The 57,671-nt window shown below is 69.4% G+C and carries 37 protein-coding genes (2 of these 37 only partly in view); 12 read left to right on the top strand and 25 right to left on the bottom strand.

Annotated elements, in window-relative coordinates; translation table 11 throughout:
* A protein-coding gene (locus tag FFS72_RS08965; RefSeq protein ID WP_137873607.1) for a PucR family transcriptional regulator crosses the window boundary here: on the bottom strand, positions 1 to 314 show its start. Its footprint begins 1,213 nt before the window's first position; only the first 314 of its 1,527 coding nucleotides appear in the window; the start codon lies at positions 312 to 314; its stop codon lies beyond the left edge, outside the window.
* A 225-nt stretch (positions 315 to 539) separates the two neighbouring features.
* Here FFS72_RS08965 and FFS72_RS08970 point away from each other — a divergent pair, with 225 nt between their 5' ends.
* The 6 genes from FFS72_RS08970 (at position 540) to FFS72_RS08995 (ending at position 8,938) form a co-directional block, all read left to right on the top strand.
* Positions 540 to 1,970 (top strand): gamma-aminobutyraldehyde dehydrogenase, encoded by a 1,431-nt coding sequence (locus FFS72_RS08970; protein WP_137873608.1) that lies wholly within the window; start codon positions 540 to 542, stop codon positions 1,968 to 1,970.
* Between the two features lie 69 nt (positions 1,971 to 2,039).
* The gene (gene gabT, locus FFS72_RS08975; protein ID WP_137873609.1) at positions 2,040 to 3,380 is read left to right on the top strand and encodes a 4-aminobutyrate--2-oxoglutarate transaminase; all 1,341 of its coding nucleotides are present in this window, start codon (positions 2,040 to 2,042) and stop codon (positions 3,378 to 3,380) included.
* Between the two features lie 32 nt (positions 3,381 to 3,412).
* Positions 3,413 to 4,870 (top strand): NAD-dependent succinate-semialdehyde dehydrogenase, encoded by a 1,458-nt coding sequence (locus FFS72_RS08980; protein WP_137873610.1) that lies wholly within the window; start codon positions 3,413 to 3,415, stop codon positions 4,868 to 4,870.
* A 62-nt stretch (positions 4,871 to 4,932) separates the two neighbouring features.
* Positions 4,933 to 5,814: a universal stress protein gene (locus FFS72_RS08985; protein ID WP_137873611.1), complete on the top strand. Its 882-nt coding sequence runs from the start codon at positions 4,933 to 4,935 to the stop codon at positions 5,812 to 5,814.
* A gap of 50 nt (positions 5,815 to 5,864) precedes the next feature.
* Positions 5,865 to 7,427: an APC family permease gene (locus FFS72_RS08990; RefSeq protein ID WP_137873612.1), complete on the top strand. Its 1,563-nt coding sequence runs from the start codon at positions 5,865 to 5,867 to the stop codon at positions 7,425 to 7,427.
* Positions 7,428 to 7,573: 146 nt separating this feature from the next.
* The gene (locus FFS72_RS08995; protein WP_137873613.1) at positions 7,574 to 8,938 is read left to right on the top strand and encodes a flavin monoamine oxidase family protein; all 1,365 of its coding nucleotides are present in this window, start codon (positions 7,574 to 7,576) and stop codon (positions 8,936 to 8,938) included.
* Positions 8,939 to 9,019: 81 nt separating this feature from the next.
* On the opposite strand, the gene FFS72_RS09000 is transcribed toward FFS72_RS08995, so the two are convergent.
* From FFS72_RS09000 to FFS72_RS09045, 10 genes are all read right to left on the bottom strand, one after another.
* Entirely contained in the window at positions 9,020 to 9,250 is a 231-nt protein-coding gene (locus FFS72_RS09000) for a hypothetical protein (protein ID WP_249353202.1), read from the bottom strand.
* Complete coding sequence (mce1N, locus tag FFS72_RS09005; RefSeq protein WP_137873614.1) at positions 9,247 to 9,738, bottom strand: transport-regulating membrane protein Mce1N; 492 nt, start codon at positions 9,736 to 9,738, stop codon at positions 9,247 to 9,249. The genes FFS72_RS09000 and mce1N overlap by 4 nt, the downstream gene beginning before the upstream one ends.
* 14 nt (positions 9,739 to 9,752) lie before the next feature.
* Positions 9,753 to 10,187, bottom strand: coding sequence for a hypothetical protein (locus tag FFS72_RS09010; protein WP_050065605.1), 435 nt, complete (start codon positions 10,185 to 10,187; stop codon positions 9,753 to 9,755).
* A complete protein-coding gene (locus FFS72_RS09015) occupies positions 10,180 to 10,779 on the bottom strand; it encodes a hypothetical protein (protein WP_249353203.1) in 600 nt (199 codons plus the stop codon). The genes FFS72_RS09010 and FFS72_RS09015 overlap by 8 nt, the downstream gene beginning before the upstream one ends.
* Complete coding sequence (gene hemB, locus FFS72_RS09020; RefSeq protein ID WP_137873615.1) at positions 10,776 to 11,750, bottom strand: porphobilinogen synthase; 975 nt, start codon at positions 11,748 to 11,750, stop codon at positions 10,776 to 10,778. The genes FFS72_RS09015 and hemB overlap by 4 nt, the downstream gene beginning before the upstream one ends.
* Before the next feature lie 77 nt (positions 11,751 to 11,827).
* Complete coding sequence (locus tag FFS72_RS09025) at positions 11,828 to 13,399, bottom strand: bifunctional uroporphyrinogen-III C-methyltransferase/uroporphyrinogen-III synthase (protein ID WP_137873616.1); 1,572 nt, start codon at positions 13,397 to 13,399, stop codon at positions 11,828 to 11,830.
* A gap of 126 nt (positions 13,400 to 13,525) precedes the next feature.
* Positions 13,526 to 14,527, bottom strand: coding sequence for a hydroxymethylbilane synthase (gene hemC / locus FFS72_RS09030; protein WP_137873617.1), 1,002 nt, complete (start codon positions 14,525 to 14,527; stop codon positions 13,526 to 13,528).
* Entirely contained in the window at positions 14,524 to 15,921 is a 1,398-nt protein-coding gene (locus FFS72_RS09035; protein ID WP_137873618.1) for a glutamyl-tRNA reductase, read from the bottom strand. Before FFS72_RS09035 ends, hemC begins: the two co-directional genes overlap by 4 nt.
* Entirely contained in the window at positions 15,918 to 16,682 is a 765-nt protein-coding gene (locus tag FFS72_RS09040; RefSeq protein WP_249353204.1) for a redox-sensing transcriptional repressor Rex, read from the bottom strand. The genes FFS72_RS09035 and FFS72_RS09040 overlap by 4 nt, the downstream gene beginning before the upstream one ends.
* Before the next feature lie 212 nt (positions 16,683 to 16,894).
* Positions 16,895 to 17,155 (bottom strand): glutaredoxin family protein, encoded by a 261-nt coding sequence (locus FFS72_RS09045; protein ID WP_050065599.1) that lies wholly within the window; start codon positions 17,153 to 17,155, stop codon positions 16,895 to 16,897.
* 168 nt (positions 17,156 to 17,323) lie between these two features.
* Between FFS72_RS09045 and FFS72_RS09050 the strand changes: the two genes are divergently transcribed.
* Entirely contained in the window at positions 17,324 to 18,292 is a 969-nt protein-coding gene (locus FFS72_RS09050) for an HAD family hydrolase (protein ID WP_502704093.1), read from the top strand.
* 117 nt (positions 18,293 to 18,409) lie between these two features.
* On the opposite strand, the gene FFS72_RS09055 is transcribed toward FFS72_RS09050, so the two are convergent.
* The 7 genes from FFS72_RS09055 to FFS72_RS09085 all read right to left on the bottom strand — a co-directional run bounded on the left by FFS72_RS09055 (position 18,410) and on the right by FFS72_RS09085 (position 23,919).
* Positions 18,410 to 19,432: a lysophospholipid acyltransferase family protein gene (locus tag FFS72_RS09055; RefSeq protein ID WP_137873621.1), complete on the bottom strand. Its 1,023-nt coding sequence runs from the start codon at positions 19,430 to 19,432 to the stop codon at positions 18,410 to 18,412.
* Positions 19,429 to 20,460, bottom strand: a complete 1,032-nt coding sequence (locus FFS72_RS09060) for an NAD-dependent epimerase/dehydratase family protein (protein WP_050065853.1) — start codon at positions 20,458 to 20,460, stop codon at positions 19,429 to 19,431. Before FFS72_RS09060 ends, FFS72_RS09055 begins: the two co-directional genes overlap by 4 nt.
* Before the next feature lie 432 nt (positions 20,461 to 20,892).
* Positions 20,893 to 20,994, bottom strand: a complete 102-nt coding sequence (locus FFS72_RS09065) for a 30S ribosomal protein bS22 (protein WP_003402602.1) — start codon at positions 20,992 to 20,994, stop codon at positions 20,893 to 20,895.
* Positions 20,995 to 21,222: 228 nt separating this feature from the next.
* Complete coding sequence (locus FFS72_RS09070) at positions 21,223 to 21,456, bottom strand: helix-turn-helix domain-containing protein (protein WP_050065852.1); 234 nt, start codon at positions 21,454 to 21,456, stop codon at positions 21,223 to 21,225.
* A gap of 125 nt (positions 21,457 to 21,581) precedes the next feature.
* Positions 21,582 to 22,397, bottom strand: coding sequence for a pyrroline-5-carboxylate reductase (proC, locus tag FFS72_RS09075; RefSeq protein WP_137873622.1), 816 nt, complete (start codon positions 22,395 to 22,397; stop codon positions 21,582 to 21,584).
* Between the two features lie 38 nt (positions 22,398 to 22,435).
* Positions 22,436 to 23,293: a thioesterase family protein gene (locus FFS72_RS09080; protein ID WP_137873623.1), complete on the bottom strand. Its 858-nt coding sequence runs from the start codon at positions 23,291 to 23,293 to the stop codon at positions 22,436 to 22,438.
* The gene (locus FFS72_RS09085; RefSeq protein ID WP_137873624.1) at positions 23,290 to 23,919 is read right to left on the bottom strand and encodes a MerR family transcriptional regulator; all 630 of its coding nucleotides are present in this window, start codon (positions 23,917 to 23,919) and stop codon (positions 23,290 to 23,292) included. Before FFS72_RS09085 ends, FFS72_RS09080 begins: the two co-directional genes overlap by 4 nt.
* 121 nt (positions 23,920 to 24,040) lie before the next feature.
* On the opposite strand from FFS72_RS09085, the gene FFS72_RS09090 reads away from it, so the two are divergent.
* Entirely contained in the window at positions 24,041 to 24,457 is a 417-nt protein-coding gene (locus tag FFS72_RS09090) for a hypothetical protein (protein ID WP_137873625.1), read from the top strand.
* A gap of 47 nt (positions 24,458 to 24,504) precedes the next feature.
* Here FFS72_RS09090 and FFS72_RS09095 read toward each other — a convergent pair whose 3' ends face one another.
* Genes FFS72_RS09095 through FFS72_RS09105 form a run of 3 tightly spaced genes read right to left on the bottom strand, consistent with a single transcriptional unit; the run spans position 24,505 to position 27,708 of the window.
* Positions 24,505 to 25,392 carry a sugar phosphate isomerase/epimerase family protein gene (locus tag FFS72_RS09095; protein WP_171018605.1) on the bottom strand — a complete coding sequence of 296 codons (888 nt, stop codon included), beginning with the start codon at positions 25,390 to 25,392 and terminating at the stop codon, positions 24,505 to 24,507.
* A 1-nt stretch (position 25,393) separates the two neighbouring features.
* A complete protein-coding gene (locus FFS72_RS09100; RefSeq protein ID WP_137873626.1) occupies positions 25,394 to 26,761 on the bottom strand; it encodes an Rv0497 family membrane protein in 1,368 nt (455 codons plus the stop codon).
* Complete coding sequence (locus FFS72_RS09105; RefSeq protein WP_050065591.1) at positions 26,758 to 27,708, bottom strand: Ppx/GppA family phosphatase; 951 nt, start codon at positions 27,706 to 27,708, stop codon at positions 26,758 to 26,760. Before FFS72_RS09105 ends, FFS72_RS09100 begins: the two co-directional genes overlap by 4 nt.
* Before the next feature lie 66 nt (positions 27,709 to 27,774).
* On the opposite strand from FFS72_RS09105, the gene FFS72_RS09110 reads away from it, so the two are divergent.
* A complete protein-coding gene (locus FFS72_RS09110) occupies positions 27,775 to 28,590 on the top strand; it encodes a DUF3109 family protein (protein ID WP_137873720.1) in 816 nt (271 codons plus the stop codon).
* A gap of 107 nt (positions 28,591 to 28,697) precedes the next feature.
* Here the strand turns inward: FFS72_RS09110 and FFS72_RS09115 are convergent, their stop codons facing one another.
* From FFS72_RS09115 to FFS72_RS09130, 4 genes are all read right to left on the bottom strand, one after another.
* Entirely contained in the window at positions 28,698 to 49,871 is a 21,174-nt protein-coding gene (locus FFS72_RS09115) for a non-ribosomal peptide synthetase (protein WP_137873627.1), read from the bottom strand.
* A 257-nt stretch (positions 49,872 to 50,128) separates the two neighbouring features.
* Positions 50,129 to 50,815: a response regulator gene (locus FFS72_RS09120; RefSeq protein ID WP_050065589.1), complete on the bottom strand. Its 687-nt coding sequence runs from the start codon at positions 50,813 to 50,815 to the stop codon at positions 50,129 to 50,131.
* Complete coding sequence (locus tag FFS72_RS09125; protein WP_283235410.1) at positions 50,812 to 52,071, bottom strand: sensor histidine kinase; 1,260 nt, start codon at positions 52,069 to 52,071, stop codon at positions 50,812 to 50,814. Before FFS72_RS09125 ends, FFS72_RS09120 begins: the two co-directional genes overlap by 4 nt.
* A 159-nt stretch (positions 52,072 to 52,230) precedes the next feature.
* Positions 52,231 to 52,977 (bottom strand): phosphoglyceromutase, encoded by a 747-nt coding sequence (locus FFS72_RS09130; RefSeq protein WP_050065587.1) that lies wholly within the window; start codon positions 52,975 to 52,977, stop codon positions 52,231 to 52,233.
* 207 nt (positions 52,978 to 53,184) lie between these two features.
* On the opposite strand from FFS72_RS09130, the gene FFS72_RS09135 reads away from it, so the two are divergent.
* The 3 genes from FFS72_RS09135 to FFS72_RS09145 all read left to right on the top strand — a co-directional run.
* The gene (locus FFS72_RS09135) at positions 53,185 to 54,990 is read left to right on the top strand and encodes a hydroxysqualene dehydroxylase (protein ID WP_137873629.1); all 1,806 of its coding nucleotides are present in this window, start codon (positions 53,185 to 53,187) and stop codon (positions 54,988 to 54,990) included.
* 32 nt (positions 54,991 to 55,022) lie between these two features.
* Positions 55,023 to 56,090: a DNA polymerase IV gene (locus tag FFS72_RS09140; protein WP_137873630.1), complete on the top strand. Its 1,068-nt coding sequence runs from the start codon at positions 55,023 to 55,025 to the stop codon at positions 56,088 to 56,090.
* A 536-nt stretch (positions 56,091 to 56,626) separates the two neighbouring features.
* Positions 56,627 to 57,671, top strand: partial view of a sensor histidine kinase gene (locus FFS72_RS09145; protein ID WP_137873631.1) — the 5' portion only. The gene runs 131 nt beyond the window's last position; only the first 1,045 of its 1,176 coding nucleotides appear in the window; the start codon lies at positions 56,627 to 56,629; its stop codon lies off the right edge, out of view.

Below are 57,671 nucleotides of genomic sequence, written 5' to 3' on the forward strand. Positions count from 1 at the left end.
AACGGCAGGCCGTACTCGTCGGCGGCCGTGACGAGGTCCTCGGGGACCGACGGGTGGGACAGGCCGACCCCGAACCCCACGGCCGCGACGCCGCACTCGGCGATCTTCTGCAGGTAGGCGCGGCGATCCACCGCGGACGAGGGCAACGCGATCCCCGTCGTGAGCAGCAACTCGCCACCCGAGAGCCAGCGCGCCGGATCGCTCAGCTCGGTGGTGACCACGAAGGTCACGTCGGCGTCGAGCCCGCCGGTGCCCGCCAGCAGCTTCAGCGCAAGTTCGGGCTGCGACAGCAACCACCTGACAGGAAGGGCCATCACGCCTCCAGTCACCCACGGATGTTCCGCGGACCCACCCTGACGAATTGGCGAATCCGAGCTGACCTCACTCGACATTCTGGCAGATGTCCGGAGTTGTGAAGCACCGCACATTTAGAGGACCACCGCGAGGAGATCTCACACGACGGCGTGCCGTCCAGATCTGACGGCGGTGCCAGGCACACCCGCACGGTGCCGCCCAACCGTTCGAGAGGACCGACCACGATGACGATCGACCTGCTGAAGAACTACATCGACGGCGCCTTCGTGGATTCGGCGTCGGACGAGACCATCGACCTCGTCAGCCCGGTCGACGAGACCGTCGTCGCCCGCACGCCGGTCTCCACCGAAGCCGACGTCGCCGCCGCCGTCGAGGCGGCCCAACGGGCCTTCCGCACATGGGGACGGACCACACCCGGTCAGCGCCAGACCGCCCTCCTCGCCCTCGCGGACGCCATCGAGGCGCACACCGACGAGATCGTCGAGGCGCAGTGCCGCAACACCGGCCAGCCCAAGGCCGTCGTCGCCGCAGAGGAGGTCAAGGTCGGAGCCGACCAGCTCCGCTTCTTCGCCGGTGCCGCCCGCCTGCTCGAGGGCAAGTCCGCCGGCGAGTACATGGAGGGCTTCACCTCCTACGTCCGGCGTGAGCCGATCGGCGTGGTCGGGCAGGTCACCCCGTGGAACTACCCGTTCATGATGGCGATCTGGAAGATCGGGCCCGCGCTGGCCGCGGGCAACACCGTGGTCCTCAAGCCCAGCGACACCACCCCGGAGAGCACGCTCGTGCTCGCCCGCCTGTCGCAGGGCATCCTGCCCGACGGCGTCCTCAACGTGATCCTCGGCAACGCCGCCACGGGTGCCTCCCTGGTGGAGCATCCGGCACTGGGTCTGGTCTCGATCACCGGATCGGTTCGCGCCGGCATCGCCGTCGCGGTGTCCGCCGCGAAGCAGGTCAAGCGCGCGCACCTCGAACTCGGCGGCAAGGCACCCGCTGTCGTGTTCGCCGACGCCGACATCGACAAGGCTGCAGGCGGCATCGCCGAAGCGGGCATCTTCAACGGCGGCCAGGACTGCACCGCCGCGACGCGCGTGCTGGTACACGAGTCCATCCACGACGCGTTCGTCGACGCGCTGGTCGCGAAGGCCGAGGCGCTGACTCCCGGACTCCCCGACGACCCGGACGCCTTCTACGGCCCCCTCAACAACGCCGCGCACTTCGGGCGGGTGGTCGAGAAGATCGCCGCACTGCCGAGCCACGCGAAGGTGCGCACCGGCGGCAACCGGATCGGCGACACGGGCTACTTCTTCGCCCCGACGATCGTCACCGACGTCGCGCAGGACGACGCGATCGTGCAGGAGGAGACCTTCGGTCCGGTGATCACCGTCCAGTCGTTCACCGATGAGGAGCAGGCCGTCGAGATGGCCAACGGTGTCGACTACGGCCTGGCCGCGAGCGTGTGGACCCGGGACCACGGCACCGTCCAGCGCATGTCCGTCGCGCTCGACTCCGGAGCGGTGTGGATCAACTGCCACATCCCGCTGGTCGCCGAGATGCCGCACGGCGGGTTCAAGCAGTCCGGCTACGGCAAGGACCTGTCCGCGTACGGCGTCGAGGACTACACCCGCCTCAAGCACGTCATGAGCGCCCACGACTGAGCACGTACAACTGAGCGCCGACCGACCGATTCACCTTTTCGCACAAGAGATTCCGAAGGACCAACCCGCATGAGCACCATCGAGTACCGCCTCCCCCAGAAGCGCGTCCTGGTCACCCCGCTGCCCGGCCCGAAGTCCGCCGAGCTCACCGCACGCCGCCGCGCCGCGGTCGCGGCCGGTGTCGGATCCAGCGTCCCGGTCTACGCTGCCGACGCCGACGGCGGCGTGATCGTCGACGTCGACGGCAACTCCCTGATCGACATGGGCTCCGGAATCGCGGTCACCAACGTCGGTGCGTCCGACCCGAAGGTCGCCGCCGCGGTCGCCGAGCAGGCCGGCCGGTTCACCCACACCTGCTTCATGGTCACCCCGTACGAGAGCTACATCCAGGTCGCCGAGGAACTCGCCGCCCTGACGCCCGGCGACCACGAGAAGCGCACCGTGCTGTTCAACTCGGGAGCCGAGGCCGTCGAGAACGCGATCAAGGTCGCGCGCCTGGCCACCGGCCGCGACGCGGTGGTCGCCTTCGACCACGCGTACCACGGTCGCACCAACCTGACGATGGCGCTGACCGCCAAGTCGATGCCCTACAAGACGAACTTCGGCCCGTTCGCTCCGGAGATCTACCGGATGCCGATGTCGTACCCGTTCCGCGACCAGCCCGGCCTGACCGGTGAGCAGGCCGCGCGTCGCGCGATCACCCAGATCGAGAAGCAGATCGGCGCCGAGTCGCTCGCCGCGATCATCATCGAGCCCATCCAGGGCGAGGGCGGCTTCATCGTGCCCGCCGAGGGCTTCCTCCCGACGCTCGTCGAGTGGGCTCGCGAGAACGATGTGGTGTTCATCGCCGACGAGGTCCAGTCCGGCTTCGCCCGCACCGGCGACTGGTTCGCGTCCGACGCCGAGGGCATCGTCCCGGACATCGTCACGATGGCGAAGGGCATCGCAGGCGGCATGCCGCTGTCCGCGATCACCGGCCGCGCCGACCTGCTCGACAAGGTTCACCCGGGCGGACTGGGCGGCACCTACGGCGGCAACCCGGTCGCCTGCGCCGCCGCGCTCGCCGCGATCGACACGATGCGCGAGAACGACCTGCCCGCCCGTGCCCGCCACATCGGCGAGGTCGCGACGACACGTCTGCGCGCGCTCGCCGACGAGGTTCCGGCGATCGGCGAGGTCCGTGGCCGCGGGGCGATGCTCGCCGTCGAGTTCGTCAAGCCCGGCACCGACGAGCCGGACGCCGCCGTCACCAAGGACATCGCGGCCCGTGCCCTGGAGCAGGGCGTGATCCTGCTGACCTGCGGCACCTACGGCAACGTCATCCGGCTCCTGCCGCCGCTGGTGATCGGCGACGAGCTGCTCGACGACGCGCTCACCGTCATCGAGGGCGCGATCCGCGCCGCCGTCTGACCTTCCGTCCGCCCTCTCGAACAGGACCGATCATGAACAGCATCGACAGCCTCCTCGCCTCCGTCCCCACCCGCCTGTGGATCGACGGCGCCGCGACCGACCCCGTCGACGGCGGCTCGTTCGCCGTGCTGAACCCGGCGACGGGTGAGCGCATCGCCGAGGTCGCCGACGCGACCGGCAAGGACGCGCTCGCGGCACTGGACGCGGCGTGCCGCGTCCAGGCGCAGTGGGCGGCCACGTCCCCGCGCGAACGGTCGGCGATCCTGCGCCGGGCGTGGGAGCTGGTCACCGCGCGCACCGAGGATTTCGCGCTGCTGATGACGCTCGAGATGGGCAAGACGCTCGCCGAGGCTCGCGGCGAAGTCGCGTACGGAAGCGAGTTCCTGCGCTGGTTCAGCGAGGAGGCGGTGCGGATCCAGGGTCGGTTCACCCAGGCGCCGTCCGGCACCGGCCGGATCCTGGTGACGAAGGAGCCGGTCGGCCCGTGCCTGGCCGTCACCCCGTGGAACTTCCCGCTGGCGATGGGCACCCGGAAGATCGGTCCCGCCCTCGCCGCGGGATGCACGGTCATCGTCAAGCCGGCGGAGGACACTCCGCTGACGATGCTGCTGCTCGCGGAGGTCTTCGCCGAGGCGGGACTCCCGGCCGGTGTCCTGTCGGTGCTTCCGACCTTCGACGCCGCCGGCGTGACGGCGCCCCTGCTGGCCGATCCGCGGCTGCGGAAGGTCACCTTCACCGGCTCGACCCGCGTCGGCAAGATCCTCATCGAGCAGTCCGCCGACCAGGTGCTGCGCACCTCGATGGAGCTCGGCGGCAACGCCCCGTTCATCGTCTTCGACGACGCCGACCTCGACAGTGCCGTCGAGGGCGCGATGGCCGCGAAGATGCGCAACGGCGGCGAGGCGTGCACGGCTGCGAACCGATTCCTCGTGCACAACGACGTCCGTGAGGAGTTCACCGCGGCACTCACCGAGCGGATCGCGGCGACCAAGGTCGGCGCAGGTCATCTGGACGGATCGCAGCTCGGTCCGCTGATCAACGAGAAGCAGCGCAACGCGGTCGCGTCCCTGGTCGACGAGGCCGTCGCCGCGGGTGCGCGCGTGCGAACCGGCGGCCACGTCATCGACGGACCCGGCTGGTTCTACGAGCCCACGGTGCTCGACGAGGTTCCCGCCGACGCCCGGATCGTCCGCGAGGAGATCTTCGGACCGGTCGCCGTGATCCGCGGTTTCGACACCGAGGACGAGGCGATCGCGGCGGCCAACGCCACCGAATACGGTCTGGCCGCGTACTTCTACACCCGCGACCTGGACCGGGCGATGCGGGTGGCCGGGGCCCTCGAATCCGGGATGGTCGGCGTGAACCGCGGTGTGATCTCGGATCCGGCAGCCCCGTTCGGCGGGGTCAAGCAGTCGGGACTCGGAAGCGAGGGCGGCGTCGAAGGGATCGACGAGTACCTCGTGACGAAGTACATCGCCCTGTCTGCCTGAGTGCGCCGCGGGCCTGCGCTCACCGCCGGCCCGAATTCCCCACTACCCGAACGGAGTTCCCCATGCGCCTGGTGGTCGGCTATCTCGCCACTCCGAGCGGTGCGGACGGTCTGGCACTCGGTGTGCGTCTCGCACGCAGCCTCAGCGCCACCCTCGACATCTGCATGATCGTCCCGCCGGACCGGACGGTACCCACCCGGGTGCCGACCGATCCCGGCTACGACAGTGTGCTGGTCCGGCAGGCGAACCGGTGGCTCGCCGAGGCTCGTGCCGCGGTCCCCGAGGACGTCGACACCGAGGTGCACCTGTGCTTCGACGACTCGTTCGCACAGGGCCTGCTGAACGAGGCCGCGCGACTCGGCGCCCAGGCCATCGTCATCGGCGCGGCCGGCGACGGACTGATCGGGCGGCACGGCATCGGCACCATCGCGAGCAGCCTGCTGCACTCGTCGCACGTGCCGATCGCGCTGGCACCACGCGGAACCCGCACCCACGACGTCCAGCGGGTCCGGGAGGTCACCTGCGCGATCGGCGAACGTGAGGGCGCAGAGGTGGTACTGCGCACGGCCGCTCGGGCCTGTGAACGCACCGACACCCCGCTTCGACTGGTGTCCCTGGTCGCCCTCGACCGGCACCCGAAGGCGGACACCGACGCGGCCGCTCACGCCGCCGCCGTCGCCCACACCCGGCAGGTGCTGGACCGGTCCAGGGAACTGATCGACAACGACGCGGTCCGCGTGACAACCGAACTTGCGGAAGGCGATTCGGTCGAAACCGCAGTCGGAGCACTCACCTGGCACGAGGGCGACATCGTCCTCGTCGGATCGAGCCGGCTCGCCCAGACCCACCGCCTGTTCCTCGGATCGACGGCATCGAAGATGCTGCGCGTCCTCCCCGTACCCATGGTCGTCGTCCCGAAGTCGGCCGACCACCTCGACCACTAGACCCGTCTCGCTCGATCGCACCACGCGAAAGCCCACTCTGGAGCAACCCAATGGCTGAATCACCGACACCGATCGCCACCGGTGGACAACTCGACAAGGGCTTGGCCGCCAACAAGATCGGAACGCTCAGCGGAGCGGTTCTCGGCATCTCGTGCGTCGCCCCCGGCTACACGCTCACCGCGAGCATCGGTCTGATCGTCGCGGCGGTGGGCCTGAAGATGCCCGCCATCCTCATCGCGGGGTTCGTCCCGATGTTCCTGACGGCCTACGCCTATCGGGAACTCAACCGCGACACACCGGACTGCGGCGCCTCGTTCACGTGGTCCACCAAGGCGTTCGGTCCGTACGTCGGGTGGATGGCCGGCTGGGGCATGGTCGTGGCGACGATCATCGTGCTGTCCAACCTCGCGGCCATCGCGGTCCAGTTCTTCTATCTGTTCCTGGCCCGGCTGTTCGACACCCCGAGCATCGCGGACCTGGCCTCGAACAAGGCCGTCAACATCGGGACCACCCTGTTGTTCCTGGCGATCGCCACCTGGATCTCGGGTCGCGGCATCACCACGAGCGAGCGGGTCCAGTACGTTCTCGTCGGCTTCCAGATGCTGGTGCTCCTGGCCTTCGTGGTGGTGGCGTTCACCAAGGTCGCCTCCGGTGACGCTCCCGGGAACCTGGCGTTCGACCTGGACTGGTTCAACCCGTTCACCGGCCTGGCGATCACCGCGTTCGCGGTCGGCCTGACCGGCTCGATCTTCGCGTTCTGGGGCTGGGACACCTGTCTGACCCTGGGCGAGGAGTGCAAGGACCCCGAGCGCACCCCCGGCCGCGCCGGCCTGCTGAGCGTGCTGTCGATCCTGGTCACCTACCTGCTCGTGGCGGTCGCGGCGATGATGTACGCGGGCGTCGGCGAAACGGGACTCGGACTGGGCAACCCGGACAACTCGGAGAACGTCTTCGGTGCCCTCGCCGAGCCGATCCTCAGCCACTGGGGTGGCATGCTGCTGTTCCTCGCGGTCCTCGCGTCGTCCGCGGCGAGCCTGCAGACCACGTTCCTGCCCGCAGCGCGCACCATGCTCGCCATGGGTGCGTACGGCGCGTTCCCCAAGCGACTGTCCCGGATCAACCCGCGTTTCCTGGTGCCCACCTACGCGACCGTCGTCGCGGGCGTCCTCACCGGCGCGTTCTACACGATCGTCACGCTGCTGTCGGAGCACACCCTGCTCGACACGATCGCCGCGCTGGGCATCATGATCTGCTGGTACTACGGCATCACCGCCTTCGCGTGCGTGTGGTACTTCCGGCACGAACTGTTCAGCAGCGTCCGCAACTTCGTGTTCAAGCTCCTGTTCCCCCTCCTCGGCGGGATCATGCTGCTGGTGGTGTTCGCCATCTCGGTCGTCGAGAGCATGAACCCCGAGAACGGCAGCGGAACCGCGATCGGTGGCATCGGCCTCGTCTTCTACATGGGATTCGGCCTGCTCGCCCTCGGCGTGGTGCTGATGTTCGTGATGCGCGCCCGCAGCCCCGAGTTCTTCCGCGGCGAGGTGCTCAACCGCTCGACGCCCGCCCTGGGTGAGGACCTCGCGTCCGTCGGCACCGAGTCCGTGCGGCAGTGACGCCCACTCCCCTGACACGCCGTTCCGGCCCGTCGACGGTCCGCAGATTCGACGAATCGGCGCGCCACCCCGGTGTGGCTTCGGCCGAGAATTGACCAACGACCCCGTCGAGATCCCGCATCTCGTTTCCGATCGAGGAGTTCCCCTTGCCCACAATCACTCGTGACGTCGTCGTCGTCGGCGCCGGGCCGTCCGGTCTCACCGCCGCAACCGAGCTGAAGAAGGCCGGACTGACCGTCGCCGTTCTGGAAGCCCGTGACCGCGTCGGCGGCCGCACCTGGACCGGCACGATCGACGGGGCCATGCTCGAGATCGGCGGCCAGTGGGTCTCCCCCGACCAGACGGCCCTGTACGAGACCCTGGAGTCGCTCGGCCTCACCACCTACGAGCGTTACCGGGAAGGCGACTCCGTCTACATCGCGCCGAACGGTGAGCGGACGGTGTACTCCGGTGACAGCTTCCCCGTGTCCGAGTCGACACAGGCCGAGATGGACCGGCTCATCGGAATCCTCGACGAGCTGACCGCCGAGATCGGCGCCGAGGAGCCGTGGGCGCATCCGCGCGCTCGGGAACTCGACACCGTGTCGTTCTCCCGGTGGCTGGCCGACCAGTGCGACGACGCCGAGGCCCGCAACAACATCGGCCTGTTCGTCGCGGGCGGGATGCTGACCAAGCCCGCGCACGCGTTCTCGGCGCTGCAGGCAGTGCTGATGGCGGCCTCCGCCGGATCGTTCAGCAACCTCGTGAACGAGGACTTCATCCTCGACCGCCGCGTCGTCGGCGGCATGCAGCAGGTCTCGATCCTGCTCGCGGAGCAGCTCGGCGACGATGTCCACGTGAACGCCCCTGTGCGCACGGTGCACTGGAACGAGGACGGGGTGCGGGTCGAGGCCGACGGCGGCATCGAGATCCACGCGAAGCGCGTCGTTCTCGCGGTCCCGCCGAACCTGTACAGCCGCATCTCGTTCGATCCGCCGCTGCCGCGCCGCCAGCACCAGATGCACCAGCACCAGTCGATCGGCCTGGTCATCAAGGTCCACGCGGTGTACGAGACCCCGTTCTGGCGCGAGGACGGACTGTCCGGGACGAGCTTCAGCTCGGCCGAGGTCGTGCAGGAGGTGTACGACAACACCAACCACGGGGACACCCGCGGCACCCTGGTCGCGTTCGTGGCCGACGAGAAGGCCGACGCGATGTTCGAGCTGTCCGCGGAGGAGCGCAAGAGCCGCATCCTCGAGTCGATCGCCCGGTTCCTCGGCCCGAAGGCGAAGGATGCCGTCGTCTACTACGAGTCCGACTGGGGCTCCGAGGAATGGACCCGCGGCGCCTACGCCTGCAGCTACGACCTGGGCGGCCTGCACCGCTACGGACGCGACAATCGCACACCCGTCGGGCCGATCCACTTCTCCTGCTCGGACATCGCCGGCGCCGGCTACCAGCACGTCGACGGCGCGATCCGGATGGGACGCCGCACAGCCGCCGCGATCGTCGAAGCGGCGCAGCCCGCCTGATTCCCCCTCAGGGGCCCTACGCGAAAGGTGCCGTCCGGTCATCACGACCGGACGGCACCCTTTCGCCGCATTCGACCAACTTCAGCGGCGGCGACGCCACACATCGAGGACCGCGAGGCCCGCGACGAGCACCGCGGCGGACGCACCCGCGATCCACGACCCCGACCAGTGCGTTCCGGTGAAGGCAGGCGCACCCTCGATCATCGGTGCGAACTCCGACGTCGACACCCCGACGTTCCAACACCACACCGCGACAACGACGGCCACCGCGGCCAGCGTCACCATCACCACGTCCCGCACCCGACCGGTCACGCCTCGCTCCCCTCGCCATGCGTCACCGCGGACTCCAGCACCGCCCGCAAGCCGTCGCCGTCCCTGGCCCACGCCCGTACCGTGTCCCCGCCGGCCAGACGCAGCCCGATCGGGGTCCGGCGCCTCGGCACCCCGGACAGTTCGCCGAGCACCCGGGCAGTCTCCCACGGCTGAAGATCCTCGTCCTGCGGGTCCGCGGGCGGCAGCACCTCCGCGATGTCGGCAAGGGCGACCGTCTCGGTCCCGCACCGCAGATCGGACGCGGTCACCTCGACGCTCGCGTGCCTGCGGGCCGCGAGCACCTGCAGCGCAACGAATCCGGCCAGGACGGCCGCGAACAGCGCCAACCCGAAGACGTGCACACCCGCGCCCACGAACACATCCGCGATCAGCACGACGAGGCAGAGGATCGGACCGAGTGCGACCGTGCGCCACCGTCCCCCCGGCTCGCTGAACACCGCGACTTCGGGCGCCCCCTCGTCAGTCACCGACGGCCCCGCTGTCACGCACGAACGAACCAGTCCCGCGTCGACGGCAGATACACCAGGACCGCCGCCGCGGCCATCAGCAGGGCGCACAGGAGCATCTGGGTCTGCCCGACTCCGACGGCCACCGCCAGCAACTGGACCATCACGTACACCCCGGTCAGCGCGACCTCGGCTCGCCGGAACCGGGCGTCGCCCGCCCGAACCGGGCCCGCGAGGAACCCGGTACCGAGTCCGACGGCGATCCCGAGCGCCCCGGACCCGCGCAGCAGCGTCACGAGCGAACTTGCCACATCCGGTTCCGCGCCCGCCTCGATCAGGTGGGTGCGCACCGCATCACCCGATGCCGTCAGCGCCAACAGCCCGAACAGCACCAGCAGTGCCGCGGCGACGAGCCACAGCCAGTACGCCACATCGACGGGACGCGGCCGCGCGCCCTCCCGCTCACTCATCGGGAACACGGAAGGCGGGAAGGAAGTACCGGTTCGACTCGGCGCGATGCAGCAGCACGATGGCACCGACCGAGAGCACGGCCTGCAGGATGCCCGCGGCACCCGACACCATCGCCGCGCCGCCACCACCGCCCGCGAGACCGAAGAGGCTGGGGAGCGCGAACACCACCATGAGCGAGCCGATCATGGTCACGAGCATCCGCGCCCAGTTCCGGCCGGCCCGCATCTTGAACACGAACAGCAGGTACAGCGCCGTCACGCACAGGCCGATCATCGCCGTCACGCCGAGGCCGAGCACCACGACGGTTTCTGCGGTGTCGCGGCCGACCTGCACCGCCGGGTCCTGCGCGGCGACCTCCTTCAGCAGCTGGTCCACGAACGACTCGCGGTCGGCGAACACCGCGACCAGAGTCGCGATCATGTTCACGACCCCGAGAACGGCCACGGCGCACAGCAACTGGAAGGCCGTGACGACATCGACGGGCGTCGGCTGGGGTTCGGGCGGTGCGGGCGGCTGCGGCAGCGGCGGCTGAGCGGGCGGCCACTGATTCTGCGGCGGCCACGGATTCTGCCCCGGCTGCGGCTCCGTCACAACCGGCCCGCCACTTCCGCGGCCCAGTAGGTGAGCACGATGTCGGCACCGGCCCGGCGGATGCTGAGCAGCGATTCGAGGATCGCCGCGTCCCGGTCGATCCAGCCGTTCTGCGCGGCCGCCGTGATCATCGAGTACTCACCCGAGATCTGGTAAGCGGCAACCGGAACCGTGGACAGGTCGGCGACCTCCCGCAGCACGTCCAGGTAGCTCATCGCGGGCTTGACCATCACGATGTCCGCGCCCTCGTCGAGGTCCAACTCCACCTCGCGCACCGACTCGCGGCGGTTCGCCGGGTCCTGCTGGTAGGTACGGCGGTCGCCCTCGAGCGACGATCCGACCGCCTCCCGGAACGGACCGTAGAACGCCGACGCGTACTTCGCGGAGTACGCCAGGAGGCCGGTGTTCGTGAATCCGGCGTCGTCGAGACCCTCGCGGATCGCCGCGACCTGCCCGTCCATCATGCCGCTCGGGCCGAGCAGGTGCGCACCCGATTCCGCCTGCGCCACAGCCATGTCCACGTAGCGGCTCAGGGTGGCGTCGTTGTCGACGACACCGCCCTCGGTGAGCACGCCACAATGTCCGTGCGAGGTGAACTCGTCGAGACAGGTGTCCGCCATGAGCACGGTCGCGTCGCCGAGTTCGTCACGCAGCGCACGGAGTCCGCGGTTGAGAATGCCGTCGGGGTCGGTGGCACCCGACCCGTTCGGGTCCTTGTCCTCCGGCCGCGGAACGCCGAACAGCATCAGACCACCGACACCGGCGTCGACGGCCTCGGTCGCCGCCGCCCGTAACGAGTCGAGGGTGTGTTGGTACACACCGGGCATCGACGAGATCTCCCGCGGAGCATCGATGCCGTCGGCCACGAACATCGGCAGCACCAGATGCCGCGGCTCCAGCGAGGTTTCGGCGACAAGCCGCCGTAGCGCGGGGGTGCCGCGCAGGCGTCGGGGTCGTACGGCCGGGAACAAGGATGGACTCCCTTCGGTCGGCCCGTGAGTCCTTTCGATCCCCGAGGGGACCGAAAGGACTCACAGGCACGTAGCGCCTATCGCCTGCGGGACTTCTTGCGCGGCGGCGGCAGTGCGCCCTCGGCGCGCAGTCGGGCGGCGTGCTCGGCGAGCGCCTCGACCAGCGGACCGACCTGCGCCGACTCCGGCTGCACGTCCACCCGCAGGCCGAACTCGATCGCCGTCTCCGCCGTCTTCGGACCGATACACGCAACAATGGTGCGCGCGTGCGGCTTTCCTGCGATACCGACCAGATTCCGGACCGTCGACGACGACGTGAAGCACACCGCGTCGAATCCACCGGTCTTGATCATCTCGCGGGTCTCGGCCGGCGGCGGCGCCGCCCGCACCGTCCGGTACGCCGTCACGTCGTCGATCTCCCAGCCGCGCTGACGCAGCCCCTCTGCGAGGGTCTCCGTCGCGATGTCCGCACGCGGCAACAGGACTCGGTTGACCGGGTCGAAAACGTCGTCGTACGGCGCGAACTCGGCCAGCAGGCCCTCCGACGACTGCTCACCCGACGGCACCAGCTCGGGGTTGATGCCGAAGCTGCGAACCTTGTCGGCCGTCGCCTGCCCGACGCACGCGATCTTCACGCCGGAGAACGCGCGGGCGTCGAGACCGAACTCCTCGAACTTCTCCCACACCGCACGCACCGCGTTCGTGGAGGTGAACACCACCCACTGGTAGCGGCCGTCGACGAGGCCCTTGACGGCGCGTTCCATCTGCGCGGGACTGCGCGGCGGCTCGACGGCGATCGTCGGCACCTCGATGGGAATCGCACCGTGCGTGACGAGCCGATCGCTCATCTCGCCCGCCTGGTCCTTGGTGCGCGGCACCAGCACGGTCCAGCCGTACAGGGCACGCGACTCCCACCACGACATCTTGCTGCGATGCGTGACGACCTTGCCGACCGTGACGATCAGCGGGCCGACCAGTTCCGATCCGGCCTCGTTGAGCGTCGCCAGCGTCGCCTCGACGGTGCGCTGCTGACGCGTCGTACCGCGGACCGTGATCGCGACCGGGGTCTGCGGGGCCAGCCCGTGCTCGACGAGCGCGCTCGCGGCCTCGGCCAGGTGCGCGGCGCCCGCATGCAGGACCAGCGGTCCCGGTGCGGCGGCCACCGACGCCCAGTCGACCTCGCCCCGCACGTCGACCTCGGTGTGCGTCGCACCGAGCGCCATACCGGCGTAGCTCGGCACCGCCGCACCCGACGGCAGACCCGGCAGGATCTCGAAGACGACCTGCGTGCGGGCGACGGCGTTGACCTCGGCGATCACCGAATCGGTGGTCAGCGGGTCGCCGGCGACCAGTCGGACCACGTCCTGCCCGGCCTTCGCCTCGTGGACGAGTGTCTTCGCGACCTCGGCGGGCTCGCCGAGCGCGGGCCGGACCTCGGTGATCGGGTTCTCGGGGTCCTCGTCCACACCGGCGACCCGCAGTGCGGTACCGACCAGTGCGGTGACGCCGCGGTCGACGTCGGGGTCGGTGAACGCCAGCGTGGCGTTGGCCAGTACGTCGCGGGCGCGGACGGTGAGCAGGGCCGGATCTCCAGGGCCCGATCCCACGAACAGGATCCGTCCGGGGGTGTTCTTTCGGACTCGGCTCATCGGTTGTTCTCCAGTGCGTTCAAAAAGCAGGTGTTCAGGGGTACTGCATCGAGGGATACCGCGTGCCGGAGCGGGTGCGACGGACACGCGCAGCGTTTCGACCACCCGCCGGGCGGCCACCACAGGTCAGTCATCTCCGCCCCCCTTGTCCTCGGCTTCGGCTGCGGTCATCAGGTCACGCGCGCCGAGTTCGAGCAGTTCGCGCGCAACCGCACGCCCCAACTCCTCGGCACGGTCCGGCGACCCGACCGCGGACGCCCGGATGGAGTCCGACCCGTCGACGGCGGCCGCGCAGCCGCGTACCGACAACTCGTCGAAGATCCGGCCGTCGTCGTCCAGCGACTCGACGACCTCGGCGATCGCGCCGACCGGCGCGGTGCAGCCGGCCTCGAGTTCGGCGAGCAGTGCGCGTTCGGCGACCACTGCTGCACGGGTCGCGGCGTCCTCCAGTCCGGCGAGCACCGCGATCAGCTCCGGGTCGTCCGCCCGGCACTCCACCGCGAGTGCACCCTGCGACGGCGCGGGCAGCATCTGCACCGGCTCGAGCGTCTCGGTGATCGCGTCGAGGCGACCGATCCGGGACAGTCCGGCGCGGGCGATGACGATGGCGTCCAGCTCACCGGACGCGACCTTGCCGAGTCGGGTGTCGATGTTCCCTCGCAGCGGCTGGATGTCCAGTCCGAGGCCGAGGGCACGCAGCTGGGCGCGGCGGCGCGGCGCCGACGTACCGACCCGCGAACCCGGAGGCAGTTCGCCGAGCACCATCCCGTCGCGGGCGACCAGCGCGTCACGCGGATCCTCACGCGGCGGCACGGCTGCGATGACCAGGTCGTCGGGTTGTGCCGTCGGCAGGTCCTTGTACGAGTGGACGGCGACATCGACGTCCCCGGCGAGCAGCGCCTCGCGCAGCTCCGCGACGAACACTCCGACGCCGATGCGCTGCACCGGACCGGCGGTGACATCGCCCTTCGTCGTGATGATCACCAGTTCGGCGGGCTGGCCGGCCGCGATCAACGCGTCCCGGATCATGCCCGACTGCGTGGTCGCGAGCAGGCTGCCGCGCGTACCGATGCGCAAGGTCCGGCGGGTCGTCTCGGTGCCGGTGACCGACGGCGCCGACGCGTTCATTCCTGTGCCCCCATCGTCCAGACGTCCGTACCGGAGAAGTCGTCGGTCCGTTCCACGGCCCGCATCTCCATCGGAGTTGCGACGGCCTCGGCGCTGCCCGGCGCCAGCTCGAAGAGCTCCCGCAGGGCCGCGGCGTAGGTGTCGCCGCCCGGCTTCGTCGCCAACTGCTTGACCCGGACCGTCGGTGCATGCAGCAACTTGTCGACGACACGGCGCACCGTGCGGGCCACCTCGTCACGCTGAGGATCATCGAGACCCGGCAGCCGCGACTCGAGGCGCAACAGTTCGCTCTCGACGACATCCGCCGCCCGCTGCCGCAGCGCGGTCACCGTCGGTGTCACCTCGGCCAGGCGCTGCCCGGCCAGGTAGGTGGCGAGCTCGCCCGCGACGATCTCACGGGCCGCGTCCGCGTCCGCCGCGGCCGCGCCGGCCGCCGGGTCCGACTTCATCGTCTCGATGTCGAGCAGGGTCACCCCGGGCAGCCCGGCGACGGCGGGTTCCACGTCGCGGGGCAGTCCCAGGTCGCAGACCACGAGCGGGCGCTGAGCCGAATTACGTGCAGCGAGTGCCAGGTGCGCGTCGGCGAGGGTGACCACAGCACCGACCGCGCCGGTACACGCCACCAGCACATCGGCCTCCGAGAGCGCCGAGGCCAGGTCGGACAGTTCCACGGTGGCGGCGGTGACGCCCGCGGCACGCACGGTGTCCGCGAGGTGCTCCGCACGCTCACGGGTCCGGTTGGCGACGATCACCCGACCGATTCCGGCACGCGTCAGGTAGGCGACCGACAACCCGCCCATCGAGCCTGCACCGACGACGACCGCGGTGCGGCCCGTGAGACCGCCCTCCTCGCCCGACACGGCGAGGATGCTCGAGGCGCGGTCCAACGCCACCGACACCACCGACGACCCGGCGCGGTCGATACCCGTTTCCGTGTGGACGCGCTTGCCCACCCGCAACGCCTGCTGGGCCAGTTCGTGCAGCACCCGGCCTGCGGCACGGTGCGTGTCGGACACCGCGTACGCCGTCCGGATCTGGCCGAGGATCTGCTGCTCCCCCACCACCATCGAGTCGAGACCGCTCGCCACCGCGAACAGGTGCTCCGCAGCGGCCTCGCTGTACCGGACGTAGGTGTGCTTCGTGAGGTCCGAGAACTCCAGACCGGAATGGCGGGACATCGCCTCGCCGACAGCGGCGAGCGCACCGTGGAAGGCATCGACGACGGCGTAGATCTCCACCCGGTTGCACGTCGAGACGATCATCGTCTCCGAGATGTGCGGGGATTCCAGCAGCGTGTCGATCAGCTTCGGCCGATCCGTGTCGGCAACCGCGACCCGCTCGAGGACGGGGACGGGAGCGCTTTGATGCGAAATCCCGACGAGGAGAACACTCACGGCGCGATCACCGATCCATTCTTTGTCGAACCCAGAGCTGTCGAGGTCGAGCGGGACGCGCGCGGCGACCCACCCCCGATGCCGACGGCCGCGGGTGCGGCGTCCGCTTCGGTCTTGCGTGCACTGCGGAAGGACAGCACCTGCATCTCCGCGGCGAGGTCGACCCGTCGAACCTCGACGTGGGCGGGCACCTCCAACGGAGTCGCGGCGAAACTGAGGATGCACCGGACACCGGCAGCGACGAGGTCGTCGCAGACCTGCTGCGCGACGTCGTCGGGCGTGGCGACGACACCGATCGTCGCGTCGAGTTCACGGCAGGCGCCGACGAGGTCCGCGGAGTCACGGACGGAGAGTCCGTCGATGTCGATGCCGATCCGCTCGGCACCGGAGTCGAACAGCCCGACCATCGTGAATCCGCGTCGACCGAAACCGCCGTAGCGGGCCAGTGCCTCGCCGAGCTTGCCGACGCCGACGAGGACCACACGGTGACCCTGGTCGAGCCCGAGTCCGGCCTCGATGCGGGAGCGCAGCCGCGCGACGTCGTAGCCGACACCCCGGACACCGTTGGGCCCGAGGAACGACAGGTCCTTGCGCAGCTTCGCCGACCCGACGCCGGACGCCGTGGCGAGTTCCTCACTGGAGACGATGTGGATTCCGTCGTCGGCCATGACACCGAGCACCCGGAGGTAGGTCGCGAGCCGCGTCACCGTTGCCTGCGGAAGGTCACGGACCGACTCTCGCGTGTCCGTACCGGAAGACATTTCAGCCCCTGCTGCGTCACGGGCGGACAGCCCGTGCGGCTGGTGCTGATCTGTCACGTCGGTGGCTCCTCGTCCTGCCATGCACATGGCCGGACTTCACGTTGATCCGGGGGGTCGTGCCCCCACGGTAACCGCTTGTGAAGCCATGCACAAAGTTGCTCAACCGGTCGCGACCTGCACAGCGACCGGGCAGCGGGGCGAACGAATCGCCGTCAGATTGTCAAATCCGATCGCAGCCGAACCTCGTCGACCTCCCAGTAGCTGTGTTCGCGGCCGTCGAGCAGTACGACCGGCAGCCGGTCGCCGTACTCCGCCCGCAGTTCCGGATCGACGGCCGCCGCCTCGTCGACGTCGACCGTTTCGAGGGGGATGCCGAATTCCTCACACAGCGGCAGCAGTTGCTCTCGCGCCGTGACACACGAACCGCACCCGGCGCGAGTGAGGAGTGTGAGGGTGTGCGCCGCGGTCGTCATGACCCCAACCTTGCCACCGACGGGTCGCGGCCGCGGCCCCACCTCCCGAGACGGAGGTCACACGACGGAAGACACCCCACCGTCCGCCCGGTACACCCACGATCCGGACGATAGGGTTACTCGGACAGCCAACCACTGGAGGTGCGAGTGCCTGGGCTGACAGGGCCGATGGGTGCCGGTAGGGGTACCAGCTGGTCGGGTACCAACTGGTCCCGCGTGCGACGCCGCGGCCGCAAGCTGGGGCCGACCGACGCGCAGGTACGCGCGAGCATCGCAGGCGAGGCGAGCGCCGACGCCGCACTCGCACTGCACGAGGCCGAGTCCGCGGTCCCGCCCGGGGACACCGGTGCCGACACGAGCACGGTGCCGCGCGACCTCACCGCCGCGGCCTTCTTCGACGTCGACAACACCATGGTCCAGGGCGCGTCGATCATCCATTTCGCGCGAGGTCTCGCCGCCCGCAAGTACATCTCGGTCTCCGACATGGCCCAGTTCGGATGGCAGCAGCTCAAGTTCCGAGCCACCGGCAAGGAGAACAGCGAGGACGTCGCCTCCGGCAAGGAGAAGGCGCTCGCGTTCATCGCGGGCCGCGAGACCGCCGAGTTCACCCGGCTCGGCGAGGAGATCTACGACGAACTGATCGCGGACAAGGTGTGGGAGGGCACGCGCGCCCTGGCCCAGATGCACCTCGACGCAGGACAGCAGGTGTGGCTCGTGACGGCGACACCGGTGGAACTCGCCCAGGTCATCGCCAAACGACTCGGCCTGACCGGCGCGCTCGGCACCGTCGTCGAGTCGGAGGAAGGCCGCTTCACCGGCAGGCTCGTGGGCGACATCCTCCACGGCGCGGGCAAGGCGCACGCCGTCCGCACCCTCGCGATCCGCGAGGGCCTCAACCTCAAGCGCTGCTCCGCGTACTCCGACAGTCACAACGACGTGCCGATGCTGTCGCTGGTCGGGACCGCCGTCGCGATCAACCCCGATGCCGACCTGAAAGAGGTTGCGCGCAACCGAGGGTGGGAGATCCGCGACTTCAGGACGGGACGCAAGGCCGCCAAGATCGGCGTCCCCACCGCACTGGCCCTGGGAGCCGCGGGCGGCGCGATCGCCGCCGTCGTCAGCCGCCGCAAGCCCTGACGGCACCGCCGTCGCAAGCCCTGACGGCACCGCCGTCGTCACCCCTGACGGCACCGCCGTCGTCACCCCTGACGGCACCGCCGCCGTCACACCCGCCGGCGCCGCCGTCGGGTGGGGTCAGCCCATGAAGACGTTGCGCCGCTGCGCGAGCAGGCGGTACAGGGTCTGCTGGATGGTCTCGCGGACATGGTCGGTGAGCTCGAACATCACCATCGGGTCCTCGGCGTCCGCGACGTCGTAGGTGTCGGTGCGGATCGGCTCGCCGAACTCGATGTACCACTTCGACGGCAGCGGAATCATCCCGAGCAGCCCGAAGTGCGGGAACAGCGGCGTCACCGGGAAGTACGGGAGCCCGAGCAACCGCGCCAACGACTTCAGTTCACCGATCTTCGGGTAGATCTCCTCCGACCCGACGATGGAGCACGGCACGATCGGGACCCCGGTGCGCAGCGCCGCGGACACGAAGCCGCCCCGCCCGAACCGCTGCAGTTTGTACCGCTCGCTGAACGGCTTGCCGATGCCCTTGAAGCCCTCGGGGAACACCGCGGCCACCTCCCCACCGCGCAGGAGGCGCTCCGCATCGGGGTTGCACGCCAGGGTGTGACCGGCCTTCCGCGCCACGGTGCCAACGACGGGCATCTCGAACGCCATGTCGGCGGCGAGCATCCGGAGCGGACGCTTCGCGGGATGGTGATCGACCATCGCCACCGACGTCATCAGGCCGTCGATGGGGATGACGCCTGCGTGATTGGCGACGACGAGGGCACCGCCCTCTGCGGGCACGTTCTCGATGCCCCGCACCTCCACCCGGAACCATGACTCGAACACCGGACGCAGCAGCGGCAACCACACGTTCTCGGCGAAGTGCGGGTCGTAGCCGAAATCGTCGACCTCGTAGTCGCCGGTGATACGACGGCGGAGGAACTCGGCCGCCGCGACAACCTGGTCGGCCAGCAGGTTGCGCGCCGCGTCGCGCACCTGATCGGTGACCGAACCCCCAGACGACGGCGCCGCGGCGTCGGGCGCCCGCGGGAACAGCAGCGTCGGATCGGACCGCTCGAGGCGGATCCCGCGCCCGCCTCCGCGCGGCGTCCGAGCCGACTCACCGCGCAACGGAATGACTTTCGCAACCTCGTTCATCGAACGACCTCCCCCACACCGGCCATGTCCTGAATTCGTGACTCCACCGACCGCAGCCACTCCCTGCTCACCACGGGACGGACCGCCGCACCGCGGACCATGTCGTCGAGCGCCTGCAGCGTCGTCCACCTGGGCTCGAAGCCGAGGACGGCCCTCATCCGGGTGGTGTCCAGTCCGCACCCGAAGTGGTAGTACTCGAGTTGCTCACGGGTGAAGCCCTGCAGCCCCGACCCCGGAAGGACCCGACCGAGTGAGCCGATCAACTGCACCGGCACCGGGACGGGAATCCCGCCCGACCGCCGGATCGCCTGTGTGAGCATCACGACACCGTCCCCCGCGATGTTGAATGTGCCCGCGGGCCCGGCCATCGTCGCGCGCTCGAGCGCGGCCAGCGCATCCTCCTCGTGGATCAACTGCATCCGCGCGTCGCGGCCCAGGATCGTCGGAACGACGGGCGACTGCAGGTAGCGCGACACCGAGCCGTGCCGGTTCGGTCCGATCAGCGGCGCCATCCGCAGCAGCGACACCGCGATCTCGGGGCGCCGCCGACCGAGGCCGCGGGCGTAGCCCTCGATCTCGATGCTGTCGCGGGCGAATCCACCGTGCGGGGGGCGGCGGGCGCTCATCTCCTCGCTGAACTTCGCCGGGTCCTTCGGGCTGCAGCCGTAGACCGCCGCCGTCGAACGGACCACGACCTTGCGGACGTCCGGAGACTTCTGGCAGACCGCGAACAACTGCATGGCACCGAGGACGTTCATGTCCTTCATCGCGGTCCGACTGCCCGACTTGGGGGGCTTCACCATGGTCGCGGCGTGCACGACGGTGTCCACCTTCGCACCGCGCAGCACCTTGCCGATGAGCGGGTTGCGGATGTCCGCGCGAACGAACTCGGCACGCCCCATCCGCCGCAGCATGTCCTTCGACGGCGCTCGCGAGTCGACGGCGATCACCCTCTCGACCGAGGGGTTCTGGGCGAGTTTCGCCACCAGATACCCACCCAGGAATCGACTTGCGCCCGTCACCAGCACCACCGATGGCGGCTGCACCCCGCGATCACCTGCCACGACCACCCCTGCCTGTGCCTGCGAGAGACACCTCGTGCTCCTGGATGGGACATCCGTCCCCGGAACCCTGCGCGATCTCGCCCGATCCGACATGTCCGGTAGGTCACCGATCGGTTTTCCGTCGATAACCGAACGGTCACCGACGAGCGTAGTCGCTTTTCGGGGCTGCGTTCAAAAACTTAACGAGCTCGCAACGGGCCATACACCAGGTGTTTTGCCGAAATATCGGGTCTCGGCGACCTGGCTGGACGACCAACTGACGAAATGCCCGAAATGGCCCGGATCGCGGCGGATCCTCGGCCGACGAACCCTCGTGAACGCGCGATGCCCGCCACCGAAACGGTGGCGGGCATCGTGGGCCTCGGGCGTATGAACCTTCCCGAGAACTCGGATGAACTACTTGCCGAGTTTCCGACGCTGGACGCGAGTCCTACGAAGCAGCTTGCGGTGCTTCTTCTTCGACATGCGCTTGCGGCGCTTCTTGATCACTGAACCCACGGGAGTTCCTCACGTTCTTCTATAGCGTTCCTGCGCACGCCGGTGACGTACGTCCGTTCTGGCCTGTCCGGTCGGTATCGACACCAATCGGCGTCGACCACCTGCCGGCACACGCCAACCTGGCGCTGTGGCCTCGTATCCGCTAACCCAGCGCCTGACGACACCCGGCTGGCTGGCACGACGAAACAACATCGTACCGGTCACCTGCGGGCGCCGAAAAACCGACCGTCAGCCGGCGTCGAAGTACGACGTTTCCAGATAGTCGTGCACGGCCTTGGCGTGCACCCGGAACGACCGTCCGACCCGGACCGCAGGCAGCTCGCCGCCGTGGACCAGTCGGTACACCGTCATTTTCGACACACGCATCAGCGCCGCCACCTCGGCGACGGTGAGAAACTGCGTGCCGCCGAGGACAGGTTGGCTTTCCGGACCCGAACCCTTCGGCTTGTTTGTAGACACCATCGATTGCATACCTCCGGCACGTGTCGCGCCGCCGGCTTCCCCTCCGGCGGAACAGACACGCACGTGCTGCAGTCGAGCTTAACGGGACAGGTGGGATTACTGCGACGGGTGTGAGATATCGAATGTCATTCCGGACCTGCGCCGAGGGCAGCGGAACGGTCCCGCGCGGCGAAGAGTGCCTCGTTGAACGCCGTACGAAGCCCGCCGCGTTCGAGTTCCCTGATCGCGGCTGCGGTCGTGCCTCCCGGCGACGTCACGTCGGCCCGCAACTCGTTGGCGGAGCTCCCCGATTCGGCCAGCATGGACGCCGAACCGACCAGCGTCTGCACCACGAGTTCGGTCGCGGTCGCCCGCGTCAGTCCGAGTCCGACCCCGGACTCGATCATCGCCTCGGCGACCAGGAACACGTACGCCGGACCCGACCCGGACACCGCGGTGACGGCGTCGAGCTGCGCCTCCGGCACGGTGACCACGCGACCGACGGCACCGAGTACCTCCCGCACCGTCGCGAGATGCTCCGCGGTGGCGTAGCGGCCCGCGGCGATCGCACTGACGCCCTCGCCAACCAGCATCGGTGTGTTCGGCATGACCCGCACGACCGGGAACCCGGCGGGGAGCTTGCTCTCGAACCGCGACGTCGGAATTCCCGCGGCCAGGCTCACGACCAGCTGCTCGAGGTCACCGTCGAGGTCCACCTTGTTCAGCTCGACCATGATGGCGTCGACGTCGGCGGGCTTGACCGCGATCACCACGACGTGCGCGCCCTCGGCGGCGTCCGCGACGGTGGTGGCGAGGATCCCGTACCGACCGGCCAGCTCCTTCGCACGCTCCGGGTACTGCTCCGCGACGACCAGGTCCTTGGGTGCGTGGCCCGACTTCACCAGGCCCGCGATCAGCGCCTCGCCGATCCTGCCGCCACCCATCACTGCGATTCTCGTCATGACCGAGAGCCTGCCATGCAGGGTCGACGCAAACGGCGTCAGCCCTTCGGGATCATCGCGAGCTGCCTGCTCTGCACGATCACCTGGCCCGAGGAATCGAGCACGACGTGATCCTCCTCGAACCAGGTGTCGCCGAGGACCTCGGCGCTCGCCATCACCCGCATCCAGCCCGGCTCGGGCAGTCGGCGCAGGTACGTGGTCAGCTGGACGGTGGGCGCCCAGCCGAACATGCCCCGGTTCATCGTCACGGGGGCGCTGATGTCGCCGAGCATGATCGCGAAGAGCGCCGCCGTGTCGGTGTCCGCCTCGTCCTCCGGCATCGGTCGCGCCCACATCCGGTTCACCGGATCACCCTGCTCACCGGTCAGGAACCGGGCGGCGGCCGGGTCGACCCTCAGGTCGCATCCCTTGGCGACGTGCACGATCGCGGCCATCGGATGCTCGTCGGTGATCGCCGACGAGTCCGCCGTGGGCTCGGCGGGCAGTGCGTCGAGCGCGAGCGGTTCCCGGTGGCGGGGCTCGGCGACGTCGGGAGCCCCCAGGGTCACTGCGGCGGAGACGGCGAGACGCTCGCCCTGCCAGAGTTCGACGTCGACGAGGCAGACCTGCCTGCCCTGCTTGCGGATCGTCGTCGCGAGGCGGACGTCACCCGGGTCCGGGGCGGACAGGTAGTTGGCGCTGACCGCAACGGGCTGGAGCTCACGCGCCCCGCCTGCCGCCCGGACGACCTCGCGGGCCGCCGCCGCACACACGGCCATCATGCAGCCGCCGTGCACCTTGGGACCGATCGTCCAGATCGGGTCGATGTGCGCCGTGTAGGTGCCGTCCGCGACCGGCGTCAGGGTGGTCAGCTCGGTGAAGGGCCTGGTCGAGCGGAGGGTCTTGACGTCGGTCATGGGGTGTCCTTAGGTGCACTGTCGTCACGGCGGGTCGCCGAGATGTCTTGATGGGCGAGGCGGCGCATGGCTGCGATGACCGGCTCGTAGACGGCCGTTCCGAGCACCGAGTACTCGACGGCGGCCTGCGCGGACTCGGTCGGCGTGAGCGCGAAGTCGATCTCGGCTATGCCCCGAATGTGCTTTCCGTAGGCGTCGAGGCGTTCGTCGGTCATCGGGATGCCGACGCTCTCGACGGCCTCGAGCGCCCGTTCGAACTGCTCGACCGCGGGATATGCGGGGTCGTAGACCTGGCCGAGGTGTTCGAGCGCGCGCCGGGCCCGCGGGTGGTCGGCGCGCCGGGGCCCGTCCCGGTAGGGCGGGAGGGCCGCGATCGCACGACCGATGGTCTCGTGCAGGTTGTCGCCGGGGTCTTCGACGAGTGTGGTGATGACCCGGATCTTGTGGATCGAGAGGCCTGCCCCGGCAAGTGCCTTGATGAGTGCGAGTCGGTGCAGGTGCTCGTCGCCGTAGTCGGCCTGGGTGGCACTGGTGGTGGCCCCCGGCATGAGGACACCTTCGCGGAGGTAGTACTTGACGGTCGCCAGTGGGACACCCGAGCGTTTCACCAGTTCGGACACCCGCATCGCGCACCTCCTTCGCCGTCGACCCTTGACCCGAGCCTTTGGATACCAATACTATCCAAATATTGGATACCGATTCTATCCAGCTGTCCGAGAGTACCTTCGCCCACCCGGAGGAGCCGTCATGGACCCCGTTCTCGCTCTCGTCACCGGAATCACCCTGCTCACCGTCGTCGGAATCGCGTTCGGCGGAACCTTCATGCTCCGCGTCGTCTCCGGCCGCCAGCCGGCCAACGCACTCCAGAAGACGATGTTCCGTGCCGGACACGCGCACGCAGGTGTCCTGGTCACGCTCGGCCTCGTCGTTGCGCTGCTCACCCAGGCCGCGGGTGTCGGGACCGTGTGGTCGACTGTCGGGTCCGTGCTCGTGCTGTCCTCGGCCATCCTGGTCCCCGCCGGATTCTTCCTGTCCGTCCTCGGGACCGACCCCGCCGGACCGAACCGCTGGATCCGATCCGTGTGGGTCGGGTTCGGGGTCCTCGTGGTGGGACTGGTGGTCTCGGGCATCGCGACGATCGCCGCGGCCGTGTCGGCCCTCTGAAACAGCCGTGTCGGCCCCTGAATCAGCGTGTCGGCCCTCTGCCCGGGCTACGGCGCGAGGTGCTCGCGGGCGAACGCCAGCGACTGCGCGAGCATGGAGCGACGCTCTGCGCGGGTGCGCGCGTTCTGTGTGTTGATCTCGAGCACCGCGTGTCCGGAGAACTCGGATTCGGCCAGCGACCGGCACAGTTGTGCACACGGCTGCGAACCGTGGCCCGGGATGAGGTGCTCGTCGGCGGAGGCGCCCCGCCCGTCGGCGAGGTGCAGGTGGTTCAGGCCGGATCCCATCCGGTCGGCGAGCGCGAGAGCGTCCATGCCCGCGGTCGCGGTGTGCGAGACGTCGAGTGTGTAGTGCGCGTGCCCGACGTCGGTCGGGTCGTACGACGGCGCGAACGCCGATACACCGGGTCCGGGCCCGCCTCGCTTCTCGAGGCGCTCCGCGGACTTCGACTTGGCGCCCCAGAACCGGTCTGCTCGCATCGGGAACATGTTCTCCACCGCGACGGTGACCTCGTCGCTGCGTTCCTCGAGTTCGGCGACCTGGTCTGCGAAGCCGTCGGCGTAGCGGCGCTGCCACCGGAACGGCGGGTGCACGACCACGGTCTGTGCACCGAGCTTTTCCGCGGTGCGAACGGACCGCTCGAGCTTTGCGACGGGGTCCGCACCCCAGACTCGTTGCGAGATGAGTAGGCACGGCGCGTGGACCGCGAGTACGGGAACCGCGTACTTGCGGACCAGCCCGGTGACCGCGGCGACGTCCTGGCTGACCGACTCGGCCCACACCATCAGCTCGACACCGTCGTACCCGAGGTCCGCGGCGTACTCGAATGCCGCCTCGGTGTTCTCCGGGTACACCGAGGCGGTCGACAGGCCGACGAGAATCCGACCCGTTCGCCTGCCCCCCGAGGTCCGGGTTCCCGACTCTCCCGCCGTCACGTCAGCTCGAGCTGAGGACGAATACGAGCGGGCCGATGGTCACGAAGACACCGACGATCACCGCGATCAGCAGACTCAGCAGATCTTCGGTTTGCCGCAGGATGCGCACGACCGCGACCAGCCCGGCGATGACCAGCACCGCGAGGACCAGCGCGACCCACGGAAGCGACTCCCAGAGCTTCTCGAAACCCTTGAACAGCAAGGCGCCCGCGACGATCGCGACCACCGCCTGTCCGATGAGGACGGCCCACTGCTTGACCGCGCTGCCCTCCGAGACCGCACGCCGGGACCTGGTCGGCGCGGTGGCGGGCGCTCCCGCGTCGGTCCCCGTCTCGTCGTCGTCCTTCGCCGGAGCGTCGACGATCTTCGGGAATTCTCCGGTGGTGTGAACCTGCGCGCGTGCCTCGTCGAGCGACTCGGTGCGTGAGTTGCGGGCCTGACGCAGCAGGTCCGCTTCGAGGCTGGGTCCGGTGAAGAGTGCCGGTTCGCGGACCGGGTCGAGGCGACCGGAGTCCGCTGTGGACGCTGCCGCCTTGTCCTTCGACGACCGTGCGGTCGGGACCTTCTCCGCAGGGGCGGTGGCGGGGGGCTCGGGCCGCTTCGGCAGCGCGGACACGATGGCGGTCTGCTCGGCGGCCGCCGCCACCGGTGCGACGATCTCGGTCCGGTCGACCGCGGGCGGAAACCGGTCCGCCGACTTCGGCGTGACCGTCGGGCGCGGCGCAGGCGTGGGGGGCGCCGAGACCTGAGCCTTGCGATCGGCCGCGGCCTTGCGATCGGCTTCGGCCTTGCGGTCGACTTCTGCCCTGACGTCGGCTTCGGCCTTCCTGTCGGCTTCCGCCTTGCGATCCGCATCTGCCTTCGCGAGAACGGCGCGACGCAGCGCCGGAATCGACTGGGTGTGGTCGACAACCGGCGCGGCCGACGGATCGAGGATGGGCGGCTGCGACTGCGCGACCTGCGGAGCGACATCGACCGAGGCACTGGGCGTCGGTGCAGGCGGCTCGGGCGTCGGAGCTGGCGTCGGGGCAGGCGGCTCGGGCGTCGCGGCAGGCGGCTCGGGGGCCGGCGCGGGCGACGCGGGTGCAGCGGTCGCGGGCCACGCCGCGGCGGAGGCCAGCACGGATTCCGATACGGCACCGACGACGTCGTCGTCGGGGTCCGGCGCTGCGCGGCGGTTTCGGGTGGGTGCGTCACTGATGACCGGCAACTCGCCCGTGAGTTCGGCGACACTGATGCCGCCTTCGCTCCCCCGCCGACGCCGCCCACCCCGCGACTGCACCTGCTGGCCGTTGCGGGCGAGGAGCTCGGCGACGGAGACCTGTCCGGTGTCCTCGGCGTTCACGGTCCTCCCGGCGTTCTCGGTCATCGCGTCACCACCAGCTCCCCACCCATTTCCGTGTCCAGTTTGCGGAGGATCAGGCCTTCCCGCAGCGCCCAGGGGCAGATCTCGAGTTCCTCGACCGCCAGTGCCCGCATCGTCGCCTCCGCAATGAGCGCGCCCGCCACGATCTGCTGGGACCGGTCCGCGCTCACACCCTCCAGCTCCGCGCGGTCGGCGGTGGTCATCCGGGAGATGAACGCGATGAGCTGCCGCAGACCGCTGGCAGTCAGTGTCCTCCGCACCCGGGCTCCCGACGCGGAGGGCGCGGCCCCGGTGAGTCGGGCGAGCGACCGGAACGTCTTCGACGTGCCGACGACCCGGTCCGGTGCACCGGCGGCCCGCAGCGCCTTGGCGGGTTCGACCAGTTCGGCGTCGAGCCAGTCGCGGAGCACCGCGACACGGCGCTTCCCCGGCGGATCGGACTGCAACCAGTCCCGGGTCAGACGGCCGGCGCCCAGTTGGAGCGAGAACGCGACGTCCGGGTCCTCGTCACCACCCGAGGTGAGTTCCAGGGAGCCGCCGCCGATGTCGAAGTTCATGATCCGGCCCGCACTCCAGCCGTACCAGCGGCGCACCGCGAGGAAGGTCAGGCGGGCCTCGTCGACCCCGGACAGGACCTCGAGGTTGACGCCGGTCTCCTCGCGCACCCGGGCGAGTACGGCGTCGGAGTTCGTGGCGTCGCGGACCGCGGACGTCGCGAACGCCATCAGTTCGCCGCATCCGGAGGTGGCCGCGATCGATGCGAAGTCGCCGACGGCGGCGACCAGGCGATCCGCGCCGACGACCGTGATGTCACCCCGGTCGTCTGTGTTCTCCGCGAGCCGCAGAGTCGACTTCGTCGAACTCATCGGCGTGGGATGCGCACCCCTGTGCGCATCCACCACGAGAAGGTGGACGGTGTTGCTTCCGACGTCGAGTACCCCTAACCGCACGTGACCACGGTACTGGGTCTACCGTCGGGCACTGTGACAGCAGGCAATACCGCGCCCTCCGTGAACATGACGCCCACCCCGGAGGTGGGTCTCGACTTCCCGCGTGAATGGATCGAGTTCGTCGATCCCACGAATTCCGAACACGTCATCGTGGCCGACCTGACGTGGCTGCTTTCCCGCTGGACCTGCGTGTTCGGCACTCCGGCCTGCCAGGGGACCGTCGAGGGGCGACCGGACGACGGCTGCTGCTCGCACGGCGCGTTCCTGTCCGACGACGAGGACCGGGAGAAGCTGGACCGGTGCGTGAAGATGCTCACGCCCGCGGATTGGCAGTTCATGGACAAGGGTCTCGGCAAGAAGGGGTACGTCGAGGAGGACGACCTGGAGGACGAGCCTGCGCTGCGGACGCGGCGGTACAAGGGTGCCTGCATCTTCCTGAACCGTCCCGGGTTCGAGGGCGGGCTCGGCTGCGCGTTCCACATCATGGCGGTGCGCAACGGCATCGAGCCTCTCGAGGTCAAGCCCGACGTGTGCTGGCAGCTCCCGATCCGGCGCACCCAGGAATGGGTGGACCGGCCCGACGGCGAGCAGATCCTGAAGACGACGATCACCGAGTACGACCGCCGGGGTTGGGGCGAGGGCGGCGCGGACCTGCACTGGTACTGCTCGGGTTCGCCGGATGCGCACGTCGGCACCCGGCCGGTCTGGCAGAGCTACGGCCCGGAACTGACCGAGCTGCTCGGCAAACCCGCATACGACGAACTCGTCAGGCACTGCAGGCGCCGGGCCGGTCTGGGCCTGATCGCCGTCCATCCCGCGACCACGGTCGCACGGGAGGCCAAGGCGGGGGTCCGCACGGCGCGGTTGGGCACCGACTCCTGACACCGACACCCTGACGCGCGAGCGTCGGGTTGCGTTGCGGCCCGCGGCAGTCGCGCACGGGCGAACGGGCGAGCACCGGCTGGTGCTCGCCCGTTGCGTTTCCGCCGTCAGTGCGCCGCCGCGGCGACCGCGCTCTGCAGGCTCTCGTCCCGGGCCGCCAGGTGCTCCCGGGTGAGCGGGCCGATCGTGTCGAGCGCCGCGGGCACGGTCATGTGCCAGTGCGTCGTCTCCACCTGATGGTTGTCGAAGACCCCGCTGACGAACGGCCGCCAGGTGTCCGCACCCCGGGTTCCGGTCGAGTCGTCGAGCGCGGCCGTGAAGTACAGCACGTCGCCCTCGTAGGTCCCCGGCCTGTGCCCGTCCATGAGCTCTGCGGTGTGCTGTCCCGCGGTGATCATCCTCATCACGCGGTCCGGGGTCAGGACGGACAGCGGTCCCCCGATGTGAGGCAACACCAGCGCGAGCGTCTCCTCGCTGATGCCGTCGAGCGACTCCAGACCGGCCAGCGGAAGCCCGCCACCCAGCCCGGCGGGGTCTACTCCCAGACCGGCCAGCAGGTCCTCGGCGGTGGTTGCCGATCCCTCGGTCGATCCCACTCGCTCCGCGAAGCTGTCGAGCATCACCAGGCTGGGAACGCTCTCCCCCTCCGCCTGCAGCCGCACCGCCATCGCGTGTGCGATGGCGCCACCGAGCGACCACCCGAGCAGGTGGTATGGACCGTGCGGCTGGATCCGCCGAATCTCGCTCACGTACCGCTCGGCGAGTGCGTCGATCGACTCCGGCAGCGGGCCGTCCTCGGCGATCGTCGGCGACTGGAGACCGAGGACCGGCCGATCGGTACCGAGGTGCTGCGCGAGACCGGTGTAGCACCAGGACAGCCCGACGATCGGGTGGACACAGAACAGGGGCGCCTCGGCACCCGCTGCGCGAATCGGGTACACCACCTGCAGTGCCGAGTCCGCGTCACTGGCGTCACTGTCGATCCGGTCCGCGATGGACGCGGGCGTCGGGTCGGTCATCAACCACTGCAACGGCACGTCCCGTCCGGTTTCCTCCCGGAGCCGGCCTGCGACTCGGACCGCGGAAAGCGAGTTGCCGCCGAGGTCGAAGAAGTTGTCGTCGACCCCGATTCGTTCCGCGCCGAGAACCTCCGCGAAGACGTCCGCGACAAGGGCTTCCGATTCCGTTGTGGGGGCACGGAACTCACGCGCCACCAGGACCGGCTCGGGAAGGGAGCGTCGGTCGATCTTGCCGGCAGGTGTCATCGGAATCGCGTCCAGCACCGTCACCGAGGTCGGCACCAACGACCGCGGCAGATGCCGAGCCGCCTCCGCAAGTACCTCGGCCACGTCCACCGTCGCACCCGCGACCGGCACGACGTACCCGACGAGCTGGTCGCCCGCCGACCCGGCACGATGCACCATCGCCGCAGCCACCGACACATCGGCGTGCCGCGTCAGCGCCGCCTCGACCTCACCGAGCTCGACACGCAGACCGCGCAGCTTCACCTGGGCATCCGCACGACCCACGTAGTCCAACAGGCCGTCGGCATCGAGCCGCACCAGATCACCTGTCCGGTACATCCGGGAACCACTGTCCCCGAACGGGTTCGCGACGAACCGATCAGCCGTAAGAGCACTGCGCCGGTGGTAGCCGCGCGCCAGCGACGGACCCGCCACGTACAGTTCGCCCACCACACCCAGCGGCACCGGATGCAGGCGGCTGTCGAGGACCATCACCTCCACACCCTGGATCGGCGGACCGATCGTGATCCGGTCACCGACCGACAGCGGCTGCGTCAGGGTGACGATGATCGTCGTCTCCGTCGGGCCGTAGCCGTTGAGGAAACGGCGACCCGGCGCGAACTGCTCCACCAACGCGGGCGGGCACACGTCACCACCGACGCCGACCATCTCCAGATCCGGCAACCGTGCCGCATCCACCGTGCCCAACGCCGCAGGCGCGGTCATCACGTGCGTGACCCGCTCCCGTGCCATCAGATCGGTCAGCTCGTCGCCGCCGATCACCGACGGCGGCGCCACCACCATCGTTGCGCCCGCGTTGAACGACTGGATCATCTCGCTGAGAGACGCGTCGAAGCTCGCCGACGACAACCGCAGCACCCGGGACGACGCCGTCACCCCGATCTCCGGACGAGCCTGCGCGGCGAACGAGGACAACCCGGAATGGGTGACCACGACGCCCTTCGGCATGCCCGTCGAACCCGACGTGTAGATCACGTAGGCCGCATGATCCGGACGCAACGGACTCGGGCGATCCGCATCCGACACCCGCGCCGACGACAGATCACCCTCATCCGCCATGTCGACGGTCAGCCACTCCACACCGGCGGGCATCGCGGCCAACCCGGCCTCGTCGGTGAACCCGAGCGCGACCTCCGAATCGGCGATCATGTGCGCGATCCGGTCCTTCGGGTAGGACTGATCGACGGGCACGTACACCGCACCCGCCTTCGCGACCGCCCACAACGCCACCAGAGACTCCACCGAACGCGGCAGGGCGACCGCCACCGCACGCTCCGGACCCGCACCACGACCGATCAGCGCACGCGCCAACCGATTCGACCGCGCATCCAGCTCCGTGTACGACAGCTCACCGCCCTCGAACACCACCGCAACGTCACCGGCGTCGACCCCAGCAATCAACAGGTCCGGCAACAACACCGACGGCAACGCAGGCACCCGCAGCGGCACCGCGGCATGCTCGTCGGCACCGAGCATCTCCACATCGCCGACGGGCATCTGCGGTGCGATGAGGACGGATTCGAGGATCCGGACGAACCGCTCCGCGACCTTCTCCGCGGTGCTGCGATCGAACAGGTCGGTCGCGTAGGTGATCGCCGCGGGCAGCGAGCCGTCGGCGTCGGCCGTCTCCGACACCGACAGGCCCAGGTCGAACTTGGCGACAACCGCATCGGATTCGAGCGGCGTCAGCGTCAGCCCCGGCAGCTCCACCGGGTCCGAGGCGAAGTTCTCGAATGCCAACATCACCTGGAACAGCGGCGTGAACGAGGTCGATCGCGGCGGCGCCATCACCTCGACCAGTCGTTCGAACGGCAGGTCCGCGTTCGAGAAGGCTGCCAGGTCACCATTCCGGACGCCGGCGAGGAGTTCCTGGAACGAGTTGGCCGGATCGACGTCGGTTCGCAGGACCAGGGTGCCGACGAACATGCCGACGAGGTCGTCGAGGGCCTGCTCGCCACGTCCGGCGACGGGCGTGCCCACCACGACGTCCCTGCCTGCCGAGAGCCGGCTGAGCAGCAGCGCCAACGCGGCGTGCACGACCATGAACACCGTCACACCCTGTTCCGCGGCGTAGTCCCGAAGCCGGGTCGTGACCTCCGCGTCGAGCGTGAAGTCCACGCGGTCGCCGTGGCCGGAACGAACCGCCGGTCGCGGCCGGTCGGTGGGCAGGTCGATCACGTCGGGGATCCCACGCAGGGTGCTGCGCCAGAACTCGATCTGCTTCGCGGCGAGCGACTGCGGGTCGTCCTCCGATCCCAGCACCTCGTGCTGCCACAGCGTGAAGTCGGCGTACTGCACCTGCAGCGGCATCCACGCCGGGGCGAGTCCGTTCCGCCTCGACTCGTAGGCGACGACGATGTCCCGGGCCAACGGTTGCGACGAGAAACCGTCGGCGGCGATGTGGTGCACCGACAGGACCAGGACGTGGTCGTCGGCCGCGACGCGCAGCAGACGGCCACGAATCGGGACCGTCGCCGTGACGTCGAACCCGGCAACCAACACCGACAGTGCCTCGGCGGCAACTGCCTCCGCCGCCACCGAGACGGGTTCGAGGTCGAGATCCACCTGATCGACCGGCAGCACAACCTGATGCGGGCCGTCCGCCGAATCCGGGAACACCGTCCGCAGCGACTCGTGCCGCTCCAGCACGTCCCGCACCGCGGCCTGCAACGCGTCGACGTCCAGGTCGCCGCTCATCCGGACCGCGAGCGGAATGTTGTACGCGGCCGACGCCGTGTCGAAGCGGTTCAGGAGCCACATTCGAGACTGCGCGAGGGACAACGGGATCCGTGCCGGGCGCTCACCCGCGACGAGCGCGGGCAGTGACGACGACCGGGGCGCGAGCTCGGCCCGAAGCGCCAGCCCGGCCACCGTCGGCGCCTCGAAAAGTTCGCGCAGCCCGACCGTCACTCCCAGTGCCGCATTCACGCGTGCGATCACTCGGGTCGCGACCAGCGAGTTGCCACCGAGCGCGAAGAAGTCGTCGTCGACACCGACCCGCTCCGCACCGAGCAACTCGGCGTAGACGTTTGCCACCGCGGTTTCGAACGGTGTCCTGGGCGCGACGTAGTCGACAGAACCGCCGAATGCGTCGGGTGCGGGCAAGGCCCGCCGATCGAGCTTTCCGTTGGGACTCAGCGGGAGTTCGTCGAGGACGACGATCGATGCGGGCACCATGTACGAGGGCAGGAGTCGCGCCGCGGATGCCTTGATGTCCCGGACGCTGGGCGCCGTACCCGGTTCGAGCACGACGTACGCGACCAGCTGGCCACCCGCGACGGATTCGGTCACGACCGCGACGGCGCGGTCGACGTGCGGGTTCGACTGCAGCGCCGACTCGATCTCACCGAGCTCGATCCGCAACCCCCGCAACTTCACCTGGAAATCAGTACGCCCGACGTACTCCAAGGCCCCGTCGCGGCTCCACCGCACCAGATCACCCGTCCGGTACATCCGATCACCAGACCCACCAAACGGATTCGCCACGAAACGATCCGACGTCAGATCGAACCGCCCACCATAACCACGCCCCACACCGACACCGCCGATGTACAGCTCACCCTCCACACCAACCGGAGCGGTGTTGAGCCGGCGATCGAGAACGAACAAATCGAGATTCGGCACCGGACGCCCGATCGGCACACCCGCCACATCAGCGGCCGACGCCGCCTGGAACGACACCACATCCGACGCCTCCGTCGGCCCGTAGCTGTTGACCACCCGCACACCGGATTCCATCAACACCGCGAGCGCACCCACATTGATCGGCTCACCGCCCAGGAACACCACATCCAGCCCGGCGAGCGCACCATCGGCGTCCCCGTCGACGACCGCGCCGAAGGCACTCGGCGACATGTTCGCCACCCGCACACCGCCACCCGCGACGATCGCCAGGATCTCCTCCGGATCGAAACCATCCGAGGCGAGGTGAATCGACCGGCCACCCGCCAGCGCCGCCCACACATTCTTCTGGGTGAGGTCGAAGCTCGGCGACGACGCGATCAACAACCCACCCTCGGCGGGCAGCTCACCCTCGTACCACGCCACCGTGTTCTCGATACCCGCCATCGGAACCAGCGTCGGCTTCGGCTTACCCGTCGAACCCGACGTCGAGATGACATATCCCAGACGACGACCCGCCTGCTCCTCCCGCCACCGGTCGACAAGTCCCGTCACCGCACGTCCGGCACCCGCATCGGGCGCGATCACCGGAACCGTCAGCTCACGACCGACCTCGCCGATCACACACCGCGCCTCGGTGTCGATCAGAATCGACTCGACCCGCTCGGCCGGATGCGACGGATCGATCGGCGCATACGCCGCCCCCGCCTTCCACACCGCGACCATCGCCACGATCCACGACACCGACCTCGGCAGCATCACCCCGACGACATCATCGGCGTCGACACCCCGACCGATCAACTCACCGGCCAGCTCCGACGACCGCCGATCCAACTCCGAGTAAGTAACCGACTCGCCACCACACACCACCGCCGGCGCATCCGGAACCGCACCAACCCGGGCAGCGAACCGCCCCAGCAGCGACACCTCCGGCGCGGGCACACGAGCACCACGCGACCAATCGAGAACCCGCCCCCGCTCACCCTCGCTCAGCAGGTCGATGTCACCGACCGGGGTTCCCGGTGCCGTGACGACCGCATCGAGGACCTGCACGAACCGGGCCGCGAGGGTCTCGACCGTCTCGGGGTCGAACAGGTCCGTGGCGTAGGTGATCGCCGCGGGCAGAGTGCCGTCGGCGCTCGCGTCCTCGGAGACGGTCACCGACAGGTCGAACTTGGCGACGGTCATCTCGGATTCGAGTGGCGTGAGGGTCAATCCGGGAAGTTCAACCGGCGCGGACCCGAAGTTCTCGAACGAGAGCATCACCTGGAACAGCGGGGTGAACGCCGTCGACCGGGTCGGAGCGAGAACCTCGACGAGCCGCTCGAACGGCAGGTCGGCGTGCCCGAGCGCGGCCAGGTCGGAGTCGCGGACGTCGGCGAGTGTCTCCTCGAAGGTCGCCCCGGCGTCCACCTGCGTCCGCAGCACAAGGGTGTTCACGAACATGCCGATCAGGTCGTCGAGCGCCCGCTCGCCGCGACCGGCGACCGGGGTTCCGACGGCGATGTCACCCGAGCCGCCGAGACGGCTCAGCAGGACCGCGAGGGCCGTGTGCACGACCATGAAGGCGGTCACGCCGCGTGCGGCGGCGAACTCGCGCATCCGCGCCGCGAGGTCGGCGTCGATCGGGAACTCGACGCGGCCGCCGCGGCCCGACCAGACCGCCGGCCGCGGTCGGTCGGTCGGCAGCTGGTGCACGTCGGGCAGCCCGGCGAGGGCTCCGCGCCAGAACTCGATCTCCTGCGCGGCCCGGGACTGCGGATCGTCCTCGGCACCGAGCAGGTCCCGCTGCCACAGCGTGTAGTCGGCGTACTGCACCGCGAGCGGCGACCACATCGGTTCGGCGCCGTGCCGGTGGGACTCGTAGGCGATGACGACGTCGCGGGCCAGTGGTCCGACGGAGAAACCGTCTGCGGCGATGTGGTGCACCGCCATCAGCAGGACGTGTTCACCGTCCTCTACGCGCAGCAGCCGGCCCCGGACGGGGACACCTGAGGTGACGTCGAATCCGGTTCCGATAACGGCGAGCGCCTCGGCTGCGACCGCGTCGCCGGACGCGGGCACCGGGGTCAGGTCGAGTTCGACCTGTTCGGCGGGCAGCACCACCTGATGCGGCCCGTCCGCCGAGTCGGGGTAGACCGTCCGCAGCGTCTCGTGACGCCGGACCACGTCGCGCACGGCGGCCTGCAACGCGTCGACGTCCAGGTCGCCGGTCAGGCGCAGCGCCAGCGGAATGTTGTATGCGGCCGACGCGGTGTCGAAGCGGTTCAGGAACCACATCCGCGACTGCGCCGTCGACAGCGGGATCCGCTCCGGTCGCGGCCCCGCCACGAGCGCGGGCCGGCCCTCGCCGGGAACCTGCGCGGCGAGCGCCGACGCGAGCCCGTGCACGACGGGTGCATCGAACAGCATCCGCACACCCACGGACGTTCCCCGCGCCTCGCCCAGTCGGGCGACGACCCGCGTCGCGGACAGCGAGTTGCCGCCGAGCGTGAAGAAGTCGTCGTCGGCACCGACGCGTTCGACGCCGAGCACCTCGGCGTACACCGCGGCGACCAGACGTTCCGTCTCCGTCGTCGGTTCGCGGTATTCCGCTGTGAGGGAGGAGAACTCGGGGGCCGGGAGGCTGCGCCGGTCCACCTTGCCCGCGGGCGTGGTCGGAATCTCGGCGAGCACCACCAGCGCCGCGGGAACCAGGTTGCGGGGCAGGTGCTGGGCCGCGACGGCCAGCACCTCCGCGGTGTCGATCACGGCCCCGTCGACCGGAACGACGTAGCCGACGAGCTGGTCGCCCGCGGTCGGGTGGCGGTGCACGGACGCCACCGCATCCGCCACCGACCCGTGTTGCGTCAGAGCGGATTCGACCTCGCCGAGTTCGACGCGCAGGCCCCTGATCTTGACCTGGGCGTCGGCGCGGCCGACGTAGTCGAGGCGGCCCTGCTCGTCACGCCGCACGAGGTCGCCGGAGCGGTACATCCGCGAACCGGCGTCGCCGTGCGGGTTGGCCACGAAGCGTTCCGCGGTGAACCCGGTGCGGCGGTGGTAGCCGCGAGCGAGGCCGGGCCCCGCCAGGTACAGCTCACCCACGACACCAAGCGGAACCGGCCGGAGACGGGCGTCGAGCACCATCGCCTGCACACCCTGGATGGGCACGCCGATGGTGATTTCGTCCCGGCTCGTCAGCGGCTCGGTGAGGGTGACCACGATGGTGGTCTCGGTCGGCCCGTACCCGTTGAGGAACGTGCGACCGGGTGCGAACTGGTCGACGAGGTGCGGCGGGCAGACGTCGCCGCCGACACCGACGAACTCCAGGTCCGGCAGCACCGCCGGGTCGACGGTGCCGAGGGCGGCAGGTGCCGCCATCACGTGAGTGACCTTCTCACGGCGCAGCAGCTCGGTCAGCTCGTCGCCACCGATCACCGTGGGCGGCGCCACCACCATGGTCGCGCCCGTACTGAACGAGAGGATCTGCTCGAAGAGCGAGGCGTCGAAGCTCGACGACGACAACCGCAGGATCCGGGACGCCGTCGTCGCCCCGAACTCCGGGCGGGCAGGATCGGCGAACATGGACAGGCCTTCGTGGCTGACGACCACGCCCTTCGGCAGTCCGGTCGATCCGGACGTGTAGATGATGTACGCGGCGTGGTCGGTCCGGAGCCGTTCGGTCCGATCGGCATCGGTGACGGGCTCCGCGGACATCTCTGCGCAGGCGGCATCCAGGTCGGCGTCGTCGAGGGCCAGCCACCGCACCTCGGCGGGCAGGCCGTCCCGGTGAGCGGTGTCCGTGAGGCCCAGTGCGACAACGGAATCGGACACCATGTGTTCGATTCGGTCCGCCGGATACGTCGGGTCGACGGGCACGAAGATCGCACCGGACTTCGCCACCGCCCACAGCGCGACGATCGACTCCACCGACCGCGGAAGCGACACCGCCACCGCACGCTCGGGGCCCGCACCGAGCCCGATCAGCATCCGTGCCAACCGGTTCGATCGCTCGTCCAGTTCACGGTAGGTCAGCTCCCCACCGTCGTACACCACCGCGACCGCGTCCGCGGACTTCCGGACACCGGCGGTCAGCAACTCAGGCAGCACCGCCGCCGGCGCCGCGGGAATCGGGCTCTCCGACAGCACCGCACGCTCGGCGGCGTCGAGGAGATCGATGTCCCCCACCACCGTGGCCGGGTTCGCGACCACGGCCTCGAGCACTCGCATGAACCGCTGACCGAACACCGCGACGGTCGCCCGGTCGAACAGGTCGGTCGCGTACATCCACGCCACGGTCGCACCGATCTCGCCGCTGCGCTCGTACACCGTGACCTGCAGATCGTTCTTCGCCGGAACGATCTCGAGGTCCACGACCTCGATGTGCAGGCCGGGCAGGTCGACGCTGCGGACGTCCTGGTTCTCGACGGCCAGACCGACCTGGACGATCGGCGTGTACGCCTGCGACCGGGTGGGGCGGAGCACGTCGATCAACCGCTCGAACGGAAGGTCGGCGTTGTCGAAGGCCACGAGGTCCGTCTCCCGGACCGCGGCCAGCAGGTCCGCGAAGCCGGTTCCCGGATCGACCTGGGTGCGCAACGCGAGCGTGTTCACGAACATGCCTGCGAGACCGTCGAGGTCACGCTCGACCCGTCCGGCGATCGGGGTGCCCAGCACGATGTCGGTGCTCGCGCTCAGCCGTGACAGCAGCACCGCCAGCGCGGCGTGCAGCACCATGAAACGGGTGACACCACGTTCGCGGGCCAACCCGTCGATCCGGTCGAGCAACTCCACGTCGAGGTCGACCTCGACGACGTCGCCCTGCATCGATGCGACGTCCGGGCGCGGCCGGTCGGTCGGCAGTTCGAGCAGTTCCGGTGCGCCACGCAACTGTTCACGCCAGTAATCGGCCTGCGCCGATGCCCGACTCTCGGGGTCGCTGTCGTCGCCGAGCACGCTGTGCTGCCACAGGCTGAAGTCGGCGTACTGGACGGGCAGCGGCGCCCAGCCCGGCGCGACACCGGCGGTCCGGGCCGTGTAGGCGAGCACCAGGTCCCGGGCGAGCGGCGGCACCGAGGCGCCGTCGGCACTGATGTGGTGCACCACGAGCGTCAACACGTGGTCGTCACCGATGCGGAAGATGCCGCCGCGCAACGGGACCGACGTGGTCACGTCGAATCCGCGGGACAGTTCGCCGAGCACCGCCGCCCGCAGCGCGCTCTCGTCCGCGACGACGATCGGGTCGGGCAGGACCGTCGCCTCGGAAACCGGCAGGATCACCTGATGCGGTCCCGACTCGGAATCCGGGTACACGGTCCGCAACACCTCGTGCCGTTCCAGGAGGTCGGTGACCGCGGCCTGCAGCGCGGCGACGTCCAGCTCACCGGACAGTCGCAGCACCAGCGGGATGTTGTACGCCACCGACTCCGGGTCGTAGCGGTTGATGATCCACATCCGGGCCTGGGCAGGCGACAACGGAATCCGCTCCGGCCGCGGCCCCTGCACGAGAGCGGGCCGGTCCGTCTCGCCCGACGATTCGACCACCTCGGCCAAGTCCGCGACCGTGGGCGCGTCGAACACCGCCCGCACCGGAATCGCCGTGCCGAAGGCGGCGTTGACGTGGGCGATCACGCGGGTGGCGGTGAGCGAGTTGCCGCCGACGTCGAAGAAGTCGTCGGTGGCACCGACCCGCTCGATTCCCAGCACTTCCGCGTAGATGTCCGCGACCAGTGTCTCCGTCACCGTGCGAGGCGCGACGTACTCACGCGCGGCGTACACCGGCTCCGGAAGCGCGGCGCGGTCCACCTTGCCTGCCGGCGTGGTGGGGATGGCGTCCAACACCATCGCCGTGGCGGGGACCAGCGCGCGCGGCAGGTGCTGTGCGGCAGTCGCGAGCACCTCCGCCACATCGACGGTGACTCCCGGCACCGGAACGACGTAGCCGACGATCTGATCGCCGCGGACACCGTCGCGGCGCACGGCCGCAGCCGCGACCGCGACACCCTCGTGCCGCGACAGTGCCGCCTCGATCTCGCCGAGTTCGACGCGCAGACCACGAACCTTGACCTGCGCGTCTGCGCGACCGAGGTAGTCGTATCGGCCGGTGCGGTCTCGGCGAACGAGGTCGCCCGTGCGGTACATCCGGTCGCCCGGCGCTCCGAAGGGGTTGGCCACGAAGCGATCCGAGGTCTGGGCCGGCCGATCGCGGTAACCGCGTGCGAGGCCGGGTCCGGCGATGTACAGCTCACCGGTCACCCCGAGCGGCACGGGCCGCAGCCGGGTGTCGAGCACCATCGACTCCACGCCGTCGATGGGTGCACCGATGGTGATGTCGCCGGGATCGGCGATGTGGTCGGTGAACGTGACGACGATGGTGGTCTCGGTCGGGCCGTAGCCGTTGACGAACCGGCGGCCCGGCGCGAACTTCTCGACCAGGTCCGGCGGGCACGCCTCACCACCGACACCGACCACCTCGACGTCCGGCCACCGGGCCGGGTCGACGGTGCCGAGGGCGGCCGGGGCGCTGAACACGTGGGTCACCGACCTGTCCGCGACGAAGGCAGCCAGTTCCTCACCGGCGACGACCTCCGGCGGGGCGACGACGAGGGTCGCGCCTGCACTGAACGCCGTCATCTGCTCGAACACCGAGGCGTCGAAGCTGGACGAGGCCAGTCTCAGGACCCGCGACCGCGGTCCGACGGCGACTTCCCATCGGGCGGCCGCGGTGAACGCAGGCAGACCGGCATGGGTGACGACGACGCCCTTCGGCAGACCGGTCGAACCGGACGTGTAGATCATGTACGCGACGTGCGCGGGGTGCAGCGACGTCGTGCGCTCGGCATCGGTGATCGGCGCCGCGGACAGCGCTGAGACATCGGCGGCGATCTCGTCGCCGTCGATGGCGATCCACTCGACGCCTGCCGGAAGCCGATCGAGGTTGGCACGGTCGGTGATCCCGAACGCCACCCCCGAGTCCGAGATCATGTGCTCGATCCGCTCGACCGGGTAGCCAGGGTCGACGGGCACGAACGCGGCCCCGGACCGGGTGACCGCCCACATCGCGACGACCGCGTCCACCGTGCGCGGGAACGACAGCGCCACGCTCGACTCGGGTCCGACCCCGCGTCCGATCAGCAAGCGCGCCAAGCGGTTCGAACGGGAATCGAGCTCGGCGTAGGTGAGCTCGCCGCCGTCGAACTCCACCGCGACGGAGTCTCCTCCGGCCCGGACACCCGCGGCGAGCAGGTCGGCGAGGGTGGCGGCGGGCAGCGCCGGGCCACCCGAGTGCACGGCGACCGCGTCCAGTTCGCCGGCGGCGAGCAGATCGACGTCACCGACAGGCAGGGACGGGTCGGCCAGAACAGCGGCGAGCAGGCGGGTGAAACGGTCCGCGACGGCCTGCACCGAATCGTGGTCGAACAGGTCGCGGGCGTACGACCAGCTCACCTTCGCAGCCGCGTCGCTCGGTTCCACGGCAACTGCGAGGTCGAACTTGGCGACCTCGAAGTCCATCGGCTCCAGCGAGACCGTGAGTTCCGGCAGCTCGACCCGCGGTGCGGGGCCGTCCTCAACGGCGAGCATCACCTGGAACAGCGGATGATGGGTCGCCGAACGGACCCCGGGGACGCTGTCGACGATGCGCTCGAACGGCACGTCGGCGTTTGCGAACGCGTCGAGGTCCGCCTGCCGCGCCGCGTCAAGCACCTGCCGGAACGACATGCCGGGCTCGACCTGGGTGCGGAGCACGAGAGTGTTGACGAACATGCCGACGATGTCGTCGAGGGCGGCGTCCCCGCGGCCGCCGACCGGGGTGCCGATCGCGACGTCGGTGCTCGCGCTCAGCCGCGCCAGCAGCACCGCGAGCGCGGCGTGCAACACCATGAACGGCGTCGACCGGGTTTCGCGAGCGAGTTCGCGCAGCGCCGCGAAGGTGTCCTCGTCGACGGCGGAGTGGACCATCCCGCCGCGATACGTCGGCTGGGCCGGATGGGGCCGGTCGGTGGGCAGTTCCAACCGCTCCGGCAGGCCTGCGAGCGCACGGTTCCAGTACGAGAGTTGCTGGGCGGAAACCGAATTCGGATCGTCCTCGGATCCGAGAGCGGCCAGCTTCCACAGCGCGTAGTCCGCGTACTGCACGGCCAGCGGGGTCCAGGAGGGTGCCTGATCGCCGAGCCGAGCGGTGTAGGCGAGCATCAGGTCTCGGGCGAGCGGCTGCATCGACCAGCCGTCGGCCGCGATGTGGTGCACGACGAGGACGAGCACGTACTCGCCCTGCGCGAGCTGCAACACCGCCGCGCGCAGCGGCACCTCGGTCGCGACGTCGAAGCCGTCCGCGACGAGTCGGGCGACCGCGCCGTGCAGGTCGGCGGGGTCGATCTCGACGGGGGTGAGGTCGGGCCCGGCGTAGTCGGCGGGGAGGATCAGCTGTTCAGGGCCCTCCGCGGAATCGGGGTACACCGTGCGCAGCACCTCGTGCCTGCCGATCACATCGGCCATCGCCGCATGCAGTGCGTCGACGTCGAGCGCGCCGGACAGGCGCAGCGCGGCAGCGATGTTGTAGGCGCCCGAGGTGGTGTCGAACCTGTTGACCAACCACATCCTGGACTGCGCTGGGGAGAGCGGCAGCCGGTCCGGGCGAGGACCCGCAACCGGGATGGTCGCACCCGATCCGGTCGACGCCGTTGCCGCCGCGGCCAGGTCGCGGACGGTCGGCGCCTCGAACAGGTCGCGCACGCCGATACCCGCGTTCAGCGCGCTGTTGATCCGCGCCACGGCGCGGGTGGCGGCCAGCGAGTTGCCGCCCAGTTCGAAGTAGTTGTCGGTGGCGCCGACCTGCGGCACGTCGAGCAGTTCCGCGAACACCTGGGCGACGGCGGCCTCGGCGGCCGTCACGGGAGCGACGTACTCGGTGGCGACGCGCTCGGGCTCGGGCAGCGCCCGGCGATCGAGTTTGCCGTTGGCGCTCAAGGGCATCGCGTCGAGAACCATGAACACCGACGGCACCATGTAGGACGGCAGTTGCGACTCGGCGAAGGCCTTGAGCGTAGACGGGTCCGGCGCGACATCGCCAACCGCGGTGAGGTAGCCGACGAGGTACTCCTTGCCGGCGCTGCCGCGCACAACGACCGCGGCCTGTGCCACATCGGCGTGCCGCAGCAGCGTCGACTCGATCTCACCGAGCTCGATCCGCAACCCACGCAACTTCACCTGGAAATCAGTACGCCCGACATACTCCAAGGCCCCGTCACGATTCCACCGCACCAGATCACCCGTGCGATACATCCGATCACCAGGCCCACCAAACGGATTCGCCACGAAACGATCCGACGTCAGATCGAACCGCCCACCATAACCACGGCCGACACCGACACCACCGACGTACAGCTCACCCTCCACACCAACCGGAGCAGTGTTCAACCGGCGATCGAGAACGAACAAATCGAGATTCGGCACCGGACGCCCGATCGGCACACCCGCCACATCAGCAGCCGACGCCGCCTGGAACGACACCACATCCGACGCCTCCGTCGGCCCATAGCTGTTGACCACCCGCACACCGGATTCCATGAGTCCGGCCAGTCGGCCGACATTGATCGGCTCACCGCCGAGGAACACCACATCGAGCGCGGTGAGCGCGCCGTCGGCGTCACCGTCGACGACCGCGCCGAAGGCACTCGGCGACATGTTCGCCACCCGCACACCGCCACCCGCGACGATCGCCAGAATCTCCTCCGGATCGAAACCGTCCGAGGCGAGGTGAATCGACCGGCCACCCGCCAGCGCCGCCCACACGTTCTTCTGGGTGAGGTCGAAACTCGGCGACGACGCGATCAGCAGGCCACCCTCGGCGGGCAGCTCACCCTCGTACCACGCCACCGTGTTCTCGATACCCGCCATCGGAACCAGCGTCGGCTTCGGCTTACCCGTCGAACCCGACGTCGAAATCACATAACCCAGACGACGACCCGCCAGCTCCTCACGCCACCGATCACGCAGAACCGCCACACCAGAACCGTCGCCCGCATCACACGCGATGACCGGAACCGTCAGCTCACGATCAACATCGCCGATCACACACCGCGCCTCGGTGTCGATCAGAATCGACTCGACCCGCTCGGCCGGATGCGACGGATCGATCGGCGCATACGCCGCCCCCGCCTTCCACACCGCGACCATCGCCACAACCCACGACACCGACCTCGGCAGCATCACCCCGACGACATCGTCGGCGCCGACACCACGCTCGATCAGCTCGCCGGCCAGCTCGGACGACCGCCGATCCAACTCCGCGTAGGAGGCCGACTCGCCACCACACACCACCGCCGGCGCATCCGGAGCCACCTCCACCCGGGCAGCGAACCGCCCGAGCAGCGAAACCTCCGGCCCGGGAACACGAGCCCCACGCGACCAATCGAGGACCCGCTCACGCTCACCCACCCCGAGCAGATCGATCTCACCGACCGGGGTGGTGGGGCTGGCGGCCAGCGCGGTCAGCACGTGGGCCAGGCGCTGCGCCAGCATCTCGGCGTCCTCGGCGCCGAAGATCTCGGGCGAGTACTTCAGCGTGAGCCGCAGCTCCGGCTCGAGCAGCGTGAGCAGCGCCAGCGGGTAGTGCGTGGCGTCGACGAGATCAATGCCCCGCACCCGCATCCCGGCGATGTCGGTGTTCTCGTCGAGACCAGCGCGATCGATGGGATAGGACTCGAAAACGGTGAGGGTGTCGAAGACGGAACCGGCACCGAGGGTGGCCTGCAGCTCGCCGAGTCCGACGTGGTGGTGATCGAACAGGCGCACCTGCTCGCCCTGCAGGCGCGAGAGCAGCGCACCACCGCTTTCGGACTGGTCGAGCCGGACCCGAACCGGCACGGTGTTGATGAACAGGCCGAGCATCTCCTCGACGCCTGCGAGTTCGGCCGGACGTCCCGAGACGGTCGCGCCGAAGACCACATCGTCGCGGGAAAGCAGGCGCGACAACATGATTCCCCACGCGGCCTGGATAACGGTGTTGACCGTCACGCCGTGATGGCGGGCCAGATCGGCGATGGAATCGGCGAGCTGCGGCGTGATCGGGGCGTCCACGGCCGCGGGCATTTCGGACAGCGTGCGGCCCGCGTACTCGGGAGCGACGAGGGTCGGCTCGTCCAGGCCCTCCAGCGCGTTCGTCCAGCTCTCGAACGCACCCGCGCGGTCCTGCACCGCGAGCCAGTTCAGGTAGCTGCGGTAGGCCCGGGCGGGGGCCGCGATCGGGGCGTCCATCGCGTACAGCAGCAGCAGATCCTTGACGTGCAGCGGCATCGACCAGCCGTCGAGAAGGATGTGATGGTTCGTGACCATCAGGGTCGCGGAACCGTCCGGCTTCCGGGCGAGCAGCCAGCGCATCAGCGGCGGCGCGGTCATGTCGAACGGCGTCGTCCGCTCGGTGAGCGCGAGCTCGGCGAGCTCGGCGTCGTCGGCGACCCGCACCTCACGCCACGGCGCGGTCAGGCCCGTCATCACCAGCTGCGCCGGCACACCGTCACCGTCGTACACGAAGGCCGAACGCAGGTTCTCGTGGCGTTCGAGGAATCGCTGCGCGGCGCGGTGCATCCGAGCCCCGTCGATCGACCCGCCCAGCTGCAGCACCAGCTGTCCGGTGTACACGTCCATGGACGCCGAGGTCAGGCCGGCATGGAAGAGCAGGCCCGCCTGCAGCGGCGAAAGCGACCAGATGTCCTGCACACCAGGGAACCGGGCCTCCCAGGCCTCGATGGTGGACTGGTCGACGGACACGAGCGGGGTGTCGCTGGGGGTGAGACCACCGGCGTCGGGGCGGCGCGCGTGCGTGGCGAGCGCGACGAGCGCGTCGCGCCACAGGTCGGCGAACTCGGTGACCTCGACCTCGGTGAGCACGCCGGACGGGAAATCGAAGGTCGCCGTCAGCTTGCTGCCGTTCTCGGAGCCCGCGGCGGGCTCGACCATGGCGTTGATGTCGATCGCGACGCGCGCGGGCATCCCGGCACCACTGCCCGCGGCGAGGTCGAGGGCGCCGGACTCGGGCACCCAGGGCAGGCCCTTGCCGACCTCGCCCGTGGTCATCCGGCCGAGGTAGTTGAAGCTGATCTGCGGCTGCGGCGCGGCGGCCAGCTCGGCGGCGGTATCCGCGCGCAGGTGGCGCAGCAGTCCGTAGCCGGTGCCGTTGCCGGGCAGGGCGCGCAGCTGTTCCTTGACGGCCTTGATCGCCGAACCGGCGGAGGGCCCGCCCGCGAAGGCGTCGTCGAAGTCGATGCCACTCACGTCGAGGCGCGCGGGATGCGAGGTGGTGAACCAGCCGACGGTGCGCGAGAGGTCAGCGCCCGGGATGAGTTCCTCGTCACGGCCGTGGCCCTCGAGGGTCAGCAGCACCGAATGCTCATCGACGCCGTGGCGTTCGCGCCAGGCGGCGACGGCGAGCGCGAGGGCGGCGAGCAGGCCGTCCGCGACGCCACCGCGGTAGGCGGCGGGCAGCGTCGTCAGCAACGTGTCGGTGACGTGGGCGGGCAGCTCGATGTTCACGCGCCGCGAGGTCGCGCCCATGTCGAGTACCGGATCGAGCCGGCGACGGCCGATCAGCGGGTCCGGGCCGTCGAGGATTGCGCGCCACTCGTCCAGCTCGTCGAGGGTCGTTGCAGCGGATGCAGTTTCGGTGAGACCGTGCGTCCAGCGACGGAACGAGGTGCTGATCGGGTCGAGCGTGGGCTCTCCGCCGGAGACGACCTGCGCCCAGGCAGAGGCGAAGTCCGGCACGAGGATTCGCCACGAGACGCCGTCGATCACGAGGTGATGCGCGACGATGAGCAGGCGCCCGGAGGCATCGGCCGAATCGAGCCACACGATCTGGAGCATCACGCCGGCATCGGCGTCGAGCCGGTCCACGGCTGCGGCGCAGCTCGCGGTGAGCGCGGCGTCGAAATCGTCGCTGCCCGGCTGAGCTGAGACCTGAACACGGGTGATGATGTCTTGCGGCGAAATCGAACCCGCAGGACGAGCGATCAGTTCGCCGGCCGCGGGGTCGAGCACCGAACGCAGCGCATCATGGTGGTCGACGACGGCGGCGACGGTGCGCGCGAGGATCTCGTCATCGAGGCCGTCCGGTGCGGTGAGCAGCAGCGCCTGGTAGAAGCGGTCGATATTGCCGCCCAGCTCGAGCACCTCGGTGGCGTGCGGGGTCAGCGGCATCGAGCCGACTCCGCCGCCGGGCAGCTCGAGGAGGGTTACCGCCTCCGCTTCCTCGGTGGCAATCTCGGCGAGCGCGGCAACTGTCTTGCGCTCGAACACATCTCGCGGGGTGAAACGAATGCCGTCCGCCTTCGCGCGGGCGACCAGCTGGATGGCGATGATGCTGTCACCGCCGAGCGCGAAGAAGGAGTCGTCGACACCGACCTGGTCCAGGCCGAGAACGCCTGCGACGGCAGAGGCGATGACCGCCTCGACCGGGGTGGACGGCGCCCGATAGGTGGTGGCGCGAACACCCGGATCGACCAGCGCCTTGCGATCGACCTTGCCCGAGGCGGTGAGCGGAACCTCGGTCAGCTCCACGATGTCCGACGGCACCATGTGGCCGGGCAGGAACTTGCCGGCGAATGCCGTCAGGGCGCCGGCATCGAAGGTGTGCCCGTTACGGAGATACACGTAGGACACGAGCACGGTGGAATTGCCGCGCTCATGCGCGACGGTGACCGCGAAGTCGACGGAATCGTGGTCCGACAGCACCGCGTCGATCTCGCCGAGCTCGATGCGCAGGCCACGCAGCTTCACCTGGAAGTCCGTGCGCCCGACGTACTCCAAGGCCCCGTCGCGGTTCCAGCGGACCAGGTCGCCCGTGCGATACAGCCGATCACCGGGCTCACCGAAGGGATTGGCGACGAACCGCTCCGATGTCAGGTCGAACCGGCCGCCGTAGCCACGGCCGACACCGACACCGCCGATGTACAGCTCACCAGCGACACCGATCGGCACCGTATCGAGCCGTCGATCGAGAACGAACAGGTCGACATTGGGCAGCGGATGCCCGATCGGCACACCAGCCACATCGGTGGCCGTCGCGGCCTGGAAGGACACCACGTCCGACGCCTCCGTCGGTCCGTAGCTGTTGACCACCCGCACACCGGATTCCATGAGTCCGGCCAGTCGGCCGACATTGATCGGCTCACCGCCGAGGAACACCACATCGAGCGCGGTGAGCGCGCCGTCGGCGTCACCGTCGACGACCGCGCCGAAGGCACTCGGCGACATGTTCGCCACCCGCACACCGCCACCCGCGACGATCGCCAGGATCTCCTCCGGATCGAAACCGTCCGAGGCGAGGTGAATCGACCGGCCACCCGCCAGCGCCGCCCACACGTTCTTCTGGGTGAGGTCGAAGCTCGGCGACGACGCGATCAGCAGGCCACCCTCGGCGGGCAGCTCACCCTCGTACCACGCCAGCGTGTTCTCGATGCCCGCCATCGGAACCAGCGTCGGCTTCGGCTTACCCGTCGAACCCGACGTCGAAATGACATATCCCAGACGACGACCCGCCAGCTCCTCCCGCCACCGGTCGACAAGTCCCGTCACCGCACGTCCGGCACCCGCATCGGGTGCGATCACCGGAACCGTCAGCTCACGATCACCAGCACCGATCACACACCGCGCCGCGGTATCCACCAGCACCGACTCCACACGATCGACCGGATGCGACGGATCGATCGGCGCGTACGCCGCCCCCGCCTTCCACGCCGCGACCATCGCCACGACCCACGCCACCGACCTCGGCAGCATCACCCCGACGACATCGTCGGCGCCGACACCACGCTCGATCAACTCGGCGGCCAGCTCGGACGACCGCCGATCCAGCTCCGCATAGGAAACCGACTCGCCGCCGCACACCACAGCCGGCGCATCCGGAACCGCACCAACCTGAGCAGCAAACCGCCCGAGCAGGGACACCTCCGGCTCGGGCACACGAGCTCCACGCGACCAATCGAGGACCCGCTCACGCTCAGCCGCACCCAGCAGGTCGATCTCACCGACCAGGGTGGTGGCGTCGGCGTGGACGAACTGGTCGAGGACCTGAAGGAACCGGTCGTGATGGGCCTGGAGCTCGTCCTCGGTGTAGCAGTGCGGGTTCGCCTCGAAATCGACCCGGGTGCTGCGACCGACGACGCTCGGGTAGATGTTGATCGACAGGTCCTCGACCGGGCCGGTCGAGAGCACGTGGAACTTGCCGGTGTCCTTGCCGAGAGTGATCTCGGTGTGGAAGTTCATGATGTTGATCGCCGGGCCGAAGAATCCGCGCCCGCCGTCGAGGTCGCCGATGTCGCGGCGAATGTCCTCGTGCCGGTAACGCTGATGTCGCAGCGCGCCGGTCATCTCCAGCCCGACCCGGGCGACGAGTTCGCCGACGGTGGTCTCCGGGGTGACCGAGATGCGCAGCGGAACGACATTGGAGACCATGCCGCCGGAGCGCCGGAGCACCGCGGTGGTGCGCGCGGAGACGGGCAGGCTCAGCACGATGTCGGTCGCGCCGGTCATGTCCGCGAGGTACACGGCCATCGCGGCCACGGTGACCGCGGTGTCCGCGGAGTTGTGCCGGGTGACCGCGTCGTCGAGTGCGGTGAGGATCTGGTCCGGCAGTGCGCCGCCGACCACACGAGAGCGCACTTCCAGTCGTCCGGTCCGGTTGGACAGGGTCAGCGGTGCGGGCAGATCGGCGGCCCGCGACATCCAGTACTCGCGGTCGGACTGGAACCGGGTGGACTCGCGGTACTTGTCCTCGGCCTCGTTGACGGCGATCAGGTCACTCGCCACCGACGGCGTCGGCTCCGTCCCGAGCACCGCGGCGGTGTACAGCTCCGCCATCCGCGACATGAAGGTCACCGCACCGAAGCCGTCCAGTGCGATGTGGTGGATGGCGAAGTACCAGTAGTAATGGTTGTCGCCGACGTGGAGGACCGCGCCCCGGATCATCCGGTCGGTGAGCAGGTCCATCGGAGCCGAGTAGTCCTGCAGCATCCACGCCATGGCTGCCGCACGCGGATCCGACTCGCCGCGCAGGTCGCGGTACGGCATCTCGTCGTCGAGGTCCTCGTCGACGACCTGGAACGCCTCGGTGTCGATCTCGACGATGCGCAGCAACGGCGTACCGAATTCCCGGGCGATCCCCGGCCCGATTCGCCGGAGCACCTCGATGTCGAACTCGCCCTCGATCTCGATGTACTGCGCGATCGTGACGGGTACATCCGGGATCAGGTGCTGCGCGAACCACATGCCGCGCTGTGCCACCGAAAGCGGGAAGGGCGCGCTGCAACGCCCCGCGCCGGAATCGGAGGTCACGGCTGCGGTGGAGCCCTCGGCCGCGGTGTCCGAGGCTGTGGGAGCCTGGACCCGAGCAGCAAGGAACTCCGATGAATGCGACACACTAACCCCTTCGACGACACGCTCCGACGCGGAGCTTGGGGCGCGTTGACGAAGCGGAATTGTTTCAGATCGGCGACCACACCTGAGGGGATGTATCACCGGATCTGAAGGACGTTGCGGGCCGACAATACAGCGCTGATCGGGATGCTGTTCACGAATCGAAACCCATTGGGGTCGGTGATCGAAACACCCCCGTGCCTGCGACTATTACGCAGCGTTCCCGCCCGGTAACCGGGCGGGATAGGGTATAACCCTCGCTAGTTCTCCAGTTTGTAGCCCAGTCCCCTGACCGTCACCAGATGTTCAGGTTTGGCGGGATTCACCTCGATCTTCGATCGCAGACGCTTGACGTGAACGTCCAGCGTCTTCGTGTCTCCGACGTAATCGGCGCCCCACACCCGGTCGATCAACTGACCGCGGGTGAGAACCCGGCCGGAGTTGCGAAGGAGATACTCGAGCAGATCGAACTCCTTGAGCGGCAGGGTCACCGCGTCCCCGTTGACGTGCACGGTGTGCCGGTCGACATCCATCCGCACCGGGCCCGCCTCGAGCACCCCGTCGGCGGAGTGGTCGGAATCCGTGTCTCCGCCGCGACGCAGCACCGCCCGGATCCGCGCGATCAGCTCGCGCGCCGAGTAGGGCTTGGTGACGTAGTCGTCGGCACCGAGCTCGAGACCGACCACCTTGTCGATCTCACTGTCGCGTGCGGTCACCATGATCACGGGGACCCCGGACCGCGCCCGCAACTGCTTGCAGACGTCGGTACCGCTCATCCCGGGCAGCATGAGGTCGAGGAGCACGATGTCCGCGCCGCTGCGATCGAACTCCGCGAGGGCGGACGGCCCGTCGCCGACGACGGTCGCCTCGAACCCCTCCTTGCGCAGCAGGAACGCGAGTGGGTCCGCGAGGGATTCCTCGTCCTCCACGATCAGCACATTCGTCACCGGTTGGCCTCCGAGTTCATGGCGACCTGAGTCGGTCGCTCCTGGTGTGTGGTCTTGCGGGTCGGAACGGGATCGCCCGGTGCGTCACCGGGCGAGAGCGAGTCGGCCGACTCGTCGGCCTCCTCGACGTATGCGGGGATGGCGAGGGTGAACGTGGAGCCGGTCCCCGGCTTGCTCCACAGCGTGATCGAGCCGTTGTGGTTCGCCGCGACATGCTTGGCGATCGCGAGACCGAGCCCGGTGCCGCCTGTCGAGCGCGACCGCGCCTTGTCGACACGGAAGAACCGCTCGAACACCCGCTCCTGGTCCTCCTTGGCGATGCCGATGCCACGGTCGGTGACAGCGATCGTGACGTCCTCGCCGCGCACCGCCCGGCTCACCGAGACCGGCGAACCTGCGGGCGAGTAGGCGATCGCGTTCTCGACGAGATTCGACAGGGCCGTGACGAGCAGCGTGCGGTCGCCGAGTACCTCGAGCCCGCTCGGCTTGTCCGCGGTGACGGTGATACCGGCGTTCTCCGCGGTGAGGATGCTGCGCCGGATGGCCTCGTCGACGATCTCGTCCACGGCGACCGGTTCGAGATCGGGGAGCTTCTCGGCGCCCTGCAACCGGGACAGGGCGATCAGTTCGCCGACCATGTTGCCGAGCCGACGCGACTCCATGAGCACCCGCTCACCGAAATGCCGCACCGACTCCGGGTCGTCCGCGGACTCGAGCAGCGCCTCCGCCAGCAGGCTCATCGCACCGACAGGGGTCTTGAGTTCGTGGCTGACGTTCGCGACGAAGTCCCGGCGGGTGGCCTCCATCCGCGCCACCTCGGAGTCGTCGTCCGCGAACAGTACGACGAACCGCCGATCCTCCTGGCTGAGCAACTGCGCGAAGCCTCGGACCGCGATCCGGCCCCGCCCGCGGACCGGGTTCTTGACGCTCAGATCGACCTCGACGGGCCGACCGGTGTCGAGAACCTCGTTGGCGGCCGCCCACGCCCTGGCCTCGATGGCCCGGTTCACGACGAGCCCCAACTCCTCGGCCCGCGGGTTGAACAGGACCACGTCGTGGAATCGGTCGACGACGGCGATGCCGCTCTGGCTGGCGAGGACGATCAGGTCCAGCACCTGGGACATCGTCAGGCCGGCCTGCTCGGCCTCGATTCGGGTGTGACGTGCCCTGAGCCGAGGCACGAGTACCCCACCGACGACGTAGCCGAGCACCGCCGCGAGAACGACGAGGCCGACGACGACCAGAACAACAGTCACGAGGGAATCGTACGGCCGCGCAAACAACGATCCGAGCCGGGACCGGCCGTTTCGTCGCACGTCACAGGCCGTAGCCGTGCCGTTCCACGGCTGTTCACCTGACGTTCGACCCGGGCCGGCCGCGCGCCGCGTCGCCCCGGGTCGATCGACATGCAGCTACTACTTCGCGCCCTGGCTGGCGACCGCAGCGGCACCTGCGGCGGCGGCCTCGGGGTCGAGGTAGGTGCCGCCCGGGTTCAGGGGCGTGAGGTTCTCGTCGAGGTCGTAGCGCAGCGGGATGCCGGTCGGGATGTTCAGTCCGGCGATGTCCTCGTCGGAGATCCCGTCGAGGTGCTTGACCAGGGCCCGCAGCGAGTTTCCGTGGGCGGCGACGAGAACGTTCTTCCCCGCGAGAAGGTCCTGGGAGATGGTGTCCTCCCAGTACGGGATCAGCCGCTTCACGACGTCGAGGAGGCACTCGGTGCGCGGAACCTCGGGCAGGTTCGCGTAGCGGGCATCGCCGTCCTGGCTGTACTCGGTGCCCACCTCGATCGGCGGCGGCGGGGTGTCGTAGCTGCGACGCCACAGCATGAACTGCTCGTCGCCGTACTCGGCCTTGGTCTGCGCCTTGTTCTTGCCCTGCAGCGCGCCGTAGTGCCGCTCGTTGAGACGCCAGTCGCGCACGACCGGAACCCAGTGCCGGTCCGCGGCGTCGAGGGCGATGTTGGCTGTGCTGATGGCCCTGCGCAGCAGGGATGTGTACAGCACGTCGGGCAGCACGTCGTGCTCCTTGAGGAGCTGGCCTGCGCGCTTGCCCTCGGCGATGCCCTTGTCCGTCAGATGGACGTCCACCCAGCCGGTGAACAGGTTCAGCGCGTTCCATTCGCTCTCGCCGTGGCGGAGCAGCACAAGGGTTCCAGTACTCATGACTCAATCGTGACACGAAGACGGCGGCCGCTGCGGGCCCGGGTTGGGCGCGGACGGCCTCCCGGATCGCGCCCGGCCCTCTGCCGGTGCGTTCGATCGCCCGGCGCGCCGGATTCGCGATTCGGCCCCGCACGCCTCCGCCGTGAGATATCTCATATATGACAACATGCGTTGTCAATGATCCACGCACTGAAACGGGGGTTCCACATGCGTGATCACAGTCGTCATGGCCTCACTCGCAGGGCCGTACTCACAGGTATGGGCGGCGCAGGCGTGATCGCCGGCCTCGCCGCGACGAGCGGTACCGCGTCGGCCCTGCCCGCACTCTCCTCACCGGCACTCCGCTCCGGCGCGCGCACGGTCGCGGTCTTCGGCGGCGGTATGGCCGGACTGACCGTCGCCCACGAACTCGCGGAGCGCGGTTTCCAGGTCACCGTCCACGAACCGACAGCACTCGGCGGGAAGGCTCGCAGCATCACCGCCGCGGGCACCGGAACCGACGGTCGCGGCGATCTGCCCGGCGAACACGGATTCCGCTTCTTCCCCGGCTTCTACCAGAACATTCCGGACACCATGCACCGCATCCCGTTCCCGGGGAACCCGAACGGCGTCTTCGACAACCTCGTCTCCACGGGCGGCTTCCGGATGACCCTGCCGGGCAGCGAGGACCTGTCGGTGCCGACTCCGTTCTCCCCTACGACTCGCTGGGAGCTGTACGACCTCGACGCCATCCGCAACACGCTCACCGCGAGCTTCGGATTGGGCCTGTCGATCCCGCCGCAGGAGCTCGCCATCTTCGTCGAGAAGATGGTCATGTTCCTCACCTCCAGCCTCGAACGCCGCAACGGCGAGTGGGAGAACGTCACCTGGGCACACACCCTCGAGGCCGAGGGCAAGAGCAAGGCGTATCGCGAGTTCGTCATCTCCGCCCTCACCCGCCAGCTCGTCGCGGCCCGCCCCGACCAGGCATCCACCCGCACCATCGGCCAGGTCGGCCAGGCGTTCCTGCTCACCGGCGCGGGCGTCGTGCCGGGCTACGGTCACCTGGACCGGATTCTCAACGGCCCCACCAACGACGCCTGGATCGAACCGTGGGCAACCCTGCTGCGCGGCATGGGCGTCCGATTCGAGATGGGCAGCAAGCTCACCGACCTCGAGGTCGGTGGCGGACGCATCACCGGCGCGCAGGTCGCCGACGCGTCCGGCTCGCGGTCGTCGGTCGAGGCCGACTGGTACGTCTCCGCGATGCCCGTCGAACGGGTCGTCGACCTGCTCACCCCGCAGCTGGTCGCCGCGGAACCGCGCCTCGAACTGCTGCGCAACCTCGTCGTGGACTGGATGGTCGGAATCCAGTACTTCATGCGGACCGAGAACGAACTGGCCGACGGTCACGTCGCCTTCCTCGGCTCCCCGTGGGCGCTGACGTCCATCAACCAGGCGCAGTTCTGGCGCGGCGACTTCGCCACCCGGTACGGCGACGGATCCGTGAAGGACGTGCTGTCCGTCGACATCTCGGACTGGGACACCCCCGGCATCCTGTACGGGAAGACGGCCAAGCAGTGCACCCGTGAGGAGATCGCCGCCGAGACCTGGGCGCAGATGAAGGCGAGCGTCAACGACGGCGCCCGGCCGATGCTGCGGGACGAGGACGTCGCGCAGTGGTTCCTCGACCCGGGCGTCCAGTGGAACGCGGCGAGAGGCACCAACACCAACGAGACACCGCTGCTCGTCAACACCGTCGGATCGCTGGCGAGCAGGCCCGACGCGCGGACCTCGATCCCCAACTTCTTCCTGGCGGGCGACTACGTCCGCACCGACATCGACCTCGCCACGATGGAGTCGGCGAACGAATCGGGACGCGCCGCCGTCAACGCACTCCTCGAGGCAGCGGACTCCCCCGCCGCCCCGGTGACGACGTACAAGCTGCACGAGCCGCCCGAACTCGCGCCGTTCCGCAAGGTCGACGCCGACCGCTACGCGGCCGGACTCCCGCACATCCTCGACGTGGGCTGACACTCGACGCCGCCGGTGCGCACACTGGTGACATGAACGCACCGATCCGGGACCGATGGGTGCTGCACGTCGACCTGGACCAGTTCATCGCCGCCGTCGAGGTGCTTCGGCATCCCGAACTGCGGGGCAGACCCGTTGTCGTGGGCGGTCGCGGCGACCCCACCGAACGTGGAGTCGTCGCGACCGCGTCGTACGAGGCCCGGGAGTTCGGCGTCGGGTCCGGGATGCCGCTGCGCGTCGCCGCACGCAAGCTGCGTGACGTCCCGGACGCGGTGTTCCTCGCCTCGGACGCCGAGACGTACACCGCGGCATCGAATGCCGTCATGGACACCCTCCGGAATCTCGATGCTGTCGTGCAGGTCCTCGGATGGGACGAGGCGTTCCTCGGTGTCTCCGCCGTCGACCCCGAGAAGTTCGCCCGGTCCGTGCAGGCCGCTGTCCTCGACACCACGAACCTGCATTGCTCGATCGGCATCGGCGACAACACCCTGCGCGCGAAGATCGCCACCGGGTTCGGGAAACCACGTGGAACATTCCGGCTGACCGCCGACAACTGGTTCGAGGTGATGGGCGACCGCGACACGTCCGCGCTGTGGGGAATCGGCACCAAGACCGCGAGGAAACTTGCTGCCCTGCATGTTCACACCGTTCGCGAACTGGCGGACGCGGACGACGACGCGCTCGCGGCTGCGCTCGGTCCGACGACCGGACCGTGGCTACGACGGCTCGGGCTCGGCCTCGGCCGCACCGAGGTCGATCCGGAACCGTATGTCGCGCACGGCCACGGCCGGGAAACCACCTTCCAGCAGAACCTCACCGACCCGATCGAAGTGGAGGCCGCGGTGCGGGTGCTCGCGGAGCGGGTCGCCCGCGACGTGCGCGCCGAGAACCGACCGGCCGTGCGAGTGACCGTGAAGGTGCGGTACGCACCGTTCGAGACGCACACCACGTCGGCGCCACTCCCGGAGCCGACCCTCGACACCCGCGCGATCGCGGACGCGGCGGTCGCGTTGACCGGCCGCCTCGACCACGATCGCGCCGTCCGACTGCTCGGCGTGCGGCTGGGCATGACACCGCCCGACGACACCACCCCGCACTGAGGCGGGCGATCACCACCAGTCGCGCCTGCGGAGCGGGCAACGGACGTGGTCGAACGCGCTCACCTCTCCCCGGTTCCACCTACGGACGAGGTGGTCGAGTTCGGCTGCGGCGCGGCGCCTTTCCCGCCGAAGATCGCGACGGCGGCCGACGCCGTTGTAACAGAGGGTGCAGCTGCAGCCGACGAGGGCGCTCCACCGCCACCGTGTCGTGGGCCGGTCGGCCATCTCGGGTGACGGGAGGTCGCAGACCGCGTGGACGCACGCGTGTTCCGGCAGGAGGGGGACCTCGCGCCACGCGCGACCATCCCGACAAGTTCAGACCGCCAGCGTGGCACAGGGGTCCGACGGTTCGTCGTCGCCGCTCGGACGAACCCGCCCGCTCCTGCCAAATCACTGACCGGTAGCCACCGCTACGGAAACCGAACCCTGACCACCGGTAACGTGGGACGCCACCCGGTTCCCTGTGATCGAATGTCCCCGATCGAGCCAGCTGGACGCTCCATGCGTCGTGATCGCGATCGCGAAGGGGGGACCGAATGACCGTGCGCACCGGACACGAGAACACCGACCGGATCCTGCGCATGTTCGCCCGTTTCGTGGGCGTCGGCTACGTCGCCTACCTGGCCATCCTGCTGCCGTCGATCACCGCGATGGCGCCGCGGCTCGAGTCCTGGTGGACGCCTGCTGCGGTGGTCACGGTGTTCGGTTCGGGCATCACGATCTCGCTGGTGTCGTTTCGGCGCGGCACCCGTGCCATCCGGATCACCGCCGGAATCGCCGCGGCCGCGTTCCTCCTCGCCGCATTCACCTGGCCGCTCGCCTGGATCGGGCCGCCCGTTCCGGGCGCCGAGGGCGTGTGGCTGGCCGGCTTCCCCGGTCTGGCGAGTATCGCCGCAGTGATCGCTTGGCCGACTGCCGTCGCGTTCGGTCACCTCGTCGTCGGATGTGTCGCAGTGCAGTTGATCAACTACGGCGTCCGCGTCGACTCGTCCCTGACGATGCTCGTCGCGGAGATCGCGTTCGCCATCATGTTCTGCACACTCTTCGTCGGCGGGGCAGCGATGGCGATGCGGACCGGCCGAATCCTCGACTCCACCACAGAGCAGACTCACAGCGCTGCGGCGACCGCAGCAGCTCACCGTGCTCGTGCCGTCGAGCAGGACCGGTTCGCTGCATTGATCCACGACGGCGTGATGGCAACACTGCTGACCGCATCCCGGCGTGCGCCCAAGGCGGCCTCCGCCGGTCTCGCCACCGCGACCCTGCGGGAACTCGACGCGATCGCCGGCGGTGTCACCTCCGACCAGGCGTTCTCCGCTGCAGCCACACTCACCTACCTGCGTGCCGCTGCGGCCGAGTCGGACCACGATGCGGCCTTCCGGGTCAGAGGGCGGGGCGCCGACGACCTCCAGGTTCCGGCCGACGTCGCGCGCACAATCGCGTCGGCGCTTGCGGAGGCGCTGCGAAACAGCCACCGGCACGCGGGGCCCTCGGCCACGAGCACCGTGGAGGTGGCAGTGACAGTGCGGGGCATCCGGGTTCGGGTGATCGACGACGGCGTCGGATTCGACCGGTCGACCG

Origin of the sequence: Rhodococcus sp. Q, from assembly GCF_005503035.1 — a bacterium.
GTDB lineage: Bacteria > Actinomycetota > Actinomycetes > Mycobacteriales > Mycobacteriaceae > Rhodococcus_G.

What these genes read in the sequence shown, in the direction of transcription:
- FFS72_RS08970 (WP_137873608.1), top strand. Translation starts at nt 540, where the DNA reads ATGACGATCGACCTGCTGAAGAACTACATCGACGGCGCCTTCGTGGAT.
- gabT (WP_137873609.1), top strand. Translation starts at nt 2,040, where the DNA reads ATGAGCACCATCGAGTACCGCCTCCCCCAGAAGCGCGTCCTGGTCACC.
- FFS72_RS08980 (WP_137873610.1), top strand. Translation starts at nt 3,413, where the DNA reads ATGAACAGCATCGACAGCCTCCTCGCCTCCGTCCCCACCCGCCTGTGG.
- FFS72_RS08985 (WP_137873611.1), top strand. Translation starts at nt 4,933, where the DNA reads ATGCGCCTGGTGGTCGGCTATCTCGCCACTCCGAGCGGTGCGGACGGT.
- FFS72_RS08990 (WP_137873612.1), top strand. Translation starts at nt 5,865, where the DNA reads ATGGCTGAATCACCGACACCGATCGCCACCGGTGGACAACTCGACAAG.
- FFS72_RS09010 (WP_050065605.1), bottom strand. Translation starts at nt 10,187, where the DNA reads ATGAGTGAGCGGGAGGGCGCGCGGCCGCGTCCCGTCGATGTGGCGTAC.
- FFS72_RS09025 (WP_137873616.1), bottom strand. Translation starts at nt 13,399, where the DNA reads ATGAGCCGAGTCCGAAAGAACACCCCCGGACGGATCCTGTTCGTGGGA.
- hemC (WP_137873617.1), bottom strand. Translation starts at nt 14,527, where the DNA reads ATGAACGCGTCGGCGCCGTCGGTCACCGGCACCGAGACGACCCGCCGG.
- FFS72_RS09040 (WP_249353204.1), bottom strand. Translation starts at nt 16,682, where the DNA reads ATGTCTTCCGGTACGGACACGCGAGAGTCGGTCCGTGACCTTCCGCAG.
- FFS72_RS09045 (WP_050065599.1), bottom strand. Translation starts at nt 17,155, where the DNA reads ATGACGACCGCGGCGCACACCCTCACACTCCTCACTCGCGCCGGGTGC.
- FFS72_RS09050 (WP_502704093.1), top strand. Translation starts at nt 17,324, where the DNA reads ATGGGTGCCGGTAGGGGTACCAGCTGGTCGGGTACCAACTGGTCCCGC.
- FFS72_RS09055 (WP_137873621.1), bottom strand. Translation starts at nt 19,432, where the DNA reads ATGAACGAGGTTGCGAAAGTCATTCCGTTGCGCGGTGAGTCGGCTCGG.
- FFS72_RS09070 (WP_050065852.1), bottom strand. Translation starts at nt 21,456, where the DNA reads ATGGTGTCTACAAACAAGCCGAAGGGTTCGGGTCCGGAAAGCCAACCT.
- proC (WP_137873622.1), bottom strand. Translation starts at nt 22,397, where the DNA reads ATGACGAGAATCGCAGTGATGGGTGGCGGCAGGATCGGCGAGGCGCTG.
- FFS72_RS09080 (WP_137873623.1), bottom strand. Translation starts at nt 23,293, where the DNA reads ATGACCGACGTCAAGACCCTCCGCTCGACCAGGCCCTTCACCGAGCTG.
- FFS72_RS09085 (WP_137873624.1), bottom strand. Translation starts at nt 23,919, where the DNA reads ATGCGGGTGTCCGAACTGGTGAAACGCTCGGGTGTCCCACTGGCGACC.
- FFS72_RS09090 (WP_137873625.1), top strand. Translation starts at nt 24,041, where the DNA reads ATGGACCCCGTTCTCGCTCTCGTCACCGGAATCACCCTGCTCACCGTC.
- FFS72_RS09100 (WP_137873626.1), bottom strand. Translation starts at nt 26,761, where the DNA reads ATGACCGAGAACGCCGGGAGGACCGTGAACGCCGAGGACACCGGACAG.
- FFS72_RS09110 (WP_137873720.1), top strand. Translation starts at nt 27,775, where the DNA reads ATGACGCCCACCCCGGAGGTGGGTCTCGACTTCCCGCGTGAATGGATC.
- FFS72_RS09130 (WP_050065587.1), bottom strand. Translation starts at nt 52,977, where the DNA reads ATGAGTACTGGAACCCTTGTGCTGCTCCGCCACGGCGAGAGCGAATGG.
- FFS72_RS09135 (WP_137873629.1), top strand. Translation starts at nt 53,185, where the DNA reads ATGCGTGATCACAGTCGTCATGGCCTCACTCGCAGGGCCGTACTCACA.
- FFS72_RS09140 (WP_137873630.1), top strand. Translation starts at nt 55,023, where the DNA reads ATGAACGCACCGATCCGGGACCGATGGGTGCTGCACGTCGACCTGGAC.